This window comes from Idiomarina sp. T82-3, assembly GCF_001577655.1.
Taxonomy (GTDB): Bacteria; Pseudomonadota; Gammaproteobacteria; order Enterobacterales; family Alteromonadaceae; genus Idiomarina; species Idiomarina baltica.
In genome coordinates this window covers 57672-115342 of record NZ_LSBQ01000002.1, presented here as the reverse complement: position 1 = coordinate 115342, position 57671 = coordinate 57672, and the positions used below count along the sequence as shown (strand labels likewise).

51 protein-coding genes, 1 tRNA gene and 2 pseudogenes (2 of these 54 cut by a window edge) are annotated in these 57671 nt (G+C 46.1%); 18 read left to right on the top strand and 36 right to left on the bottom strand.

The window, feature by feature from the left end:
* Positions 1–611: the 3' portion of a hypothetical protein gene (locus AWU56_RS01725; protein ID WP_286681601.1), read on the top strand. 286 nt of this gene lie to the left of the window's left edge; 611 of the gene's 897 nt are visible here — the last part of the coding sequence; its start codon lies off the left edge, out of view; it ends in the stop codon at positions 609–611.
* A gap of 32 nt (positions 612–643) precedes the next feature.
* Here the strand turns inward: AWU56_RS01725 and AWU56_RS01720 are convergent, their stop codons facing one another.
* The 4 genes from AWU56_RS01720 to AWU56_RS01705 form a co-directional block, all read right to left on the bottom strand.
* On the bottom strand, positions 644–2041 hold the full coding sequence (locus AWU56_RS01720; protein WP_286681600.1) for a hypothetical protein: 1398 nt from the start codon (positions 2039–2041) through the stop codon (positions 644–646).
* A gap of 91 nt (positions 2042–2132) precedes the next feature.
* Entirely contained in the window at positions 2133–2438 is a 306-nt protein-coding gene (locus tag AWU56_RS01715; RefSeq protein ID WP_286681599.1) for a hypothetical protein, read from the bottom strand.
* Positions 2439–2674: 236 nt separating this feature from the next.
* On the bottom strand, positions 2675–2806 hold the full coding sequence (locus tag AWU56_RS01710; RefSeq protein ID WP_286681598.1) for a hypothetical protein: 132 nt from the start codon (positions 2804–2806) through the stop codon (positions 2675–2677).
* A 31-nt stretch (positions 2807–2837) separates the two neighbouring features.
* A complete protein-coding gene (locus AWU56_RS01705) occupies positions 2838–3002 on the bottom strand; it encodes a hypothetical protein (protein WP_286681597.1) in 165 nt (54 codons plus the stop codon).
* 347 nt (positions 3003–3349) lie between these two features.
* On the opposite strand from AWU56_RS01705, the gene AWU56_RS01700 reads away from it, so the two are divergent.
* The 8 genes from AWU56_RS01700 to umuC all read left to right on the top strand — a co-directional run bounded on the left by AWU56_RS01700 (position 3350) and on the right by umuC (position 9230).
* Complete coding sequence (locus AWU56_RS01700; protein ID WP_286681596.1) at positions 3350–4243, top strand: alpha/beta fold hydrolase; 894 nt, start codon at positions 3350–3352, stop codon at positions 4241–4243.
* A 224-nt stretch (positions 4244–4467) separates the two neighbouring features.
* Positions 4468–5469 carry an alpha/beta hydrolase family protein gene (locus AWU56_RS01695; protein ID WP_286681595.1) on the top strand — a complete coding sequence of 334 codons (1002 nt, stop codon included), beginning with the start codon at positions 4468–4470 and terminating at the stop codon, positions 5467–5469.
* A 206-nt stretch (positions 5470–5675) separates the two neighbouring features.
* Entirely contained in the window at positions 5676–6053 is a 378-nt protein-coding gene (locus AWU56_RS01690; RefSeq protein WP_019677949.1) for a MerR family transcriptional regulator, read from the top strand.
* Positions 6054–6118: 65 nt separating this feature from the next.
* A complete protein-coding gene (gene merC / locus AWU56_RS01685) occupies positions 6119–6508 on the top strand; it encodes an organomercurial transporter MerC (protein WP_034823179.1) in 390 nt (129 codons plus the stop codon).
* Complete coding sequence (locus tag AWU56_RS01680; protein ID WP_072243337.1) at positions 6496–6711, top strand: GDCCVxC domain-containing (seleno)protein; 216 nt, start codon at positions 6496–6498, stop codon at positions 6709–6711. The genes merC and AWU56_RS01680 overlap by 13 nt, the downstream gene beginning before the upstream one ends.
* Before the next feature lie 126 nt (positions 6712–6837).
* Entirely contained in the window at positions 6838–7434 is a 597-nt protein-coding gene (locus AWU56_RS01675; protein WP_286681594.1) for a hypothetical protein, read from the top strand.
* Positions 7435–7531: 97 nt separating this feature from the next.
* Positions 7532–7957 carry a translesion error-prone DNA polymerase V autoproteolytic subunit gene (umuD, locus tag AWU56_RS01670; RefSeq protein WP_286681593.1) on the top strand — a complete coding sequence of 142 codons (426 nt, stop codon included), beginning with the start codon at positions 7532–7534 and terminating at the stop codon, positions 7955–7957.
* Positions 7935–9230, top strand: coding sequence for a translesion error-prone DNA polymerase V subunit UmuC (gene umuC, locus AWU56_RS01665; RefSeq protein WP_286681592.1), 1296 nt, complete (start codon positions 7935–7937; stop codon positions 9228–9230). Before umuD ends, umuC begins: the two co-directional genes overlap by 23 nt.
* Positions 9231–10301: 1071 nt before the next feature.
* On the opposite strand, the gene AWU56_RS01660 is transcribed toward umuC, so the two are convergent.
* On the bottom strand, positions 10302–11297 hold the full coding sequence (locus tag AWU56_RS01660) for an HNH endonuclease family protein (protein ID WP_286681591.1): 996 nt from the start codon (positions 11295–11297) through the stop codon (positions 10302–10304).
* A 31-nt stretch (positions 11298–11328) separates the two neighbouring features.
* On the opposite strand from AWU56_RS01660, the pseudogene istB reads away from it, so the two are divergent.
* A pseudogene (istB, locus tag AWU56_RS12975) lies at positions 11329–12110 on the top strand (IS21-like element helper ATPase IstB).
* Positions 12111–12188: 78 nt separating this feature from the next.
* Here istB and AWU56_RS01645 read toward each other — a convergent pair.
* The 10 genes and pseudogenes from AWU56_RS01645 to AWU56_RS01600 form a co-directional block, all read right to left on the bottom strand.
* Positions 12189–12698 (bottom strand): annotated as a pseudogene (locus tag AWU56_RS01645) (IS110 family RNA-guided transposase); the annotation flags it as partial.
* A 96-nt stretch (positions 12699–12794) separates the two neighbouring features.
* Entirely contained in the window at positions 12795–13775 is a 981-nt protein-coding gene (locus tag AWU56_RS01640) for a hypothetical protein (protein ID WP_286681588.1), read from the bottom strand.
* A gap of 59 nt (positions 13776–13834) precedes the next feature.
* Positions 13835–15883, bottom strand: a complete 2049-nt coding sequence (brxL, locus tag AWU56_RS01635) for a BREX system Lon protease-like protein BrxL (protein WP_286681587.1) — start codon at positions 15881–15883, stop codon at positions 13835–13837.
* Positions 15883–18207 carry a BREX-1 system phosphatase PglZ type B gene (gene pglZ / locus AWU56_RS01630; RefSeq protein ID WP_286681586.1) on the bottom strand — a complete coding sequence of 775 codons (2325 nt, stop codon included), beginning with the start codon at positions 18205–18207 and terminating at the stop codon, positions 15883–15885. The genes brxL and pglZ overlap by 1 nt, the downstream gene beginning before the upstream one ends.
* The gene (locus tag AWU56_RS01625) at positions 18207–20003 is read right to left on the bottom strand and encodes a DUF262 domain-containing protein (protein ID WP_286681585.1); all 1797 of its coding nucleotides are present in this window, start codon (positions 20001–20003) and stop codon (positions 18207–18209) included. Before AWU56_RS01625 ends, pglZ begins: the two co-directional genes overlap by 1 nt.
* A 1-nt stretch (position 20004) precedes the next feature.
* Complete coding sequence (locus AWU56_RS01620) at positions 20005–23532, bottom strand: Eco57I restriction-modification methylase domain-containing protein (RefSeq protein ID WP_286681584.1); 3528 nt, start codon at positions 23530–23532, stop codon at positions 20005–20007.
* Positions 23532–26984, bottom strand: coding sequence for a BREX system P-loop protein BrxC (gene brxC, locus AWU56_RS01615; protein WP_286681583.1), 3453 nt, complete (start codon positions 26982–26984; stop codon positions 23532–23534). The genes AWU56_RS01620 and brxC overlap by 1 nt, the downstream gene beginning before the upstream one ends.
* A 28-nt stretch (positions 26985–27012) precedes the next feature.
* Positions 27013–27558: a BREX protein BrxB domain-containing protein gene (locus tag AWU56_RS01610; RefSeq protein ID WP_286681582.1), complete on the bottom strand. Its 546-nt coding sequence runs from the start codon at positions 27556–27558 to the stop codon at positions 27013–27015.
* Positions 27551–28330, bottom strand: a complete 780-nt coding sequence (locus AWU56_RS01605) for a hypothetical protein (RefSeq protein ID WP_286681581.1) — start codon at positions 28328–28330, stop codon at positions 27551–27553. The genes AWU56_RS01610 and AWU56_RS01605 overlap by 8 nt, the downstream gene beginning before the upstream one ends.
* Positions 28323–29216 (bottom strand): WYL domain-containing protein, encoded by an 894-nt coding sequence (locus AWU56_RS01600; RefSeq protein ID WP_286681580.1) that lies wholly within the window; start codon positions 29214–29216, stop codon positions 28323–28325. Before AWU56_RS01600 ends, AWU56_RS01605 begins: the two co-directional genes overlap by 8 nt.
* 469 nt (positions 29217–29685) lie before the next feature.
* Between AWU56_RS01600 and AWU56_RS01595 the strand changes: the two genes are divergently transcribed.
* Positions 29686–29937, top strand: coding sequence for a helix-turn-helix transcriptional regulator (locus AWU56_RS01595; RefSeq protein WP_286681579.1), 252 nt, complete (start codon positions 29686–29688; stop codon positions 29935–29937).
* Between the two features lie 230 nt (positions 29938–30167).
* On the opposite strand, the gene AWU56_RS01590 is transcribed toward AWU56_RS01595, so the two are convergent.
* From AWU56_RS01590 to AWU56_RS01560, 7 genes are all read right to left on the bottom strand, one after another.
* A tRNA-Ile gene (locus AWU56_RS01590) sits at positions 30168–30243 on the bottom strand.
* 51 nt (positions 30244–30294) lie between these two features.
* The gene (locus AWU56_RS01585; RefSeq protein ID WP_286681578.1) at positions 30295–31734 is read right to left on the bottom strand and encodes a sensor histidine kinase; all 1440 of its coding nucleotides are present in this window, start codon (positions 31732–31734) and stop codon (positions 30295–30297) included.
* 28 nt (positions 31735–31762) lie between these two features.
* On the bottom strand, positions 31763–32539 hold the full coding sequence (locus AWU56_RS01580) for an amidohydrolase family protein (RefSeq protein ID WP_006954236.1): 777 nt from the start codon (positions 32537–32539) through the stop codon (positions 31763–31765).
* 58 nt (positions 32540–32597) lie between these two features.
* The gene (gene rpoD / locus AWU56_RS01575) at positions 32598–34433 is read right to left on the bottom strand and encodes an RNA polymerase sigma factor RpoD (RefSeq protein ID WP_006954237.1); all 1836 of its coding nucleotides are present in this window, start codon (positions 34431–34433) and stop codon (positions 32598–32600) included.
* Between the two features lie 102 nt (positions 34434–34535).
* A complete protein-coding gene (gene dnaG / locus AWU56_RS01570; protein ID WP_006954238.1) occupies positions 34536–36281 on the bottom strand; it encodes a DNA primase in 1746 nt (581 codons plus the stop codon).
* 140 nt (positions 36282–36421) lie between these two features.
* The gene (gene rpsU, locus AWU56_RS01565) at positions 36422–36637 is read right to left on the bottom strand and encodes a 30S ribosomal protein S21 (protein ID WP_006954239.1); all 216 of its coding nucleotides are present in this window, start codon (positions 36635–36637) and stop codon (positions 36422–36424) included.
* Positions 36638–36723: 86 nt separating this feature from the next.
* Positions 36724–37443 carry a hypothetical protein gene (locus AWU56_RS01560; protein WP_286681577.1) on the bottom strand — a complete coding sequence of 240 codons (720 nt, stop codon included), beginning with the start codon at positions 37441–37443 and terminating at the stop codon, positions 36724–36726.
* Positions 37444–37646: 203 nt separating this feature from the next.
* Between AWU56_RS01560 and AWU56_RS01555 the strand changes: the two genes are divergently transcribed.
* Complete coding sequence (locus tag AWU56_RS01555; RefSeq protein WP_286681576.1) at positions 37647–39065, top strand: serine/threonine-protein kinase; 1419 nt, start codon at positions 37647–37649, stop codon at positions 39063–39065.
* Here the strand turns inward: AWU56_RS01555 and tgt are convergent.
* The 13 genes from tgt to metK all read right to left on the bottom strand — a co-directional run bounded on the left by tgt (position 39041) and on the right by metK (position 53181).
* Positions 39041–40156 carry a tRNA guanosine(34) transglycosylase Tgt gene (gene tgt, locus AWU56_RS01550; RefSeq protein WP_006954242.1) on the bottom strand — a complete coding sequence of 372 codons (1116 nt, stop codon included), beginning with the start codon at positions 40154–40156 and terminating at the stop codon, positions 39041–39043. The genes AWU56_RS01555 and tgt overlap by 25 nt on opposite strands.
* A gap of 20 nt (positions 40157–40176) precedes the next feature.
* Complete coding sequence (gene queA / locus AWU56_RS01545; RefSeq protein WP_286681575.1) at positions 40177–41226, bottom strand: tRNA preQ1(34) S-adenosylmethionine ribosyltransferase-isomerase QueA; 1050 nt, start codon at positions 41224–41226, stop codon at positions 40177–40179.
* Positions 41227–41325: 99 nt separating this feature from the next.
* Positions 41326–42222: a hypothetical protein gene (locus AWU56_RS01540; protein ID WP_286681574.1), complete on the bottom strand. Its 897-nt coding sequence runs from the start codon at positions 42220–42222 to the stop codon at positions 41326–41328.
* A complete protein-coding gene (locus AWU56_RS01535; RefSeq protein ID WP_006954245.1) occupies positions 42219–42845 on the bottom strand; it encodes a hypothetical protein in 627 nt (208 codons plus the stop codon). The genes AWU56_RS01540 and AWU56_RS01535 overlap by 4 nt, the downstream gene beginning before the upstream one ends.
* Positions 42838–43389: an RNA polymerase sigma factor gene (locus AWU56_RS01530; RefSeq protein ID WP_286681573.1), complete on the bottom strand. Its 552-nt coding sequence runs from the start codon at positions 43387–43389 to the stop codon at positions 42838–42840. Before AWU56_RS01530 ends, AWU56_RS01535 begins: the two co-directional genes overlap by 8 nt.
* A gap of 117 nt (positions 43390–43506) precedes the next feature.
* Positions 43507–44775: an inorganic phosphate transporter gene (locus AWU56_RS01525; protein ID WP_006954247.1), complete on the bottom strand. Its 1269-nt coding sequence runs from the start codon at positions 44773–44775 to the stop codon at positions 43507–43509.
* A gap of 13 nt (positions 44776–44788) precedes the next feature.
* Positions 44789–45469, bottom strand: a complete 681-nt coding sequence (locus tag AWU56_RS01520) for a TIGR00153 family protein (protein WP_006954248.1) — start codon at positions 45467–45469, stop codon at positions 44789–44791.
* A 289-nt stretch (positions 45470–45758) separates the two neighbouring features.
* On the bottom strand, positions 45759–46541 hold the full coding sequence (locus tag AWU56_RS01515) for a DUF481 domain-containing protein (protein ID WP_272978675.1): 783 nt from the start codon (positions 46539–46541) through the stop codon (positions 45759–45761).
* A gap of 65 nt (positions 46542–46606) precedes the next feature.
* Complete coding sequence (gene fba, locus AWU56_RS01510; protein WP_006954250.1) at positions 46607–47671, bottom strand: class II fructose-bisphosphate aldolase; 1065 nt, start codon at positions 47669–47671, stop codon at positions 46607–46609.
* A gap of 28 nt (positions 47672–47699) precedes the next feature.
* Complete coding sequence (locus AWU56_RS01505) at positions 47700–48881, bottom strand: phosphoglycerate kinase (protein ID WP_006954251.1); 1182 nt, start codon at positions 48879–48881, stop codon at positions 47700–47702.
* A gap of 32 nt (positions 48882–48913) precedes the next feature.
* Entirely contained in the window at positions 48914–49924 is a 1011-nt protein-coding gene (epd, locus tag AWU56_RS01500; protein WP_286681572.1) for an erythrose-4-phosphate dehydrogenase, read from the bottom strand.
* A gap of 12 nt (positions 49925–49936) precedes the next feature.
* A complete protein-coding gene (gene tkt / locus AWU56_RS01495; RefSeq protein ID WP_286681571.1) occupies positions 49937–51922 on the bottom strand; it encodes a transketolase in 1986 nt (661 codons plus the stop codon).
* A 113-nt stretch (positions 51923–52035) separates the two neighbouring features.
* Entirely contained in the window at positions 52036–53181 is a 1146-nt protein-coding gene (metK, locus tag AWU56_RS01490) for a methionine adenosyltransferase (protein WP_006954254.1), read from the bottom strand.
* A 128-nt stretch (positions 53182–53309) separates the two neighbouring features.
* Between metK and AWU56_RS01485 the strand changes: the two genes are divergently transcribed.
* The 6 genes from AWU56_RS01485 (at position 53310) to AWU56_RS01460 (ending at position 57390) form a co-directional block, all read left to right on the top strand.
* The gene (locus AWU56_RS01485) at positions 53310–54059 is read left to right on the top strand and encodes a 16S rRNA (uracil(1498)-N(3))-methyltransferase (RefSeq protein WP_286681570.1); all 750 of its coding nucleotides are present in this window, start codon (positions 53310–53312) and stop codon (positions 54057–54059) included.
* Positions 54060–54070: 11 nt separating this feature from the next.
* Positions 54071–55021: a glutathione synthase gene (gene gshB / locus AWU56_RS01480; protein ID WP_286681569.1), complete on the top strand. Its 951-nt coding sequence runs from the start codon at positions 54071–54073 to the stop codon at positions 55019–55021.
* 51 nt (positions 55022–55072) lie between these two features.
* Positions 55073–55630 (top strand): YqgE/AlgH family protein, encoded by a 558-nt coding sequence (locus AWU56_RS01475; RefSeq protein ID WP_006954257.1) that lies wholly within the window; start codon positions 55073–55075, stop codon positions 55628–55630.
* On the top strand, positions 55627–56034 hold the full coding sequence (gene ruvX, locus AWU56_RS01470; protein WP_006954258.1) for a Holliday junction resolvase RuvX: 408 nt from the start codon (positions 55627–55629) through the stop codon (positions 56032–56034). The genes AWU56_RS01475 and ruvX overlap by 4 nt, the downstream gene beginning before the upstream one ends.
* Positions 56035–56101: 67 nt before the next feature.
* On the top strand, positions 56102–56392 hold the full coding sequence (locus AWU56_RS01465) for a hypothetical protein (RefSeq protein ID WP_006954259.1): 291 nt from the start codon (positions 56102–56104) through the stop codon (positions 56390–56392).
* Positions 56392–57390 carry a hypothetical protein gene (locus AWU56_RS01460; protein ID WP_286681568.1) on the top strand — a complete coding sequence of 333 codons (999 nt, stop codon included), beginning with the start codon at positions 56392–56394 and terminating at the stop codon, positions 57388–57390. Before AWU56_RS01465 ends, AWU56_RS01460 begins: the two co-directional genes overlap by 1 nt.
* 1 nt (position 57391) lies before the next feature.
* Here the strand turns inward: AWU56_RS01460 and AWU56_RS01455 are convergent, their stop codons facing one another.
* Positions 57392–57671, bottom strand: the 3' portion of a protein-coding gene (locus tag AWU56_RS01455; RefSeq protein WP_286681567.1) for a PhoH family protein. Its footprint extends 1124 nt past the window's final position; 280 of the gene's 1404 nt are visible here — the last part of the coding sequence; the start codon falls outside the window, past its right edge; it ends in the stop codon at positions 57392–57394.

Below are 57671 nucleotides of genomic sequence, written 5' to 3'. Positions count from 1 at the left end.
AAGGCGCGACAAGCGCCAATCAGGCGCGGGCTTATGACTGGAAGCCGATGTATTTGATAAAGGCTCAACCATCTCAAGTTTCAACAGATCAAGCAGTGTTTGAGGCAGTCGATGTTGAGTTTGCTGAGGCTTTTTCAAAAATTAATGAAACGTCCTATCAAGGTTTGGTTAGAGTCCCGAACTCATATAATAAAGATAGTAATTTCTTTGTACTTTTCACAGGTAAGTTATGTAATGGCGACGAGCCGAGTCTGAGCGGTCGCTTTCGGAATGACACAGACTTAAGTCGTTACAGTCAATACGCGAGCAGACCTATAGCATCTGGAAAACCAATCTGCTCTGCCAGCTTTAATATAAGTGTATCTCCTTACGTTGTCGATAATTTTGACCAGGACGCTCAATTTATCGTTGTTGAGCATGTTAGCACTGTACGTATGGTTGACTACTTAAAACATAGAATGGGTGATTACGCTGTAATTCCAAAAATTTATGGCTATCCAACTGAAACTGGTTATGACACTGGCGATGCCCATGTTATAAGCTCTGATTTTGTCCACCTGTTCTCAACCAGTGACAAAGCCATCCCAATTAGTGAGTTTAACTTCAAGTAACGAAAAGGGAGGCCTGCGCCTCCCTACTCTCGTCAAGACCAGAGCGCGCCCCAGCCCTCCCACGTGCCTAACCGTTTATAAACTGACGGGAGATTCGACGGGACGTTGAGCTTTTTAAGCAACTGCCGGTTACTCTTCGCAAAGCTAAACCAATCCCGCTGACTCTTAATGTTTTGTTTTCTTATGAGCTCCTTAACGCTCTGCATGCTTGCATAGTTCGCTTGCCGGCGCTCAATAGCAAGCTGTGTGTTTGCGCGACGATTATTGATCCCTTTTTGTTTAAAGTGCTCCATAACCGCGTCAAAGTCCGTGCGTAACTTTAAAATATTCATATACGAGTGGAATTTATTTTTGAGCGTCGCCAGGCCATCAATTCCCTCGTCTTCCAAAAAGTCAACGAGGTCAATTAACGGTAAAGCGATTAGGTTTTTCTTTTTTTCGTCATTCGAATAGCCTAAAACCTCCACTGAGTAATCGGTTGACGTAATGATGCCGTAACGTTTTAATTCGGCTTGCAGCAATTCACAAAAACCTGAGATATCAAAGCCTGTAGCTTTATAGAAAGGCTCTGTGTCGATAAAAACTGCTCGATAACCGGCATCTTTGTATTCCGCCTCCTTGATATTTTTACGCTCTAGATAACGCGATTTCCTGACACCTTTCCCTGCCTCGTGGTTTTGAGACACTTCAATCACAACATGAGTCTCGGGCAAATAAAAATCCGCTTTGCGATGCTTAGCAGTGGTCTGTAAGCCCTCAACTACATGCTGTGTGAGATTATTAATATCATTTGCGTTAAGAAAATTGTTAGCAACTAATTCAGCAAATGAGTGCAACAACCGACCGTGTCGGTCAATGTAGAAATTTTGAATTGCCGACGGGTTTTCGAGCAGAAACTGCGTTTCAAGCTGGCGGCCTTTGAGGTGCGCATGCAACGTGCAATACTCATGTTTCATATGGGTAAGCGAGGCGATACCGACTAGTTCGTCCAGAAATTGACGATCAGTTAACACCCAGGGGTCGGGTTTTTTTAGTTTAAGCTTAGCAGCTTTAGCCACGAGTACGCGGTGATTAGCAGGCACTTGCGCTCTCAGAATTGCTTGAGCCTGTTTGTAGTAGCCTGTTTGCACTAATGCTTCTACCTGGGCGATTTGGTACTTATATTGCGATAACGTGTTCTCATCGATGTTTTGTAACTCAAGCTTCAAATCACGTACGATACCGTACAAATGAGGTGAACGCGCCAAAGCTAACGTACCTGCGAGTTTTGCGTCAGCCATCTCGATCCGCTCATTAATCAGTGATGTCAGCTTGGTAATCGACAAACAATCATGATTCAGTAAATATTGTTTCAGCTTTACGCTGGATTTAATTTCCATCGCCAGGCGATTCAGTGCGAGTTTTTGTGTTTGCTCAATGTCTTTTTGCATTATGTGTTCCTTGAGGTTGGTTAAAAGACAACCCCAGTAGATCACAATCCCAAAATCTCGCTACTGATCGGTTTTTCGAGTTCTTGCTCCATTAGGTTTTAAAATTGTTAAGCCAGTTCAAGGCAGCATCGTAGTCTGAAAAGTTTTTTACTTGAGGGAAGTTGGTCGTCGAGCCAGGTTTAAACCGCTGCACTAGAACAGTGTATTTTCGCTTCGAAATTTTAAAAACTCGAAACTCGCTATATGAGTCAGGGTCCAGCGACATATAAACGAGCTCTGCTTTAGGCTGACGACGATCAACATCAAGCAATCGCTCCGGCTCTTTTGCTTTTAAAATTTTGTTCTTGGTCCAAAAAATGAGCTGTAACAGTTGGTTTGGTCTTTGCGCGTGTCTCATCAGGTTGCCTCAGTTGCTACTAAAGCGCTCATGCTACGATGATATCTAACGGATGCGAAAAAATAGACAGCGTAAATTTGGCCTCTCTATTTTTTAATTAATATACTGGGTAGAGCATAACTGGCTGCTCTGAAGTATGGGTGAAAAACCGGCCAAGGTAATTGACGCTACATACGTTCAGATCTGCATTTTACTTATGGACCTATGGGCACGGCGGAGATTATTACCTTGATTCGCTAAGGGTTATCGTTATCTATACCCTCACGGTTGTCTGACTTCTTCTGCCCAATAAACAAGTAACAAGCTGTAATTGTTAGTGCCAAGATGGGCGCCAACGCAAATGCAATAGTCGCAACGATATCCGTCATTTAGCCCCCTCACTTTGTGGATTAATAACCGTTATTTTTCTATCACCGGGCCGTCCAGCCAGATCTGGTCTTCTTTATCTAACTGAAAGGCTTCTTTAGGGCTATTAGCCAACAGCTCATCAAGCCTATATTCGACGGGGTGAGCTTGCTCGCCGTTATTGCATTTATCTTCAGCGTGTCGTTGATGACGATGCACTTGGTATCTCCGCTTAAACCGGTAACGTTGATTTATTGCTATGTAACTGACAGTAACCCACTGAAATTTACAGCACAATGGCAAAACCAACAATAGTAAAGCGGTAAGGGTGAATTACCTGCTTGGTTCCTGTGACACTGCTGGTTCAAATAAGGTTGACACGTTCCGCATTAGTTGGAGCAGGCAGAGGGCAGAAGGTCCGCTGTTCGCTCAAAGCAGACATTCACGCAAATTGCGGCTATTACCTCTTTGACTACGCCGTCTAAATCAGGTATGGCTATCATCTGCTGGAACTTTTTTTAATCTGTCTATCACTAATAAACTTCAATTAACAAATATTCGACCTGATGAAAACCTACTTTTTGATGTCGTTTCTAGTATTTCTAAGTACGTTTCCTGCTGTAGCTGCTGAAAAGTACTTGCGTGATGATGGAACCAATATTAGTTATTACCTAGATAATGCTGATGCCGAAAACTTAATTGTGATTTTTCAAGGGTCTGACTGTAACAGCGTCCGTCATATGGAGTCGATAAAAACAATTTGGAAAGAATTGGCGCCCGACGCTGCACTCTTAACGATCGAGAAGTATGGTATTGATGAAAGTCTTCCATACGCTTCAGGCGCACGTGATGACTGCCCAGATGACTACCTTCAATACGATACAATGGCGCAAAGAATTAACGATGGGGTTCAATTAGTCAAGGCTTTAAAATCCTCCTATCGTGAAGTAATTTTGGCTGGTGGTAGTGAAGGCGGTTCGATCGCTTTAGGCGTAGCTGCAAAAGTCTCAGATTTACACGCCGTACTAGTATTAAACTCTGGCTCTTCCAGCTTTCAGCACGATGTGGAATTCAGCATCCAGCAGACCGTTCCTGAGGACCGGCTTGATGAGGTTTTGTATGGTTTCCGACAGTTTGTCAAAAAAGTTAAGGAAAGTAATAAGCCGTTTCCGACACAAGTTAGCGGCCATGGCTACGCATTTTGGAAAGATGCTTTGGAGCGGGATTTGCTCCAACCGCTTAGGGAAATCGAGCAGCCTGTGCTCGTAATGCAATCAAGTGAAGATAAAAGCGTGGACCCTGAACGAACGCAGCAGCAAGTAGAAAATATTATTGACGGTGGCGCATCAAACATAACATTGAAAATGTTGCCGGGGCTTGATCATGGTTTCCGGGACGCAAATGGCGCCTCAAAGCTTAAAGAGGTTATTGAAAGCGCGACTGATATTATTAACCCCTAACTTTTTAATCAATCTGTTAGGCAAGTAACAATTCAAAGTTAAGAGTCCGTTATGATAACAATTGACCTTTGACCTTGTTACGAGCTCTTATCTACTTAAACTAATGGTTACCCATTTTGTTCTGGTGGTGTGAAGGAAATTAATTAATCACGGTACCTAGCTTTCGCCTCTTCTATGGGGAAGTGAATGGATAAGCTCAGTTAACACTTTTAAAAAGGTGAGAAATGAAGCATAAGACTGCTATTATTGCCGTAGCATTTATTTTAACTGTTGTTAACGGGAAACTCCTGGCAGATGAGCCCGGTAATTTTCTGAGAGAAAAAAATTGTTTTGATGACTCATATGAAGCTTTTATTACTTCCTTAACGGTCAACGCACCTGATAGGAAAAAGTCAGCAGTAGCAGATATGTACCGCTCTAAAATTAGACAGGCTGAGTTTGACGAGCTTCAAGCTGATTTTATGTGTAAGGTGATTGTATATCAGAGCGGTCAATATCCGGTTGGCGGTCTACTCCTCACCCCGAAAATTAAGAAAAACGAGAGACTTAAAACCATTATCTATAACCGAGGTGGCAATGCAAGGTTTGGAGCCCTAAGTTATGTGGATATATTTCAGCAGTTAAAGCCTATAACAGACTTAGGTGTTGCTGTTTTCGCCACTCAATATCGCGGAGGAATGGAGCTCACCGACGGACCAGGAGAGCATGTCGATGAATTTGGGGGGCGGGACGTTCAGGATGTTGTTAATATCGTAAAGCTGGCTGCAAAACTCCCTTATATTGATCAAAATGATATGCACATGATTGGCGTTAGTCGAGGGGGAATGTCATCGTTTTTGTCGTTATTGAAAGTAAAGAATATCAAAACGCTGACCGTGATTGGTTCGCCTAGCGATTTATTCAAAGCCATTCAAGAACGACCTGAAATGGAAGCTGTTTTTAAAGCCAGAGTGCCAGACTATAGCGCTAACAAGGAAGTCGAGTTAAAAAAACGATCTGTAGTTTATTGGGCTGAAGACTTACCTCGTGACGTACCTGTCTTAATACTTCATGGGGAAAAAGATAAAAGAGTGTCTGTTGAGCAAGCAAAGGTGCTGGCAGGAAAGCTATCTGGCATTGGTCACCCACATAAATTGGTTACTTACAATGATTTCCATGGACTGCCATTCTCTCAAGGTCTTATGCTACGTGAGATAGAAGCCTGGATAAAGAGAGATAAAAGGTAAATAGTGTAATCACTTCATCTATACAAACATACTAGTAAAGCCTCAACTTGTTAGGCGTTGTATCATTTGGAGAATAGTCTGAAACACCTGCTCTTGCCACGTGCCACAGTCCGCTTTGAGCGAGAAGCGGTCATTATTAGTTCGAGAAATTTTACATCGTATTGATATACTAATGTCATGAAGTAGGCTGATTTTGTGGTTATACGATGAAAACGATAGGTAAGTTGGCTAAAGAACTTGATTTAGGCGTAGAAACTATACGGTTTTATGAGCGAGAAGGCCTAATAAAGCAGCCCCAAAAACCTCAAAATGGTTATCGGGTGTATGACGACTCAATCACCAAGCAATTACAATTCATTTGTAAGGCTAAAGCACTTGGCTTTACTCTAAAGGAAGTAGCGTCTTTGATGTCAATGGATGGCGATTGTGCCAAAGTTGAATCTCTAGGTTTGCAGAAACTGAGCTTAATTCAAAGTAAGATAGCTGACCTTCAACGCTTAGAAGTCGTCATAAAAGAAATGACTAATTCATGCCGCAACAATAACGACCAATCTCACTGCCCAATAATCGATTCGCTAAAATAGCATTGACTCCGTACCTATCTACGGAGTTTACACTCAAGTCATTCAAATAATGTTAGACGTTAAAAATGATTAATAAGATTTTAGATAAAGTTGGCTCAGGTGGTGTTTGGCTTGCAGCCCTCAGTTGTACGGGGTGTTTCCCTGCTCTCGGTTCATTAGCATCAGCATTGGGATTAGGCTTTCTCTCTCACTTTGAGGGGATTGCTGTAAATACCTTGTTACCTATATTTGCAACTTTGGCGTTGTTGGTAAATTTGTATAACTGGTATAAAAACCAAAATCATACGAGAGGTACTCTTGGAGTTATTGGGCCTATAGCTGTTTTGTTAACCCTCTATCCACTATGGCAATATGACTGGAGCACTTATTTGTTCTATGTGGGTATTTGTTTGATGATTGTAATGTCCGTATTGGACATTGTTAAACCTTTGAAGGAGCAAACATGCGAGGTATAGAGTTAAATTCTACCATTACTTGCCCTGAGTGCGGTTTCAGTAAAACCGAAGAAATGTCAACCAACGCTTGCCAGTGGTATTATGAATGTGAATCTTGCAAAGTTCTCCTAAAGCCTTTGAAGGGCGATTGTTGTGTATACTGCTCTTATGGAACAGTGAAATGCCCACCAATTCAAGAAGGCCAAAGTTGTTGTAAGAGCTAAGTGAATGTCTCTTAATGGCACAAATCAGACCTCCTTACTCGTAAGTTCTACCCCAAATAACAACTTACCGCAGCGGTCCCAAGTTGTTAGGATGTCATCAAATTAAGCCTATTATTAGAGAGCGAAATGCTAACGCCTGAGCAAAAGAAATACCGCGACCGTGCTAATCGTGCACGGCGTGAACTCTTTAAAGAAAAAGAAACCTTTGGTGCTGCCAGAGACGGCTCTGGTAAACGTTACCGGGTTTGCGTCTATTATGTGATGAGTGGTGCACCCGAAAAGGCCGTTGAATTTCTTCAATGGTTTTCCGAGGAATTTCCTGACGATGTCGGTGAGCCGGTGTTTTTACTGCATTCTGCACTAGCTTATCGACGCACTGCGCAACTGCAACCGGCAACGCGCTACCTTGTCGACGCCATGCTCAGCAATCTCTATTTGCTCCCCTATTTATACGGTCAGCCGCTTGCTCGGCAGGATATCTGGCATTCGTCCAACTGGGCCGATCCCACCTATATTTCGCAAGTCGATGACCTATTAGAAACGCCGACAGGTGAAGAGCGTATGTGGTTTAAGTCAATGTTTGAAAGTGAGTTATTTACCGCACTTAGAAATTACTATATCGAGACGTTTCATGCGCTACTTGATACCCGCGACGTTGAGCAGCGACAACAGGTTCTTGAACAATGGCATACCTTTTATCAGTTAACGCTTGACCAGCGATAGTAAAGCCGTTGAGTAACACTTCGTTTCTGCTGCCTCTTGCCCTGAATCAATAAAACATCGATACTGTATATAATTACAGTATTATTTGTGGGGTATTATGAAAGCAGAAATCATCAGTCGCGCAGGGGTGTATCCAAAGCTGCAGATCCCGTATTTGCTGGAGGCGGTGCAGGCCGGCTTTCCTTCGCCGGCACAGGATTACGTCGAACAGCAGCTGGATCTCAATGAGCTGTGCATTAAGCACCCGGCTGCCACCTATTTTGTGCGCGCGACCGGCGATTCGATGATCGGTGCGGGGATTAATGACAACGATGTGTTGGTGGTCGATCGTGCTTTAACCGCACAGGCGGGTGACATTATTATCGCCTGCTGGAACGGCGAACTGACGGTAAAAGAGCTACAGTTGAAACCCTACCCGGCACTGTTATCGCATAACCAGAATTATCCGCCGATCACTCTGCCGGAAGATGCCGAGCTCGATGTATTTGGGGTAGTCAGTCATGTTATCCATCGGTTCCGCTAAGCGAGCACCCTGCTTTGCCCTGATTGACTGCAATAACTTTTATGTATCGTGTGAACGGCTGTTTCGGCCGGATCTGCGTCAGCGGCCGGTACTGGTAGCCTCTAATAACGACGGTTGTGCTGTAGCTCGCTCTGCCGAAGCTAAAGCGCTGGGCATAAAAATGGGCACGCCGCTGTTTAAGATTGATGATTTGATTAAGCAGCACAACATTGAAGTTTTTTCCTCCAACTACGCGCTTTACGCCGACATATCAAATCGGGTGATGTCGACCATCGAAGCCATGGTGCCGCAACTAGAGGTTTACTCCATCGACGAGGCCTTTGCTGATCTCACCGGGGTAGATCGCTCAGTCTCATTAGATACCTTTGGCCATCAACTGCGCAACCGCATCAGCGACTGGGTGGGTATTCCTACTTGTGTTGGTATAGCACCCACCAAAACCCTGGCAAAGCTCGCTAACTACGGTGCTAAAAAGTACCCACAGACCGGAGGTGTGGTCGATCTGAGCCATCCGCAGCGACAGCGCAAGTTGCTGGCGATAACACCGGTGGACGAGGTCTGGGGGGTTGGCCGGCGTATTACTGAGCGTCTGCAACGAATGGGTATTAGCACGGCGCTGCAGTTGGCGGAGGCGGATCTTAAAACCCTGCGCAAACAATTTTCGGTGGTGCTGGAGCGCACCGCACGTGAGCTGCGTGGTGAATCCTGCCTGGCGTTGGAAGCGCTTCCGGCGAGCAAAAAGCAGATCGTGGTATCGCGCAGTTTCGGTAGCCCGGTGCTTACCATAGAATCCATTCAGGCGGCCCTGGCAAACTTTATTGCTCGAGCCGCAGAAAAACTGCGTTACGAGCAACAATACGCCCGCCAACTAACTGTGTTTATGCGGACCAATCCGTTTAAACAGCAACACCCGCAATACAGTAACTCGGTGACCCACAGCTTGACACAACCAACACAGGATAGCCGTGAGTTGCTGGCACTCACCCGCAACCTGTCCGAGCGTATCTTCAGAGCTGGCTACCATTACAACAAAGCCGGTGTAATGCTCGCTGATTTTTATCAAACCGGGGTTTTTCAGCAATCCTTGTTCGAAACCAATGAAGCTAAGCCCAAAAGCCGAGAGCTGATGAACGTGCTGGATAAAGTGAACGGTAAACAAACCGGCGCACTGTATTTCGCTTCGCAGCAAAAGTCTTCGAGTTGGCACATGAAGCGTGAACGACTATCGCCTGCCTACACGACGAGATGGGCAGAAATACCGAGGGTTAAGTAACGATAATGTTTCGAATGATGCGTTGGTCGGTTGATTACTCAACTTGATTGGCCAATTTTGGACCAAAGTGGCCATTTTTTTGTAAATGCGCAAAAATTAAGTTGTGAGAGCACGCTAAATTTTGAAAAAAGGACCAATATGGACTTTTTTGGCCTTTTTTGGCCTTTTTTGGGACTTTTCAACATTCAGCGACAAAACAGCCAAACAAGCACCACAAATAAATGTGGGTCGACGACAAAGTCCAATAAATCACGTTATCTAAAACCATAAAGTGCGTTTCGACCCACAAATAAATGTGGGTCGACGATAAAGTCCAATAAATCACGTTATCTAAAACCATAAAGTGCGTTTCGACCCACAAATAAATGTGGGCCGACGACAAAGTCCAATAAATCACGTTATCTAAAACCATAAAGTGCGTTTCGACCCACAAATAAATGTGGGTCGAAGCCAAGCAACTAAAACATCGTTTAAACCCAAACCATTCCGACCCACATTTATTTGTGGGTCGGAAAGAGAAAATAACGCTGCTGTGGGTCGGGAGTACCTTTCGACCCACAAATAGAATAGGGGCCCGCTACATAAGCAAAGCGCAGCGCTTTTAAGACAACATCAATTGAACAAACTAGTTTTGCAAGTATTGAGCGACAATTATCTTGACCGGTTGACCTGATAGGGTTCGGCACAGCAGAACGGAGGAATTTCGCAGGAGCAGCTTTAAACCATAAAAACGCTCTCAATGCCACTTTAAGCGACTTTATTAGTTAGATCTAGGTCGTTTCACTAGCATCATCTAAAAGTCGCTTAAAATGGCTTATATGCGTCATAACCCACACCCATTCTGTGTGGCGACAATTATCTTGGCCGGTTGTGTGGTTCCCGTTACGCTTATCAAAATTCAACTACCAAGGATTTCTTAGTAGTTCGCGCTGGAGCCATGAGTGCAATGCGTCGTCAAATCAAGCACTATAGCCTCGACGCACTATTAATAGCTTAAAAGAACTCATGATTAGACTGATTGAACACTTTATCCTGCCCAACGAACCGGCAGATCAGAAGCAGTAATTCACTCTAACTATTCCCCGGCTTGACCCCTGTGGCATCTTGAATTAAGAGCTCCAACATCTCTTTTTCGTGTTGCTCAATCTGCGACTCCTGCCAGCCATTCTGTTTATCCATGAGCAATATCATTTTATAAAGTTTCAGCGAATCAATTCGCTTATCTACGATCGCTGCATGGAAGTGATCGCGTTTGGCTTTGGGCTGAAAATTACTCAGTCGAGAATTTTTGCTGTGACTAATAAGGCAAAGATTGCCAAAGCGATGTAATGGCTCTTCTGGCAGAGCAGTATGCCCTTCTATGGGGTGTTGCGGGGAGAAGTGCTCAACCGAGCTCCTAGCGGTAAACTCGAATTTTTTGACGACATCATCCGAAGTTTTATCATTATTGAAATAATCCCGCCAAATCAAATAGTCCAGGTAATTGAACACTAAGTTATTCTCTATATTCCCGTACAGCATACGTTTTAGTACACCTTGGGTATTCGAAAATAGATTCGGGTAATCGTAATCTCCGTAAATCATTTGATAATATTCAGCGCTGTTATGGGGATTTAAAAAGCGACCGAAAACAAACTTCCTGGCTAGCTGTTCTAACTGTTGCAAATAGTTTGAGCCATTGACGCCACTCATCCGATAAAGTATGCATAACGCGCCATTTAGCCAATGCTTATAAACCAATGTCGGCGTCGATACGTGAAAAGCACTCAGTAGCATTAAAATACGACGATTTATTCCGTCAAAGCCATCCTCGTCACCATTTCCAAAGGTATTGATATAACTTTGACTGTTTTTATCGTAATAATGCAGGCACTTTAAGCTCCAACCATCGCCCCCATCAGAAAATTCACGTTTAATAATAAACTGATCAAATAGATACTTCGTTTTCAGTAATGCAAAAACAAAACCTTGCACTCTCTCGGTTGGATTATCAGAGTTAATAACTTGCTCTTCGAACTGTTCAATTAGCTGCTTATCATCTAACGGAACATCCTTACCAGACCACACTCTTAACACGTGCAAAAGAAAGTTCGAGAAGTTGATAATACTCTTGAATCGCTCTGCCGCTGCCTCGCTTTTATCAAGTTTTTGCTCTGAACAACTGCGAGCATTACGGCTGGGGCACTTCTGTCAGGCGTTACAACAGCAGCAAGAGCAACCGGATACCTATACCGACATGAGCTTCGAAGAGCGTCTCGGTCTGCTCGCCACCCACGAAATACTGTGCCGTGACAACACCAAAGTAAAACGTCTGACCCGCCAGGCAAAGCTGCGCTTCGATGCCCGCCCAAGCGGTATCGATTACCGCAGTGGCCGTGGGCTCAAGAAAAAAAAATAGCGACGCTACTAAGCGGGCAATATCTGCACTACAACCAGAACATTATCATCACCGGGGCAACAGGCTGTGGTAAAACCCACCTGGCTTGTGCGTTGGCAACGCAGGCCTGTGAACAACATCACAGTGCCCGTTATTACCGCCTCGGAGAGCTGCTGGATGAGTTACACGTTGGACATGCTGACGGCTCTTACCGACAGCAGTTGAATACCTTAGCGAAGCGTAAACTGCTTATCCTTGATGACTGGGGCATGGAGAAGTTAAGTGCTCGTCAGGCGAATGACCTGCTTGATGTGATGGAAATACGCTACCAACAATCCAGCACCATTATCGCCAGTCAAATACCCACCAGCGAGTGGTACAAGCTGATACCCAGTCCCACCATTGGCGATGCCTTGCTTGATCGATTACTGCACAACAGCCATAGCATCGAACTGACAGGAGAATCAATGAGAAAACTAGACCAATCCGATCACTTAGCGTAAAAAGAGGGTTATGAAAAAGAACGGCTAACAGGTGATTGGATAACTCCGGAATCGCTGTTCGGAATCACCGAAATACGCAGCATCCTCAAGCCATTTTGGTAAAGCCTTTTTAAGTTGATGGATACCAACCGGCGAAATAACACCATATTCGCCTACCAAACCGCGAATCTGGTTAGCTTTGGCGGTACGTTGTCCCACTAATTCTTCGCGTATGCGATGAGCAGCCTGGATATCTTGCTGCTCTGCTGTTTTGAGGGCTACAAAGCGCATGCTGGGTCGGCTCATTGCCTCACAAATCGCTTCAGCATCGACTTTGTCGTTCTTATTGCTCTTTACGTAAGGTTTAACAAACTGAGCAGGAACCAGACGAACATGATAGCCAAGCTTCTGGAGCTCTCGTCCCCAATGATGGGCTGATGCACACGCTTCCATACCGACTTGACAGCCTGCCGGGACCTTGCGACTCAGCGCGTTTAACCATTTTGTGCGAGTATACTTGGCCTGCCATACAGTTTTACCATAGCGATCTACACCGTGGACGTGAAAAACTGACTTGGCAATATCGACTCCAACACGGATAATATTCATTTGGGCTTCTCCTTATCTCAGTGATTTTTGACTCACTTACCATTTTGGCACATCGGTGCCGGTGAGGTGAGGAGGAGTTCATCCCATTGCTTACAATTAAAATGGATAAAGTAAGCGTTTGCTACCAACCTTTTTTTCTCTCAAAATATTATTCCTAATCAGGCATGACGATATATGCTGACCATAAACATTAGGGTTTAACCCTGTTTCTTTATATATAAGAGTTCGACTTAATCCTGGCTCCCTATGAACCAAGCCAATCACTTTTTGCAAGTTATTTAAAATAACCTCAAGGTAATCATATGCGCTCCTATCGCCAAGTTGCCTAATCGATGAAACCATTTTATTAAAATCTTCTACTCGCCACGAGTCGAGGTGGCAACGCACTGGGTAATAGCTCCACCCCGAAGTAACAACATCCTCTAATGAATACCTTTGAATTAAGTTTATAACTTCATAAAAATATTTATTTAATAACTCTATCCGCTTGCTATAATATGACGAATAGTCTTCTTTACCCTCAGACAAAGCTATTCTCAAATCATTCAAATTAGTGTGATAACTATAAACCTTTTTATAAACTTCTGAGTCATATGCTAAAGCGATATTTTTTACGCCCTGATTATTCAAATCTGCTTTAGGGCTTAATCCTATATGATAAAGTTTTTCCGCACTCTTTAAAAATACTTTACTATATTGCTCTTCATTTTTTTCAATACTAACCAACCAGAAACAATTAGATTTAAACAGCTCAATAAAAACATCGAAAACTAGTTTACTTATAGGAAAATCATTTTCTGAAACTTCCTGCATCTTAATAGTGCAAAAACTTTGCGGCTTCCATTCTTCTACCCTGCAACTTTCGCTTAGAAAAACCCCCTCACCTTTCAAAAATTTATTAGGGGGTGCTTCCTTGGGATAAAAGAAGTTGAGCATATAAGTATCTTTGGTGTCTTTTATAAGTTGTAACCAAGATTTTTCACTCTCAAACGTTAACATATCATTTATTTCGACATGAATTCCTTCCAACAAAGTACTAGGGCAGCTTGTTTTTAAATACTTTCTTATTTCTTCCATAGTTTTTCTTATCCTTGTTTATAAACCTGAATTGATATCGCTACCTCAAAACTTTTATCTTACTCCACCAACGCCTTCAACAGAGCATCCCGCGCATCCTGGTAAAACTGGATATCGACCTTTGTAGCCATGTCGTCTGACAAATCATAAAGCTGTCTACGAGCGGTCACCGGCATCAACAACGCTGTAGCTCCTTTTTCCACTGCTAGCTCGGCAATGTTCACAGCGTTATGTATGGGCTCAATTGAGCCACCAAGGTTAATCTCGCCAACGACAATCAGGCCGCCTTTTATGGGCTTCTTAAGTAGCGAGCTGCTTATCGCTAAAAGCACTGAAACACCGAGTTTTGAGCCTTTTTTGGCAGCATCAAAGGCGCGTAGCTGAATTGAGTATTCGTGGGCTCTGGGGTCTCTGTCGCCAACTAGCTGCATTCCTCGCGCGTAAAGGTTCTGCTCGGCATAGCGTACAGACTCTTTAAATGGGGCAGGCACCGGGTTATTTAATATTTTCACACCTGAGCCGGGTCCGGCATTGACTTCAATGCGATACAGCCCGGAGTTATCACCTGTATCCTGACCACCCTCGCTAATGGTCCAAATCTGGCCTGGCTCTAGCGGGTCGTCGCCAATTTCGTTGTCAGAGCGTAGCTCTGGCGTAGCGACAAATTTTTCGACGCCATCATCACCAATAAAGTAGCTAAAATGCGTGTTTCTAAATTCCGCTGCACCAATGCGCTTTTGTTGTTCCTTAACACGGCGACGCACTTCAAGTGCTAACCTTACTGCCCACTCAAGGTCTTCATCACTCACTTCCATGGTTGGGCTTGGGTAAATTAACTTCAGCAAGCCTGACGCGGTTTTATTAACGGCATTAACATCGCGGCCGCTTAATGCTCCGCCAAAGTGCACGCGATTCTGCAATACACTGACACGGCTCTGGAAGCGCAATCGGCTGAGACACTCAGAAAAGAAATCACTGACCAGTCCAAAATGATCCGTTACCAAGTCGGCGCTCATTTTAGGAATGTCCCAACCTGGGAGGTAACCATGGATACGATCCATCCATGCCGTGTCGTCTCGCATTTCTTCGGGTAGTGGGCCAAATAAGTGACCCACTCGTTGTTGGTGCTCAACATCAACATCAAAGTTACCGACAAACACCATAGAGCCGTCCGCGCGAATATTTTCCTTTCCGCGGGAGAACTCACCAGACTCCATATAGCCTTTCATAATGTTGATGCCTTCTTTGGAATCAAATGAAATACCACTGATTTCATCGAAGCAGACCACATCGTATTGGCATACCAAGCCCCGCGCACCTGTCGCGTTATTCACGAACATCTTGGCAATGGTTGCTTTACCGCCAGAAATTAAGTGAGCGTAGGGCGATACTTGCTGGAACAAGTGACTTTTACCGGTACCGCGCGGGCCGAGCTCTACCAGGTTATAGTTGCGTTCAACAAAAGGAACCATTCGAAGGAAAACGGCATCTTTTGCACGCTCTTCCAACGTGCTTGGTTCTAGCCCAATACCGCGAAGAATAAAGTCTTTCCATTCCTCAGTAGAAAACGACGCACGCGCCTCACCGAGCGTATCCAGAACATCACGCTTGGACAGCTGAATTGGTCTCAACTCGCGAATACCAAAAGCGTTGCCTTTTTCTTCAGCAATTAAACTGTCGTATTCCAAGGTGATTTCGGCATAAAACCCGCCGGTGAGCAGTCTTTCGTTATCATCGACAATCGAATCACTGATGCGTACCTTATTAAGCTGAATGCTGGGTAACGAAGCTAGGTAGCCATTATCTTTTTGGCTGAATCGCGCGCTAACCAGGTCGATAAGTTTCACCGTACCGTTTTTATACGCCTTTGCTTTAAACAGCTCTTCTTCACCGGCTCTAACTGTTCTCGACTCGAGTTGCTTCTGAACAATGGCTAACCCTTCATTGATCTCATCGGGATCGGTACTGGCACAATATCGTCCCAGCATAAATTCAACGACATAGGTTGGTACGGGAAACTGCCTTGCAAAAGTGCGAACTAAATCTTTGCGAACCAGGTAACCTTCAAGTGCTTGCGCAGCCTTCAAATCAAGTGTGTCTAATTCCATTAATCATCACCTCCAACAATTGTGGGCTGCTTCGCCAGTAAGTTACCGGCATCATCGAGTAACACGACAACAGCTGATGTTTGTTCAAACTCATCATCGACCATTAATGTGCACTTTCCATCTTTTAACGGCTTGCGCGGACTAATTTCAGTCTCCGCATTACCAGGCTGAGTGCGAAGAACAGCAACCACGCCGTCTCCTTCAGTGTCACAGCTTAACTTGCACATCAAGCGAACCCAGCGTAATTCAGTTATCGACGCAGAAACCGAAGGAGCGGCTATCACAGGTTGGTTATTTACAACATCAATCACCGGGGTGAAACACTCCTGCAGGCTCAACCCGCCGTGGTCATAGTGTTTACCCGCAACAAAGTTTCGCACACCGGGCGCCATAGCAACGGTAACGTCCTGATTCCAGTACCAACCTACTTTTAAATGTTCCGTCTGGACATTGTCTTTGACCAGTGCGCATCGTCCCCAACGGGTTTCGGTCAAATACTTGGCAATATCCACTTTGGCCATGGTATTCGGAGTTAAGAGCCAGCCATGGTCGGTAACAATACGAATACGTCGCCACCCAGCAGAAAATAGGTCTTCAACGCGTTCTACAATCTCATCAAGCAGGGGATCAATGCGCGTGGCCAATTTCAAACCTTTAACGTGGCCTTCTTTATCGATATCACCGCTTTGCACCCAGGCATTGCTAGTAGGGTCCCCAGTTTCAGTTTCCGATAGGTAAACCCACCCTTTTTCCGACAGAAATTTCTTTAAGTAGTGCGAAGAAAAGGAGGTGTTGTCGTCCTTTAAGCTGGGTTGAAAATCTTTGTCGCTGGTACGGCCGGTAAGTTTTTCATGTACCGGTGTAACGGCTGCTTTTGCTGTGGCCGTAACGGAGGGCAAAGCCGCCCAGTCATTGGTTAGCGTCAGCTCTCCGAGTCTCTCTAACCGTCGACAGAGACGCTGCGCGACATCAAATCGCAAGCCATCTACAAAAAATACAACTTCTCCGCCAGCTCGGTACTCGGCAGTTGACTCTCTAGCCACTAACTCGCCGTTATAACCGTACTGCTTAACCAGAGCTTGGAAGTTGTTATTAATTTCTTCGAGCCAGGGGGTATAAATAATTGTCAGTAACCCTTGTACTAGCTCTTGATGTTGGTTTTTAAGAGGATAAGCCAGAGCACGTAAGACCTGGTCGTCGGCCTGCCAGAAACGTTCTTTGTACTGCTCTGCCATTTCGTCAACGGTTGAGCCGTTGAACGCGTGCTCTGTTAAGTCGGCTACCTTGGCCAGATGCTGAAGAACTCCCGCCATGGGTGATAAGTCGAGGTCATACCAAATCCAGTCACGGCGATCGGCATGTTGCTTTTCCAGTGCAAGCAATGATTTACGAACGTCAGAGCTTGAATGGCCACTTACAAGCTTTGAAAGTTCTGCTTCAAGCTTTTGTTCTTCTTTTTCATTTACCGCAGGATAGCTGGCACCATCAGCCGCTAAGTCTGGCTCGACTTTTAATAATAAATTCGGTATTTCCGAATAATGAGTGCAAGTTTCGGCGTAACGTTGCCAAACCGCTTCCCAAGGGCCTTGATGTCGGCATAGCAATTCTGCCGCAGTAAGCTCGCCATCTGTTTTCGGATTAAAGTGAAACTCGGTTTCCCAAATGCTCACTAACGCATCCCAACGCTTATCGTCCCAGCGTTCTCGAGCAGGTTTTGGCTCGTTCATCCAGGTTAATAAATCACGAATAGGGTCACTTGATATCAGCTTATTGAAGTCAGGCGCTTCGAGTCGCTTATTGGCTAAGTCACTGCGCTCGCTTTCTAAAATTTCAGGCAAAACTTTTAATAGCGCAGCTTGGGTACTTTTATCCGCCGCAACATCTAAACCCGCACCGCCGGAGGTAGAGAGAAGAAACGCATTGACGGTCCAGTCTCTACCTGCTGTGTTATAGACCCACCAGCTGCCCCGGTATTGCAGTTCTGCCAGTGGCTTTAGTTCTTCCGGGCATTTGGCAATTGCACGCAAATCACGACGCTCGTAACCCGGCAAATAAATGATCGGTGTTCTGTCATTGGGCAACTCGAATTCGGGCAGTGTGTTTTCAATTACACACTTTAACCAAATCGCAGGGCCTTGGTGCTTATCCGGCTGATAATCACCCAGCACTAATAATTCGGGCATTGCCGCTTGTAACAAGGGCAAGGCGGGCTCCCATTGGCGCAGTTTGTCCGTCCAGAGTACAACCGAAGGTGCTACCTGAATGTTGGAGTTATACGACGCACTGGCGCGTACTTCGTCGCACAAAATATCGAGTAGTTTCATTACGAACTGCCTTTCGTTTCTGACAGTGAATACTTCTCAGCAATACGGTCGACCAGCTGTTTTGTTCGGCGCTCAATTTTCTCAACAGTCCAAGCTGTTGCGTCCGCTAATTCTCGGTTTAGGTATAGACCGTTATTGTAGCCGACAGGACGGCCTTTCTTATCTTTCCTAGACTGCTTTTCCTCAAAGCTTTTATTGCCAAGCGAACTGTTGTATCCGGAAATTGTGAGATTCCCAAGTCGATGAGCGTATTGCTCCCGATGATCATTAGCTAACTTCCGGTTTCCGTCAGCAATCATATCGACCCAAGCGCCAGGAATATTTTCTCCTTGTGGGAAAATATGCTCAATGGTCCATACATAGTGCTTGCCTTTGGTTGCCCACAAATCAAGTTGGCGTTCTCGGGTCATTTGTTCCTCTTCAAGAGCACATAAAACAAACCGACACACGGCTTTATTATCTTGATAAATCGCTCCGTTCAAGTTCTCTTTAAAGTACTCGTCCGAAGAGCTATGGCGGGTAAGCTTTTCTTTTACTGTGACTACAATGTCTTTGCCTTGAAGGCTAAGGCAGCTTTCCGCAACATCCATAAATATGCGGTTTAAGTCTCTTGTTGGGGGGAGATCTGTTGTGTTTCGGCGAACAAAAAAGCGAATCAGGAACTCAGTAATTTCTTCAAAATGTTCTTCGCTTAAACTCAAGCTTTCTCGTTTATCAAACAGTATAAGCAGCAGAAGATAAGCGGATGCAGCTTGGATGCGCTCCAGTGATAAAAGGAGGCTACTAAGTTTTGCGTTGTCTAATGGGGAGCTATTAGTTAGATTTGCGTAAATTGCTGATAAACGTACCATTTCAGCTAAGAAACGCTGAGGGTCATGTGATATCAGCTTTTCGTAAACCTGCATCAAGTTTGACTTTGTCGCTACTGGAACAGCAATAATTGAACGCAGTTCGGTCCTATAAGCATTGTAATACTGTCGGAAAAAACGCTCCTGGACCGCATAGTCATCACCAAGTGCGTCCATTACACGCTTCCACTTATCATAGTTCTCGTCAATACTGCCTGGCTCGGTGCTCTCTAAAGTTGCTAATAGCTTGTTTTTAATGAGATCAATTGCGGTGAGAGGGACACCTCGGTTATTCAATGACTCGAATAAGGTGTACGCATCAGAATGACCGCCAACCTCAATTTTCACTAAGGTTGCAGTATTCACTTTTTCCAATAAATCTTGTATTGGCGTATCTCGGTTATCATTTTCAGCGAGAAAAGAATTTATGCGCTCAACAAAATATCGGTACGCTCGAACGAGGCGTCGCTTGCCCGCATTAGCCGGCTTCGATACATCTTTTAAAAGATCAGCCAGGCATAACACGTAAAAGTAGTCTTGCTGGTTACTATTCTGAACTTGAGGAATAAGGCGGGCTTGCTTAGGGTCCCGTCTCAAGACCAGTTTTCCTTTAAGTTTTAACAGTTCAAAGTTTTCTTCATCTGATAGATCGTCCTGTGACTTTAATACTGAGTAAACAGCCGCAAGCAGTAACGATATCGTGGTCATTCGTTGCTGACCATCCACAACCTCTAACGATTGAGTAGCTAGGGTGTCTTGCGCTTGATTGATGCAAATAATAGAACCTAAGAAATAACCTGAATCATTCTCAATCAAATCATCGAACAGGCGCTCCCACTGACCTTTTCCCCAGGTGTATTCACGTTGATAGCGAGGTATGGTGTAAATCACATTGCTCTCAATGTCGAGCAAGGTAGAAATAGGGTAGTTAAATACCGATTTAATCATTTTAGACGTCCTTATCCCGTGCTTTTTGCTTTTCCGACAAACTTAAATGATGCTCATTAATGCGTGCGCCGGGCTTGCCACCATACTCTGGACCGAGGTGATACCAAGGGGCAGATTCAACATCAGTACCGCGGTCTTTGGTCCATTTGATGTTTGGTTTTGCACGCAGTACGCCTGAGCCTTTCTTGCCCATGTCTTTGGCGAGCATGAAGGGGCGAATATTGAGACGAACACCGTCGTTTAAGTCTGGGTTCCAGCCGATGGGCTGCTCTTCCAGTGGTTTCCAACGCACGAAAATATCGTACGGCTTTTCACCGGCAAGAATGTTTTCGAGTTCTTGCTTGAGCGTTTGAGCGGCGGCTAAGCGAATATCGGCGCCATCAACGCCGTTGGCGACTTCGGCTTGTTGGGTGCGTATCCAATCACCGAGGTAGGTGTAAATCAGGCGTTCTAAGCCCGCTTTATCGAGTTTGTGATAGTTCACCAGCACGCTAAAGCCGTCTTTCAAGCCGTCCCATATTTGCCAGATAAAAGGGCGATGCTGGAATAACTTACAGTGCTGTTCAAAGAACTTGTCTCGTAACCAAGCGGACAGAGATTTACTTCCCACAGTATCTAGTAATTGATTTCTTAGGTTGGTAGTCCAGGCGTCGCCGTAGGCGGCTTCCAGCATCGCCTCTAAACGCAGTTCAGCGGCTTTTTCACCACGCACTGCAGGTAAGCAGACAATGCCATCGTCATCGACAAAAGAATTGAGTGCTTTGCAGCGTTCAACCCATGCGCGTTGTTCGTCGGCAAGTTCCATTTCAGCGTCAAGCTCTGCAGGCCACTGATAGCCAAGCAAGCGAGCAACTGCGACTTGCAATACGACCTGATCAAGCCTTCTGTCATTAGAAGAAAGATTACCGGTGATGGGATTCCATTCAACTATCCCAGCTGGATGTCCATGAAAAACCCATTGTGCGGGGTTAGCAGAAAATTGTTGATGCGGTGCTGAAACCTCTTTAGCCTTTTGGGCCGCTTCATTTCTCCAGTGTTCTATGTCAAATGGTACAGAGATAATGGTCTTAACCGACAACGCAACTCCAGAGTCGATACTTCTTAGATTCTTCTCAAAAATTCCAGATTCAAGGTAACACCATAGAGCGGGTATTAGCTTCTCATCATCAGGAACTATGACGCAGCAAGATTGCGAGTATATATCACCAGAATAAAGCGTATAACGGAGATCCCCAACAAGATTTATTGCTATTCCTTTTCGACGCCAATTGGACTTACCGCTTCGCCATTGTTGAGCCTTGTGATTCAGATGTTTGACTGAATCTGCAAGCCTAGCCATTTCGCCCTTTTCTTTTTGCCAAAAAACTATACTCTCTCTACCGCTAAAAAATACTGAATCAGATGGAGCAGTTTGATAAAGCTCCCAGTCACTACCAAATTCACTTACTTCCCAGAAATATCGATTGAATGCCGTATTGTCACCAGCAGCTTGACCATGAAGAGCTGAAGTGAAATCGCTGAGAAACGGGGTTTCTTCTTGAAGGGATAGAAGAATACGAGCTTCATTATTCTTTAGTTGTGCTAGTTGAGGAACAAGCAAAAAATCGCTTTGTCTCAAGTAAACCGCTTTTTCATCTATGCCTTTAGTATTTGCAACGTCTAAGCCATAAAATATGCTTTCTTCGCTCGGATTGCTTTTACTAACAGTTAGTAATACTGCTTTAACAACTTCACCAGAAATTGTCTCAAAAGCACCAGACCCCAAACGCACTAACCCTTTGAACTGCATTAAATGGATTAATTTTTCACGAATTGGCTTATAACTTTTCTGGGACAACCAGTTTTGCGGTAGAACAATGCTTGAAGTCCCACCGTTATGGCAAAACTCCAAACAACGGTCTAAAAACACGGTTGCCAGGTCATTTTTACCGGCGGGGTAATAGCTTTCACAGTAATCGCGGAGCTTTTCATCTTGTTTACCGCGCGCCAAATACGGCACGTTGGTAATCACCCAGTTATATTGCATAGAAAGCAACTTGGCTGCTTTGACCAAGCCTTGGGCCACAATGCCCGCCTCGCGCTCTTCCGATAGCCGGCGTACATCGCGGCCTGTTTCTGCTTGAATACGTTCATCTTCGGTGAGAATGTCGGTTAATACAGCATCAAGCTCACCCCACTGAGCAATTTTTGCCGCTTGTAAGCGTTTGGGGTTAATTAAACTGCCAAGCACCGGCGCGTCTTTAAAGGTTTGGTACATCCAATCCAGTGCAATAGTTAGGTTTTGTTTTCCCGCTTTTTTACTGAGCTCTTTCCATTCGTCTTTGGCGGCACTAATCGACAAGCCACTACAGGCTAGATGTAGCTCTGGTAAGGTACGGTAACCACCCGCATTCGGATAACGCCAAGCTTCCAAAGCCACCGCAAACGCAGCAAGCTCCACACAGCGTTGGTCAAGTTCTAAGCCATGCAGGTTCTCTTCGATCACTCGGTCAACAGCGTCTTTGGCGGATAAGCCTTCTAGCTCCATGCGCATAGGTACCAGCATTAAAAATGCGGCGACTAAAAAGTGGCCAGAGCCGCAGCACGGGTCCAGGGTTTTAAGTTCACTTAATTGGCTTGGCCAGCCCTCAAAAACGCCCGAAGCTGGCTGCCAGCGGTCGTCTTCTTTGGCAAAGCGTAGGTATTCGAGTGGCACGCCTGCAATGGCCGCTTTTTCGCGCAACTCTTGTTCACTTTGGGCCTCGATCCAGTCATGGTCACTCAATCGTTTACCAGCCCACCAGGCACCTAAGCTGTTATCGAGTAAGAAGCTCACCATGTAGGGTTCAGTAAATAACTGCGTTACTGGCGAGAGCTCATCCGCACCAATTTTCACTTCCGACTTGTTTACTTCCTCTTTTCGCTTACTTTGCCAGAACTGATAAACCCAGCCTAAGCTGTCCTGCGCCTGAAACACTTCTGGCGCCAAGCCCATAACCAGGGCTTCTAGCTCACGTTGCAGCTCTAGCGCAAACTGCAACTGAAACACAGGTGAGTCTGTGCGGAAAATTTGCGGCAACATTTTAGATGCCAACACACCGGCAAGCTCCCAGCCGTTGTTGCAGGCTTGTTCTAGCTCGTCTTGAAATACGCCCTCTTCGATAAGTTCGTTACAGTCTTGCAGTGTCACCGAGGTATGTTGGTCGTACATCAACAAGCCGTTTTGCTCAAGGAAGCGAGCAAACAACATACGATGCCAGTGCTCATAAGCAACTTCAGTAACCAGTTTATGAATGGTTTGCTCGCCGTTGTCGTGGCGTACATCACCGAGTTGCCGACCATGAGCACGCAGTCGGTTTCTCAGCGCCCGCTGCGCTTCGGTAAAATAATCCGGCGCTTGTTTGTCGCCCACAGCATGGCGTTTTAATGCCTGCGTTGCTGCTTCTTCAGCAATATCACGGGCTTTTATTACTGTGCGCTCTAAGCCTGATCGTAGCGCTTTATCAAGGGCTTTTCGGGTTGAAGATGAATTTGCTATTACTGTCGTCATCAGAAAGTCACCGGTCCGTCATTTAACTTCGCTAATACGTCTTTTTTCACCTGCTCTAGCCAGACATCTAATTCTGCTTCGGTGTTGACCGTCACCCGCGGAGTACTGTAGCGCTGTACTTTGGGTAACAGGAGCTCTACTGCTTCTTGGCGAGCATTTTCAAACTTGCTGGCCAGGGATTCTTTACGGTCGCTCCACTGCCCGAGCGAAACTGAGTCTAATGCATCAATGAGTGACTCAGTGGTTGATAAGTCAGGAGCTGCAACTTCATGGAGTGAGCGCTTGTCCAAAATTTGCTGCTGTTGTTCCTGAGACAGTTGTTGCCAATGCTCATCGCTGGTAAGCGATTCTAAACCGCGTTGATATTCCGCTTGGTACGCGTCAATGCGATGGCGTAAGGCCTCACGCAGTTTAGTGACCAACTCTTTAATAATACCGCTAACAGGGTTGGGTTCATCGAGTATTGAACGGTTTTTAATAATGGTATCAGCGAGCTCTTTTGCCGGCGCGTAGAAAGCTAAATCCTTACTGATATCGAGCAAGTCATTAAGTTGACTCCAGTCGGTACGTCGTTTAGTAATTTTCTCGGCTGTTTCCTGCCATTCAAGCAAGGTGTCTGCTATGTCACTTTGGTTTTCTAAAATCACATTGAGTTGTGCATTACCGGACTGACGAGCAATATCATCAAAAATATGGGTGTCTGGTTTGGCAGGGAAAGGCGCTGGCCCACATGCGCTTTCTGCCAGATCGCGACCTTTCTCAGCCAATAGCGCCGCTTTGGCTTTTTCCTCACCGGATTCGCACTTGATACCCGCCGCGTTGATAACACGTCGAATCTTGATCATATCAACGGTTCTAATCGTTAATTTCTCAGGCCGGAAGGTGGTGTGCGGTAACTGTTTACGTTCAAGTTCGGACGCTTTTAAGCCAGGTTCGGCAATTAATACGCCCGCCGAAATCATGGCGTAAATTGCACCTTCAACAGTGTCCTGTGACCAACCATAAGGTGGGTTTTGAAACTCTTCACGAATTTCTTTGCCTTGTTTCGACACGCCAATGAAGTTTTTGATTTTGGCACATACCGGATGTTTTTCGGCATCGTCTTTATGACCTATAGCCTCAAGAGCATTTTGTCCGCCGTCTTTACGTGCGCGTTCATAGACTTTCGCCCAGCCCGGGTGGTCGGCGCTATCAAACTCTCGATATAAACGTACGACGGATGCTTTGCCGGCTTTTTCTACACGCTCAGTAATGGTATTGCCGTCAACTTCGTTGCCGCCAGCTTGCAATACCATGACGCCTTCAAAAATTTCTTTTAATAAGGTTTCTACGTTGCGGTCAGCATCACGCTTACGAGTCTCCATGGCACTGCGAGCGTCTTTACCGGCTTCAGTACCGGGAATGCCGCGTTTTTGTAGCGTAGCGTCAGCAGCATGAGCTGCAATAATGGCAGACGATAACTCCGAACGGTTACGAGCCGGGATAAACAGGAAGATCGTTGGTTTTTCCGGATCCATCCGACGAGCTTCTGTTAGAACGTCCTTCTCGGTACTACTCCAGCCGTCTTGGATCCAAACATAAATTTTCTTATCGGCATCGCGTGGTAGCTCTGACTCGAAACATGGCAGTAATTGGCGAACTTCGTTGGTTTGCCCCTGTGTTAGCCGGACTTGCCCTAGCTCCTGGCGAACTTTTTTATGGATCATGTCCATCCGCAGGTTGTCGACACGTTGCATATTGCCACGCAGGTCAACTTCCTCTTGGCGGAAGGTGTCGTACCACTGGGCACTCTCTTGCGTTTGCACGCGATACTCTGTTCCCGCTGCCGTTTGCATTGCCATGATGTGGCCATCGTCGACAAGCTCTTCAAGTAATTTGGGTACGGCGGTGCGGATTGAGTCTGTCCCTTGGTCAAGGTCATCGATGAGTAAGTCTGAGAGCATTTCAGCGGTGGCACGAACACCACTGTCAGCGGCCGGCTCCGTTGGTAACTTACCTATCAATAACACCAGAGAAAGAATACGTGATTTGAGTTTACTGCTTTCATCTCCCGCGGCAAGGCGACCGATAATCTCGCCCATTTCTTTTGATATCACGCCGGTTTGAATCAAGTTCACGGAAATTTGGTCGTAGATAAAGTCTGCGGGTACAACATGTCCTAAAGGCTTGTCAGCAGTGGCTTGCGCCGCTTCGTGAATAACTTTTAACTGGTTACGCAGCTGCGATACTGTGCCCGTGGTGTCGACGATACGAAGTACTTTTTCCCAAAAACGACGGCGGACGGGGAGTAGCGGATAGTCGGCAACCATGACTTTTTCATCATCACGATGAAACTCGATACGTGTCCCGCGTAGCTGACGCGAAATCTCTCCAAGGTGCGACTTAAGCACATTATCGATATCGGGTTTGGCCGCTTCTTTCTTTTGCAGAATGACTTTACGAATAACAGCTTCTACATCGGTATCGGAAAGTTGAATTTGTACCTGGAAGCGACCCATTAATTTTTGCAGGCTCGGTGTTCCGGACAGCGAGCTTTGGCCAGTTCCCACGAACAGAATGCGGCCTCTTAGCGGTGACGCTTTACAGCAAGTCTCGACGACTTCCTGTATTGAATAGGATTTTTCGGTATCGGAGCCGATATATTGCTGAACCTCATCGAGCACGATAACTGTTAACGGACATTTGCCGTCGACAGACAGCGACTCTTGAATGGCATTAACCATCTGGGTATTTGTCACGTCAGATACGTGTGGATACTGCTCTTTTAGCAGCTGACGCATTTGTTTAATGTCATCCGCTAATGTCGGGTCAGCCTCTAATAGTGCCCCTGCAATGCTGCGTGACATGTATAAATCGTCAAGCTCATCTAACCAGTCATCATCTTCTGCTTCAACGGCCGCTTTGACTTGTTCGTAAAGCCCTTCTTTTTTCAGCCACATGACAAATCGTGCCTGATGATATTGCTCGGGCAGTCCGGCTGATTTGAAAATTATATTCAGTAACGCCAGGCGAACATTGTTGTCAGCACCGGAACCTAGCGTGCCAGATGCGGCGTGTAGCCCACCATAACGTTTCGCCTGATTACTCAGTTCGACAAAGTGTGCCTGGAGATCTTCAGGTAAGTCAGCCACATCACGTGCGCTGGCTCCGTCTTCAAATGTTTGGTTAACCCATAATGCGCGCAACATTTTCGCAAGGTGCGATTTACCTGAGCCAAAGAAGCCAGAAATCCACACGCCGGGCTGCTCATGGTCGTCGGTCAGGTTGCGCAAGTAGGTTGACAGAATTTTATCTAAACCTTTTTGGTACTGGCCGTCGCAAACGAATGTTTGTAGCTCATAACGCAGTGTTTTCAGTGCCTGTGACGTTTGGTCGTCTTTAACTTCCGCCACACCGTTATTTTCTAACCGGTTTTCTTGCGGGTCGAGTTGGTAAATATCGCGGTTTAACATGTGCTTAAACTCCTTGTTGCGCCTGGGCTTAATTCTCTGCAGTAATTGCAGTTGCTAGATAGCCCCAGCCATCTTTGGCATCTAATAGTCGGTATTTGTTATCAATGTACTCACCGGGGAATAGCACTAATAAGCGCCCCGGGACATAAGCTGAAAGCTGTTTTACAAAGTCAGAAACAGAAGCAAAGCCGAATAATGTGCCGCAGCCGATAAGTGCGACCAGGGTATTATCGTCGACTTTTCCTTCTAGTTGGCTCGCGAGTTTTTCGACGGACTGCTTCGCAAATTTCTTATATTTGGTTTGCAGGCTCTCAGGCTCTTCAAAGTAATCTTCTCGATACTTTTGGCTTGCCATCCACTCTGGGAAAAGACGAGTAATGTCTAGCTGTAACCAGTCATGGCCAGCTGCTTCAGTAGCAAACTGAAACTCTTCAATTCGAGCGCGTAGCTTTAATTCATCTTCTTTGTAGTAAACGGCAAATAACACGCGTTGTTCATTCGCTAGGCCATGAGTCCATGGAATACTAATGAAGTTAGAGTAGCTTCTGACCAAGCGATCTAGTCGGTTACTCATGCAGCATTGACTCCTCTTCACGCGTTAAAAGATCCTGAAAGCCAATATCAATGACTTCACTTGAATGCTTGAAGGTGATTAAACCTGCATGGCTCGCCAAGCGAGCTAGCTCTAATAATCGGTCGGTTCGGTATTCAAACATTTGCACCCACTCGGTATTAAATAGGCGATTGCCTGAAGCGCCCTGTAAATGTCCCATAACCAATGCAAAAGCGACGTTTACAGGGCGAATATCAGGCTCTGACCGATGCTTTTTATTACGGCCGGTTAAGTAGCCCGCATGGGTCCATGTACCGTTCACGTTTTGTGCTATCGACTTTAACGTCGCTGGACTAAACCTATCAGGAAAACGCTCTGCGAATAGGCCTTCCATTTCCGGTCGTGTGAGAAGTTGTCCAGTGTTGAGCTCAAGGATTTTTTCTTTAGATAGGCGTAGCAACGGGTCACGCGCTAGGCCCATTTGACAGGCTAAAACTGGTCGAGCTTTTTCATCGGCTTCCCAGAAAAGGCGGAAAATACGAAACAGCGGTATTTCGGTATTCATACCGTACAAATCGATTAAGTGGCGCCAAGTCAGCTGCCGAGCTTTTGAGGTCGGCTTATTCAGCAAATTAAATTGCTCAATATCTTGTTGGTAATCTTCGGCGGTCGCATTCACAGGGCGATGAGAAAATAGCTCTGTAATTTCAGCTAACATCATGGTTCGGCTGGCATGTGCTCCATTACGCCCATACTTAAAACCAAATTTCATTTGAATATCTTCGTTAACCATTTTTACTACCCTGGAAGTTATTGCCTGGAGCGAGCGCTAAAGCACCTGCTAGCCGATTGTTTTTTCTTATTTCAGCCGAATTTTTTAACCATAAATGATGAGTTTGGGGGCTGAGTGAATGTTGAGGAGTAACATCTACATTCCAAAACCGAAGCAAGTATTTTGCTTCTGCTACTTTCAGCGTTAATTCAAGCTGATGATCTTGTATTTGATAATCGAGTTCGATTGCTTTGGGGTGTTCATGCGCTGGATGCGCCACTAATTGCAAAGTCACTTCATTAACCCATTCGTCGTCATTAATTTGCTTTTCGTGGGAAGCGACCTTTGCGTTCTCTACTATTTCGGCGGAAAGTATTCTGGTGCAAACAAAATCACGAAACTCATTTGATTTTCGATCGAACGCGCGAATATGCCAACGCTGCCCACTATTTAAAAATGCATAGGGCAAAATTTCACGTTGGGTAATACCAGAACTCAACGAAGCGTATTCAATTTTAATTACACTTGAATTGATGACTGCTTTGGTCAGCGAAGAAACGATTTCCGGTTGTGCTTTTATTAAGCTGACGGAATCAACCGAAAGTATTTTCGTTTCCGAAGAAACAGCGTTCTTTTTCTGGTTCGCTAAGTTTTTTAAAGCGATTTCGACATCGTGATCAAATAGTGGCTTAAATGCTTTTCGAGAGTAGTAGCGTTTTGTTTCGTGGCGCAATTCTAAATTGCCGGGAGCAAGTTCTTTGTAAAGTGAAAAGTCACGAGAACTCGATGCCGGACCAATTTTGAATTGTTCGGTCAAATCGCTTCTTGCGACAAAGCCAAAAAACATCAACCGGAAGTCGATGTATTCTAGCCGTTCGCGTTGTGCAAAAGTAAGGTCTTCGATCACTGGATTCTGTCTTAATTTGGTTTAGTACATCACTGTACTTTGCACTCCTGGATAATGCAATCATTTTGATACGTTCTGTCTGTCCCTTAGAAATTAACCTGTAGAGTTGTAACGTCCACCGCCATCAAGCCAAATTTAGGGTAAGCCAAAAGGCATTTGGGCTGACGATAAACAGCTTCCCTGCCCACTCACATCCCTTGTGATGTCCTTATACGGTATTTTATTCGACGGCTGCGACAGTTTGGGTCGCGATAGGGAACTCAAATGCTGGTGTTATACACTTAAAATGCTCTCTATAAGTCTGCAGAGTTGATAATGTCATTCAATACTCAGCCTGTTAAGCCTTGACGGCGCAAAAAAACCGGCCTAAAAGTCGAATTTTAGAGCCGACCAAAAACCCCTCTCTAATTTCTTAACTTTTGCAAGTCACTCACACACAATGGGCTCATCTTAACAGCGGAGAAACACGATGTACCAAGAACCGAGCCCTGAACATCGCTCAGAGATTTTAAAACGTTATAACCAAACCGAGCGCATGTTGCGTAGTTGCGAAGTACTGGAAATGCTGGCGGTTAGTAGAACAAGCTGGTGGCGTTACGAGCGAGCAAACCTCGTGCCGCCGGCCCGTACCCTCGGTGGCTTGAAGTACTGGCGTTTATCGTCAATCCTGTATTTTATTGAGAACATGCCTGCGAGCCGTTCTGAATCATGTGCAGCATAAGGCGCTCAACCAATGCGCTTTTAGCATGCAATAGGATTAAAGAAAGCCAATTGCGTGATTACCACGCTGTGGTAACCTTTATTCCGATGGTGGGATGAAATACGAAAACTTGATTTTTGAGTCAGTAATACATCAGCGGGTAAAACACAGGGCCATTGCTAAGGTATACCCTAAGGTAACCCCAAGCGGAACTCGGCAAAATGCAAAATGACCTAAGTCATTGAAAAGAGTGGTGGCCCCTCGCAGATTTGAACTGCGGACCAACCGATTATGAGTCGGGTGCTCTAACCACTGAGCTAAGGGGCCATTTTAGAAGTGAGTCGCTTAGAAAGCGGCGCAAATTATACGAACTTTTTGCTAGCTTGTCATCGGTATCTTTAAGATAAATCGAGAGATTTCGCCGTTTGATTGAAATTCGACCGACCCTTTTAAGCTGCTGACAAGGTCCTTCACCAAACGTAAGCCATCTCCGTAACGTTCAGGTTTTACATCATCAAACCTAAATAAGTTCTGCTCGACATCTCGGCGTACACTCGGATTTTCGTCGACAACTTCCAAAACTACGTTGTCGTCCTGTTTGCATACACGGATAAATATCTCGCCCGCCTGCGGACCAAATTTTAATGAATGTAAAATAATGATATCGAGCGTAAAGCGAAGCAGTAGCGGGTTCGTTATCACATGCACATCGTCATCACATACCGCTGCAATTGTTTGGCGGCCGTTCGCATGACGTTGTTGATGAAAGTCTGCCAATGCTCGTGTCCAACGATTCATCGCTACTTCCGCAACGGGTCCCTGCTTTTTGTGACGAACATCAATTTGTGCCAACGCTTGGCAAAGATATTCGGCAGCATCGAGTTCTCGCTGCAATTTCTCGAACTGGTGAGTCGACGTATCCGAAACCACCGTTGTAACATCCCGCTGCAGTTGTTCAATACGTCCGCGCAGTTCCTCAGCAAATGCGAGTGCTGCGCGTCCGATAATCGACAACTCATTAATCTGTCCGAGTTTCGCTTCTAACGAGTTAATCGCACGCTCTGCATTGTGTCGTTTTTGCCGTGCCTGATACAACAATAGTAAAAATGGCTGCACGTCGTTAATGGCTGATGTGGTCGGCACGGGCGCAGCTTCGTCATGAAGTTGTTCTGTAAGCTTCTCTCGCTCGGTCAGCCAGCCTCTCTCAAAGTTACGGTTACGTACCAGCATCATGGTGCCAATCACAGCAAGTAAGCCGAAAATGCCGAATAGCACACCGACTAAACTTGCAGGGACCAATGACGTCCGCTTCATTAACCAAGCAGCTAAACCCCGGTGAGTGGTGACCGGGCAGGAGACGGTAATCACCGCAGCATCCACTGACTGTCTGACAGACGTAAGTATGTTGGATTCATCGACGGCTTGCCGTGACAAGGCACTGAGCAGTGCCATTTCGGACTGAGGCACGTCGGTTTTAATACTTGACCCTACATAGGTAGGAAAGGCATAGCCAAAGAATTCGCTGGCGACATCCCAATAACCCCCCTCGACTCCCTGAAGTTTACTCGTTTCGCGGTACATAACCTGCTGCAACAAGTCGGGGTTAGTGACCTGATAGTGAGGCTCTGCGTTGGAGGGGTAGAGTTGGGTGATTTCTGTACGCACTTGTTCACAACTCGACGCAAGTCCTTCAGTTGAACGACTGATCAGCTGTGATGGCGAATACCAAAATGTGAGACCAATACCGAAAATAGCGATGGCGATGATTGTCATCGCCATCCAACGGTTCTGGTTACTTATTGAGGAGAGCGAATACACGCGCCACCTTATCTAGAAATTAAACACCTTAGGGTAGTTTATAAAACTCTTTGGCGTTTTGGTAGAACACTTTATCCGCGGCATCAGAGTCATCAAGTGCTTCAACAATGGTGTCAATATCACTCGGCTCAAACCCGCGATTACTACGCGTACCCGGTAAGTCTGTGCCAAACATTAGACAATCAGGGTTCGTCTTATAGAGCGTCTTAATTGCTTCTGTAATATTCACTTCGGTACGCCCAAAGCCGCTTGCTTTGATATTCACACCGCCCTCAGCTAATCGGCGCACTTGAGAAAGGCCAGACTTAGCCATACCCAAGTGGTCCACGCTCAGTTTAGGCAACTTCAACAATGTAGGCACCATATCGTCAAGTTCACGACTATCGACATAAATTTCCAAGTGCCACCCTGCTAAATCCCAGATACGACGCCCGAATTCGACAATCCCTTCGATATCTCTATGTACACCACGCTTTAAGTTAACGCGGACACCACGGATACGATGCTCATTAAGTTGCTGAATTTTCTCATCACTGACACTACCCGGTAACTGAGTAACGCCGACATAATTATCCCCCAGGTTTCCAAGCGCTGCTTTCAAATAGCGTTGCTCGAAGCCCTGAAAGGAACCTGAAACAATGACGCCACCTTCGATAGGCATTCCTGTCACAAGGCGGTTGTAGTCGTCAATGTAAAAAGGCTTTGGGATGTGACCTTGGTTTTCTATCAACGGAAACGCTTCATCATAGATATGAAGATGCGAGTCTATAATCCGTTTTGGCCAATGTTCACGATTAATTCCCATACTGCCTCCTTTCTTAGTAACAGAATCACTCAAGTAGAGCTTGAGCAATTACATACGGTTACTCATCCAAAAACGATTTAAGTTGCTCTGAACGGCTTGGATGACGCAATTTGCGCAGTGCTTTTGCTTCAATCTGACGGATACGTTCACGCGTTACATCAAACTGTTTACCCACTTCTTCGAGCGTGTGGTCAGTATTCATATCAATACCAAAACGCATACGCAACACTTTCGCTTCACGAGCAGTCAATCCGCCGAGTACGTCGCGCACAGAGTTACGCAAGCTCTCTGAGGTAGCCGAATCAATCGGTAAATCCAGAGTGTTGTCCTCAATAAAGTCACCTAAATGCGAGTCTTCATCATCACCGATTGGGGTTTCCATCGAGATCGGCTCTTTTGCAATCTTGAGGACCTTACGGATTTTATCTTCCGGCATCGCCATCCGCTCAGCCAATTCTTCTGGCAGCGGCTCACGGCCCATTTCTTGTAGCATTTGACGCGAAATACGATTGAGTTTATTAATGGTCTCAATCATGTGCACCGGAATACGAATTGTACGTGCTTGGTCAGCGATCGAGCGCGTGATCGCCTGACGTATCCACCATGTCGCATACGTCGAGAACTTATAACCACGGCGATATTCAAATTTATCAACCGCTTTCATCAAGCCGATATTACCTTCTTGAATCAAATCAAGGAACTGCAGACCACGATTGGTATATTTCTTAGCGATTGAAATAACCAAACGAAGGTTCGCCTCCACCATTTCCTTCTTGGCTCGGCGCGCTTTTGCCTCACCAATCGACATCCGGCGGTTAATATCCTTAACCTTGGCAATAGTAAGGCCTGTTTCTTTTTCTATTTCATTTAACTTCGTCACACAGCGTTCGATTTCAACGCGTGCTTCTTGTAGTGTGGTTGCATAGTCAACGCCCGCAGAAATCTGCTCATCAACCCATGCTAAACTATTTTCGTTACCCGCAAACGCTTTCATGAATGCACGCTTAGGCATACCGGCTTGTTCAACCGCCGCTTTCATGACCAAGCGCTCTTGAACCCGCACACGCTGCATCATGGCACGCATGTCTTGAACAAGACGGTCAAACTGCTTAGGAACTAAGCGGAACTGCTTAAACAGATCGCTAAGCTTGTCAATTTCAACGCGTGCGTCTGGATGTTCACGACCAAACTGAGTTATCGCTTGGCGAGTTGCCTCGTATTGCTCGCGCAGTTCGGTGAATTTCTGACGAGCAAACTCTGGGTCAATGCCGCTATCATTTTCTTCCTCGTCATCATCATCTTCGTCATCGTCGTCCTCATCCTCAAGCTCATCTTCAGAGAGCTCAGAACCAACGTGAGTTGCACTTACGGGCGCTTCATCAACCTCATCAGGGTCAATAAAGCCTACAATGATTTCGGTCAGGCGTAACTCTTCGGCCTCATAAGAGTCCCATTGCTCTAGCAAGAAATTAATTGCTTCGGGGTACTCCGCAACAGAACACTGAACTTGGTTGATACCGTCTTCGATACGCTTAGCGATATCGATCTCGCCCTCACGCGTTAACAGCTCAACAGTACCCATTTCACGCATGTACATGCGAACAGGGTCGGTGGTACGGCCTATTTCACCATCCACAGTAGCAAGTGCTTGTGCAGCTTCTTCAGCTGCGTCCTCGTCCGCCGCACTTTCGGACATCATCAAATCATCTGCATCAGGCGCACTTTCAAAGACACGGATACCCATGTCATTTATCATGCGAATGATGTCTTCTATTTGATCGGAATCAACGATTTCCTGCGGTAAGTGGTCGTTCACTTCCGCAAACGTAAGAAAACCTTGCTCTTTGCCTTTCGCAATGAGAACTTTTAACTGTGATTGCCGATTCTGCTGCATACAGAGATTCCACCTGTCACTTTCTACGAGAGTACCCAAAATGACCTAAAACTATAGCATAATGGCTAATTTTAAGCTACCAAAACGCTGATTATAGCCTAGTCAGTTACGTGTTCTTAAATGCTTAACCAGCATTAAATATTCTTGCTTTTCCGCTTTATTCAAGGGCGTTTGTTGCCCCTTTTTGAGCAGTTCGTCGGCTCTTTGTTCCACATATTGGTCAATTAAATAAACAAAGATATCCTTAAACTCCTGCTCCATATTGTGTTCATCAAGTCCATGTTGCCACACGGCAAGTTTTTCTAGTGCTTTTTGATACGGCGTATCGCGCCAATACTCTAGCACCTGGGCTGTCGTCATATCACGCTCATTACACTGTTGATGAAGCGCGATAAATAAATCCATACCTGGCAACTTAAGTTCGCCTAACTCTGCTTTAACGGGCACCTCTTTCGCCAACTGCGGATACTGCACGATAAGAGCAACGGCACGGCGCAACGGCGTCATTTTTACCGCATCTGGTTTTGCCTTGCGTTGCTGTGGCGTGTCAACATAGCGTTCCAGTTGCGACGTTTCCCTTCTTAAGAGCTGTGCCAGTTTTTGCATTAGCGACTCACGATAAAAGTCACTGGCAATCCGCTCGATACGCGGTTTCGCCTCACTTAATAAAGCTGAGCGTCCAGACTCTGTATTTACATCAACGTCTTCCGACAAATGCTCGAAAAAGTAATCGACAAAGGATTTAGCCTGATTTAAGTAACGCTCAAACCCTTCTTTACCACTACTTTGAACCACCGAGTCAGGATCTTCACCCTCAGGTAGAAATAGGAAGCTTAAGTCGATACCATCTTTTAGCAACGGCAGTGCATTTTCTAACGCCCGCCACGCCGCATCTCTTCCGGCTCGATCACCGTCATAACAACACACCACTCTATTAGATGTACGGAATAAACGCTGTAATTGTTCAGTAGTCGTTGCTGTCCCGAGAGAAGCGACCGCGTAGTCGATGCCGGCTTGCGCTAACGCGACAACATCCATGTAACCCTCAACAATACAAATTTGCTCGGGTCGGCGTAGACGCTGCTGCATATTCCAAAAGCCATATAGCTCTTGGCCCTTATGAAACAAGCGTGTTTCGGGTGAGTTCAAGTATTTAGGACCGTCACTATCAATCACACGTCCACCAAAGCCAACGACACGGCCTCGACGATCGTGGATAGGAAACATCACGCGATCACGAAAGAAATCGAACTTTCGACCCTGGTCATTAACATTGACCAACTTCAAATCGATGAGCTGTTGACGCGCACGTGGCTCAACGCCCATGGTGGTCAACAAACTATCCCAGGCATCGGGGGCATAACCGATTTGAAACCGTTTGACAATGTCACCCGATAAGCCGCGTTGCTTTAAATAAGTAATTACTTTTTCTGAGTTCGCGTGATGCTTGAGCTGATGCTGAAAAAATCGCGTACATTGCGCCATCAATTCAGTGTCATTTTTTAGCTGTGCCTGCTGTTGGTGTTGTTTTTGTGGATCGTGACCCTCTTCACGCGGCACCTGCACACCTAAACTTGAGGCCAACTCTTCGACGGCATCGGGAAAGTTTAGGCCATCAAACTCCATAATGAAATCGATTGCATTACCGTGTGCACCGCACCCAAAACAGTGGTAAAACTGCTTATCAGCACTGACCGTAAACGAAGGCGTTTTTTCATTATGGAATGGACAACAGGCCTGATGGTTTTTCCCTGCTTTTTTTAAAGGTACACGGCTATCCACTACTTCGACGATATCAGCTCGCTCAAGTAGGTCGTGGATGAAGCTTTTCGGAATGAGTCCTGCCATGCCCTCAACTTATCTTTTATCTTCGTCTACAAACACGAAAGCCGCGTCGCTTAGGACACGGCTTCCAACACGTAACTTAACGAATTAAGTCTAAGTGCAAGCTGCGAAAAGTGAATATCGCTGTCTGCTACTCGTGTATCTTAGTACAAACGAGTGCGACGCGCGTTCTCGCGAGCCAATTTCTTGGCGTGACGCTTAACTGCTGCAGCTTTTTTGCGCTTACGTTCTGCTGTAGGTTTTTCATAATGTTCGCGACGACGAACTTCAGACAGAACACCTGCTTTTTCACAAGAGCGCTTAAAGCGACGCAGTGCTACGTCAAACGGCTCGTTTTCTTTCACTTTAACGACTGGCATTAAAACATCACCTCGGAAAAAATTATCTATGTTGTTTAAAAAATAACCGCAAGGGTTTAATTGGTGGTGAATTGTACCGAGTGAAACTAGACTTGTAAAGTGTTATTCGAATATGAATCATTGGATTGATCATTATTGATCAAACGATCGATCGCATTTTGATGACTCACTAAATGGTATAAAACCTCCTCACACTCCGCCACGCTCAATTCGCACTTTATTCCAACGTGCCATACATTCGGTCGGTGCTCTTGAAGTAAACGGATTCGACCGCTCAACGACCAACGCTGCTGATCGTTCTTACCAATATGCAGTTTTACATCGCGATCACAGAGATCGCTCATCATGCTAGGCAATTGCTGAGTAGTTTCGAAGCCCACACCTCCGCGCCCAATATCAACAATGCTTCCATTAATATAGGGAAAATGGTTCGCAACCTGCAGTTGCGCAGGGTAATCAAGACCCACTCGCGGGGACTGGCGTAAAGAACGAGCAATACCTTGCTCCGGATAACTCATAAACAACAGTTTTTCCGGGAAATGAGTCGCGTGTATTAAGCTGACATGCGCTGCGATCATTTCGCCCTCATCTGAAATCAACTTAAGGCGTAAATTCTCGCTTTCCTTAATGGCGGGTAGCACTTTCTCCCAACGTGCTTGGTAACCCAGTCCTAAAATCAGGTACTGAGGGTATTGTTGACCTAACAACGTGACAGAGAAAACAAAAGGTTCACCGGCAAACGTACCGCTTAACTCAACCTTTTGATTAAAAGTTGGTACAATTTTATGACTGATCTTATCTAGCATTTTTATAGTTAATTTTTATTGTTATGAGATCAGCATAGCGTAAAGTTGACAATTGTTAAGCTAAACACACATAAATTTTTTATGACGTCAATTAACGCCAAACTACCATAACATACGTCAAGTCAACGTCTCTGATTGCCCGGCTGATAACTCTGTCTGTACACTCAAAACAGGTAAAACCTAATAGATTAAGGATTTTTGATTTGGACGAAGCTTCGACCAATACAAAAAATGGCCTACAATTTCCGTACTCAATTCCCGAGCGTTTTCGTTGTCGTGATTTTTTGGGTAGCGGAGGTAGTGGCGTTGTTTTTAAAGCGTGGGACGAGCTACTCCAACGAATGGTTGCCATCAAGTTCATCAAGAATCCAACTTTTCTTTCTCGGCAACGACTTGTCGCAGAAGCCCGAGCCTTAGCCAAGTTGAACCACCCATCGCTATGCGGTGTTTATGATGTGGGCGAACCTTCTGAAGACCACTCTTCTCTTTATATGGTCATGGAGCTGATTGAGGGTCCCCGAGTGACCGAGCTTGCTGGTCAGCTGAGTATTAACGATGCGGTCAAACTGGTATTGCAGTTGGCTGAGGGGGTCAGCCATATGCACAGCGAAGGCCTTGTTCATAACGACATAAACCCCACTAATGTCATTGTTAAATACGACTCGAGTGACGAATCGATTCCGACACTAATTGACCTTAGTATTGCAGGACGCGCATCATCCAATCGTCACAAAGGCTTTGGTGTCAGCCCGCTATTTTCAGCTCCGGAACAACGCGGAAGTGAACCCAATACTAGCGGGCGTTCAAAAGCAGTAGATATTTATGGGTTGGGTGCGCTGCTGTTTTTCCTAGTCACGGGTCAAGCCCCCTCTGACGAACCCCAGCGCCAGCTCAAACAATACGCTGATCGCTGCCCGACTCGCCTGCGCAATATTATACTTAACTGTTTGCACCGCGATCCAAATGAGCGCACCAGCAGCGCACAACTATTAGCACAACAATTAACTGATTACCGATACCGCCGTTTTCCATGGCTGGTGCCGGCATCAGTCACCTTACTCGTATCCTCACTCGTCGCAACGATCGCGATCAGTATCATGCACTATCATTTCGCTGATAGTGCAACGGCTGAGCACGCCGAAGTGGTCGAAACAGGTAGTCATATTGAACAGGCGCTTGCCCACAGTCACTACGCTCGAGAGCTGATCGAGAGCAATCAACTGGAACGGGCAAAGCAACAGTCGTTACTCGCCTTAAACTACTTTAAGAGCTCTTTTAAAGAGCAACAACATAGCACATCGGTTGCTGCTGAGATGACAGAGTTGCTCGTCGCCATTGCACCTTTGCTCAGTCGTTCGGAAATGAATGCCTTATTACTCGAGACCACGACTTACTTAGAGAGTGAAAAGCCCGAGGAACGCACTGCAAAATATCATTTAGCTCTGGCACGACTCTATCATCAGCTTACGCTATTGCAGCAAGACAAACCGAAACAAGCCGAGCAGTGGGAGCGCGAATCATTGCGAGCCGCCGCGCGCGCGCTCGCAATGAAACCTAATTCGCAGGAGATCAGAAGCTTTTTCACCCAACTGGATGCTCAGTCAAGTGAAGGAACCGATTGACCGCGAGCGGCATAAAATGCATTTACATAATCGTCAAACGTTCCTGCATCAAGCGCATCTCGCATGCCTTGCATCACGCGCTGGTAAAAATGCAGGTTATGAATTGTATTCAGACGCGCACCTAGCATTTCATTAGTACGATCCAAGTGATGTAGATAAGCCCGTGAGTAGTTTTTACAGGTATAGCAATCGCACTGCTCATCGAGTGGTGAGGTGTCATTGCGGTGCACCGCATTACGGATTTTAATGACCCCCGTTGACACAAACAGATGACCATTACGTGCGTTACGCGTTGGCATCACACAATCAAACATATCAATACCACGGCGCACTGATTCAACCAGATCCTCCGGCTTACCAACGCCCATCAAATAACGAGGCTTATGTTCAGGCATTTTTGGCGCAGTGTGCTCAAGAATACGCATCATATCTTCTTTAGGCTCGCCAACGGAAAGACCACCGACAGCATAACCATCAAAACCGATATCGGTAAGTCCTTCCAACGAGATATCACGCAGTTCTTCGTACATTCCGCCTTGGATAATACCAAATAATGCAGCATCGTTGCCTTCATGCGCAGCTTTTGAACGTTGAGCCCAACGCAAAGACAGCTCCATTGATTTACGCGCCTCTGCTTGAGTCGCTGGATACGGCGTACACTCATCAAAAATCATGACAATATCAGAACCCAACTCACGCTGAACTTGCATGGATTTTTCCGGCGTTAGCAAAATTTTCTCGCCGTTGATAGGCGAACGGAAAGTCACACCCTCTTCATCGATTTTGCGCAGTTCACCTAGACTAAAGACCTGAAAACCACCGGAGTCCGTTAAAATCGGCTTATCCCAGTTCATAAAATCGTGGAGGTCACCGTGTTGCTGAATCACTGACGTACCTGGACGGAGCATTAAGTGGAACGTGTTACCCAAACAAATCTGAGCGCCAGTCGCCTCGACCTCTTCCGGTGTCATACCCTTGATGGTGCCCAGCGTACCTACCGGCATAAATGCAGGCGTCTCAACGGTACCGCGCTCAAACACCATACGTCCTCGACGCGCGCGCCCTTGAGTTTTATCTAGTTCAAATTTCATCATTACTACAGTCTCAATTCTTATCGTAAAATTAGCATCGAATCGCCATAACTAAAAAAGCGATATTTTTCATCAATCGCCTGTTGATAGGCGTTCATAATCAATTCTTTACCGGCAAATGCGGATACCAACATAATCAAGGTGGATTCAGGTAGATGAAAGTTTGTTACCAAGCCATCAATGACCTTAAATTCATAACCGGGATAAATAAAGATATCCGTATCATCAAAAAATGGAGCAATAAGTTCGTCAGTAGCCTGCGCCGCCGACTCAAGTGAACGCACCGACGTGGTTCCTACAGCAATTACACGTTTACCCGCTTGCTTCACCTTTCTAATTTGCTCACATACCTTCGTATCGACTTTGGCATATTCGCTATGCATAACGTGTTCTTCAATCGAATCGACACGCACAGGTTGGAACGTTCCGGCTCCAACATGCAAAGTTACATAACCGAATTCGACGCCTTTATCTTTAAGCTGCTGCAAAATGGCGTCATCGAAGTGCAGTCCAGCCGTTGGAGCAGCCACTGCACCTGGCTCTCGGTTATAAACGGTTTGATAACGCTCTTTGTCAGATTCTTCGTCCGGACGATCGATATAGGGTGGGAGGGGCATATGGCCATGTGCTTCGAGTAACTCAAGAACGGTCTCCTGATGATTAAACTCAAGCTCAAATAACGCATCATGGCGTGCCAACATCGTTGCTTTTACCGCTCCTTCGAGTAAAAACTCGGCACCTGGCTTAGGTGCGCGATTGGCTCTTACATGCGCTAAAACCCGACTGTCATCTAACATGCGCTCAACAAGCACTTCAACTTTGCCACCCGATGTCTTCTCACCTAACAGACGGGCAGGGATGACGCGTGTATCGTTGAATACGAGTAAATCCCCCGCTTCCAGTTGATCCACAATATCCGTGAATTGACCGTGTTCAATACGGCTTTGTTGAGCAAAAACTCGCAACATACGACTTGCTGTACGTTGTTGCTGAGGATATCGAGCAATAAGTTCGTCGGGTAAGTCAAAGCTAAAGTCGCTGACTTTTAAACCCTCTGACGCATATGACATGTTCCGTAAAATCCGCTGTTTCTATCAAGTGCGCGAATTTTACTCGAAACGGGGCAGCCTGTCACGGCTGCCGCATAGGAGAATAGAACACAGAGCCGACTAAAATTTATATTTCTGTGCCTGTTCTAGTAAATCAGCAGGCTCACTTTCACATGCATTGATCGCTGATTTTTCAAAAACATAAATATTGTCTAAACGCTTTTTGTCACTAACAGACGCATCACGAATGACCAAACTCACCTGTTCGCTGTCTGGTAGAGACTTCAGTGTAATACCGTAATCACATAAAACGCGAGTGAAAACCTGCTCGATAGCTTCAATACTTTTCTCTTGCGTGAGCAGTCTCTCTTTTTGCACCTTTTCTTGCTTTGCTTTTAGCGTTTTTTTCATTTCGTTCAGCTCGATATCAAGCTGCTTTTGTTGAGCTTTGAGCTCAGCTAAGCGCGCCTCAAGTTCCTCCTTGTGCGTCTTCATCTCAGCTTTTGACGCTTTATCCTGCACATCACGCTGAAACTCAATGTCTCGGAGCTCTCGATTCAAGTCGCGCACTTCCCAAGCAAGTTCTCGCTTTTGTTCAACGAGCTCAAACCACTCATCTGAATATTCGCCACTAAACTGACTTAATACGCGGTGTGCCGTGCGTAGACCTTCTTCAACGACCCGATCCAGCTGGAGATCCTTAGCAAAACCACTCATCTCCGGCATTTCCGGCGGCATAGGTGGTTCTGGTACGTCCGGGGCTACAATACGCCATGGCATACGTGCTGAACGAACAAAAAACACCACACCCTGGCCTCTAAGATAAGTGAACTCGACATCGTCCAGTCGTGAACTCTCTGTGCCGTCTTGTTGCTTAGCCGCCGTCGTCAAAATATCTTTGAAAATTTCAATTTGATTCTTCAGTCCTTGATGATCAGCTTCTTGTGCAATGCTCGCGGTCGCAGGCAACATCAGTGCACTGGCGATACTGAGCGATAATAACCAACGTTTCATCATTGATTCTCCTCTTTTAATAGAATCGGTTGCTGCGCAACTTGGCGCAATTGCGCGGTATAAAAATTTAAATCCTCACTGCGCGTTTCATTCATGTACTCAACTAATTGACTCATATCGTCTTTTCGCTCGGCACGATTCGTTGCCATTATATAAGTTGCGAGCTGGGCGGTTGACGTTGATAATTGCTCTCTAAAATTAGCTCGCAGCGCCTTTTCCTGCTTAGCTAATGCAATATTCTGTTGCTGTTCAAATACACTGAGCTTTTGCTCCACCACAGCAGCTACGCGTTCATCAAACTGTGCCGTTAATTGCTGTTTAACCACAAGCACAGACACCATCGCAAGTGCAGCACAGGAGAACGCAAACGCGGCAAAGCTCCACGGGTTCGCCCAGCGGTTTACTCTTGGCTGTGGACCTGTTCCCTGGCGATTCCAATCAGGCACGCGTTCACCTTGGTAGCCGTCGGCTTGCTGTTGCATCCAGCGTATCGACTGCATGCGTTTATGTAATTCGGGTGCATGAGCAGCTAACTGCTCCGCTAGCTCTAGTTCAGCCGACTTTGATAGGTGCCCATCTAGCCATTGCTCGAACTGTAATTCGTAATTCGATTCGTAGTTAGCCATTAATTACCTCCAGCTCACGCTTTAACTTCTCGACTCCGCTATACAGCCGTGACTTAATCGTATTTTCTGACTCTTGCAACTGCGTTGCGATAGCGCGTGTCGTAAGATGTTGAAAAAACTTCAATTCAACTACCATGCGTTGCGCTAATGGTAGCGCTCTAATCGCTTTGACCAACGCAGCTTCTTGTTGTTGATCACTCAGCTCCGGTTCTGGCTGACCAAAAGTAGACTCGTCTATCAGATCCGTTTGTAGCTCATTGTCTAGCACATCAATGTGCCTACGGCGGTAGAACTCAACGCATCGACGATGAGCAATGGTCATTAACCACGGCTTAAATTTGTCATCTTGACTCCAGTCTTTAAGACTTCGAAAAACGCTACTAAAGGTGTCTTGAAGTAAATCAAATGCGTCATCGGGACTCGGCAACATGCGTACGCCGTAGTGATAGACCAGCTTCTCGTATCGCTTTACCAAGTCGACCCACGCGGATTGATTACCTTTGAGCGCTTGACTGACGAGCTTTTTATCGCTTTTTTTAAACACTCGTGCTTCCATTGCTTTTGGTTTAGTAATTAAGTCGATAGTGGCTGGAAAAAAGTTTTAATGAAAGCAAAAAAAAAGCTCGCGGCTAAGCGAGCTTCTTCTCAGGAACACGAGGAGTTAAGCGGCAAAGATGCCTTTTAACATGTAGAAGAACATGATGGACATAATCGCACCGGCGGGTAAAGTCACCACCCAAGAAACCACGATGTTACGTACAACACCTAGGTTCAATGCAGCGATACCACGCGCCATACCTACACCCAACACGGCACCGACGAGGGTTTGGGTCGTCGAAATTGGTAAGCCTGTGCCTGACGCCAGCACGACCGTCGAAGCCGCCGCCAATTCTGCAGCAAAACCGCGACTTGGCGTGAGGTGTGTAATGCCTTTACCGATGGTCGCAATTACACGTTTACCCAGCATCGCGAGACCTGCAACAATACCGAATGCACCAAGTGGCAAGATCCACCATGCAAGCTGTGCTTTGCTCGCAATTTCACCACCACTTGAGACAACACTTACAACCGCTGCAAGAGGTCCAATGGCGTTAGCAACATCGTTTGAACCATGAGCAAATGCCATCGCACAGGCTGTTACAACCATAAGCACCGCAAACACCTTCTCCACATTGGTGTAATGCATATCTTTATCGGCCGACTCTTTAAACTTCAGGCGTCCAATCGCAACTTTACCAATGAAGAAGACTACGATCGCTATACCAATCGCCCATGCAAAACCTTCAGCCGTACCCATACCGAGTCCAACGTGCTTAAGACCCTTTTTGATGGTTACCAGTGATAAGACAAACCCAGCTAAAGCCATGTAAAAAGGTACATATCGTTTAGCGCGCTTGAGGGGATCCTCTTGGTCAAAAATAAGCTTCTGCGCACTCATAAAGATCAAATACGCAATAAAGCCGGATATCGCGGGTGTAATAACCCAACTACCGACAATCCCTCCAACTTTACCCCAAGAAACAGCGTCAACACTGACGCCAACGGCAGCAAAACCAACGATAGCACCAACGATTGAGTGGGTTGTCGATACTGGCCAGCCAAGAAACGAGGCAATTAGAAGCCAAACACCGGCGGCTAATAGTGCCGAGATCATACCGAAGACAAGGAGCTCGGGCTGGTCGACAAAGTAAGCTGAGTCAATAATACCTTTACGTATCGTTGAGGTCACTTCGCCACCGGCTAGGTAGGCACCTGCGAACTCGAAAATCATCGCGATGAGGATAGCTTGTTTAATCGTAAGCGCTTTAGAACCGACTGAAGTTCCCATTGCGTTTGCAACGTCATTAGCGCCCACACCCCATGCCATGAAAAAACCGAACACGCCGGCCATGACAATCAGAATTAAGCCGTAAGAACTGATAATATCCATTGATAGCTCCCGTTTAGACTCGCGCTAACATCAATTCGAAGCGTGCGCCTACACGTTCAGACAGGTCGGCTAAATCACCTACCCAATCGAGAATACGATACAAAAACATTGCATCGAGCGGATTCATGTCGTTTTCAACTTGACGGAATTGCTGACGTAATTTGACCTGCAACTCATCAGTATCCGCTTCAATTTCGTCGAGCTCTTTAATGAAATTATCAACTAAAGTACGCTCACGTCCGCGGAAACCAGTTTCCAAAAGGTCATCGAATTCACCAATGGTGTCACGTGCTTTTGCAACTGCATCAATACACCGGTTTAGATAGCTGTTAAAGCCCTCAACCAAATGTGCAGGAATTTGTAATTGGCGCCCTGTGATAAGGCCAGAGATATCTTTCGCTTTGTTAGCGATACGATCTTGCTGAGAAACTAACTCTAGTAGGTCAGTCCGCTCAACGGGCATGAAAAGTCCGCCGGGGAGGTTCAAACGGATATCACGTTTTAGCTTATCCGCCGCTTGTTCAAGCGTTACAATACGTTTACGCTGTTCTTCAGCAGCGTCCCAGTCGCCCTTATAAACCGCTTGAAAGAAGTCTTTCAATGACTCCGCACAACGATGTACTTCATCGATATGTTCAATCATCGGTTTAATAGGTGACTTTGCGAATACACCTAAAAACGAATTTACAGACATAACAGGTCCTTGGATTTTAGCCGATGTTAGCTGGCGCGAATAGTAACTAAATCGCCCCCTAAATAAAACCGCTAACAACCGATATAACCTTGATTTAAGCAGACGTTGAATAGAGAACTATTCAATCGCCCGATTATGCTGAGCAACGATACTGTCTACTCACCTAGTCTCCAAAGTAGACTAATTATCGTTATGTGGAAAATATACTACAAAAATATGACACAAATATGACAAAGCCTCTTCCAGTAAAACTGAAAGAGGCTTTTTTATATTAATCGGCTGAACGAGTTTAGAACGTATAAACAACAGTTACCGCGGTCTCAGTGTCGAGGTTTTCAATGTCTTCATTCGCAACTTCAGAGTTGTGAGTGCCCGATACCGACACTTTTAACGCCAACGATGAGTTGATATTGGAAGAAATTGATACTTCAGCTCGGCTTTTCGTGTTTTCTTCACCAATTTCAGAGGAAACTAATGCATTAAAACGCGAGTTTTCTGAAATATCCCACGTCATACTGCCCGCTAAACGTAAGATTGCTGAACCTTCAGCTTCTAGTGGGTTTCGATTTTCATCAACCGGCTTCACACGAGAATAACCCGGACCGACTTCATAGTCAGCATACAGATTTTCGCTGTAGCGATAGCGTGCTCCGTAACCGATAGCTAATGTGCTCTGATACTCATAGCCACTGTATACATCTTCTTCATAGGAGCCGAAGATGAACAATGATGACTTACTGTTTGGCTCAAACTTATAGTTTGATTGCGCCGATAAAAACAAGCGATCTGCTGTCTCGGTTGTTTCACCCGTGTCTTGGTTTTCTTGTTCTGCTGTGTAGTAATCCAAAACACCTTTGTGGCGCCAGTTCCTGATATCCTTTGCGACATTTAGTTTGGCCTTTAAGCTTTCCGTTTCGGTATTACCCGTCGTGAATAACAGACCAAACTCGGCACTTGCTTCCCAAGCCTCTTCCGTTGTCGTATCCATATCCTCGGCATCATCAAACATAAACGTTTGAGCCTGCACACCAAATGGTAGAAGTATACTTGCTACTAATACTGATAAACGCACATTAACCCCACTTTGCATGCGAGCCGGCGCGCCGGCTCGTTCATGAGCATCCGCTCTACTTTACGTTACTTAATGACAGCCTTCAAACTGCCCGCCTCGTACAATTGAAACATTTTTTCCAATGTAATGGGCTTGATTTTGTCTGCTTGACCTTCACAACCAAAAGCTAAGTACCGATCTTCACAGATCTTTTGCATCGCGTCGGTAGCCGCTTGCAAATACTTGCGCGGGTCAAAATTACTTGGATTTTCAGCCAAGTGACGACGCACTGCGCCTGTTGAAGCTAAGCGAAGATCCGTATCAATGTTGACCTTACGAACACCGTTTTTGATACCTTCTTTAATTTGCTCAACCGGCACACCATAGGTTTCTGGTATTTCACCACCAAATTCATTGATGATTTTCAGCCAGTCCTGCGGTACAGAAGATGAACCGTGCATTACAAGGTGCGTATTAGGAATACGACGGTGAATCTCTTTAATACGGTCAATCGATAAGATGTCACCCGTAGGCGGGCGGGTAAACTTATATGCGCCGTGTGACGTTCCACATGCGATGGCTAACGCATCAACATCCGTTGCAGCAACAAAAGCCGCCGCCTCTTCAGGGTCCGTCAACAATTGGTCATGTGACAGTTTACCTTCAGCGCCGACACCATCTTCTTCACCAGCTTCTCCTGTTTCAAGCGAACCGAGGCAGCCCAATTCACCTTCGACTGATACCCCACACGCATGCGCCATCTCAACGGTTTGCTTAGTAACACGCACGTTATAATCGTAATCCGCTGGCGTTTTACCATCGTCAAGCAATGAGCCGTCCATCATGACCGAGCTGAAACCCAACTGAATTGAACGCTGACACACCGCCGGTGACGTACCGTGGTCTTGGTGGACAACCACTGGAATATGAGGCCACTCTTCAACAGCCGATTCTATTAAGTGACGCAAAAAAGGAGCACCGGCATACTTCCGAGCCCCTGCTGAGGCTTGCACAATGACCGGGCTATTGGTTTTATCAGCTGCCTGCATGATCGCGCGCATTTGTTCTAGGTTGTTTACGTTAAAAGCAGGAACGCCGTATCCATTCTCTGCTGCGTGATCAAGTACTTGTCTTAGTGACACAATGGCCATGTAATTCTCCTTAGTTTTCGGCGTGCATTTATGCGTCTTGTGCGCGCTGTTCTAAAATTTCTACCGCGGGTAACTTTTTGCCTTCTAAAAATTCAAGAAATGCGCCACCACCCGTTGATATATAACTTATCTTATCAGCGATATTAAACTGATCAATCGCAGCGAGCGTATCTCCGCCGCCAGCAATTGAAAAAGCCTCACTGCTGGCTATTGCATTCGCCATTGATTCGGTGCCTTTACTAAATGCCTCAAATTCAAAGACCCCAACCGGACCGTTCCATACGATAGTACCAGCTGCTTTCAGTTTCTCTGCCAGCATTTCTGATGTTTTAGGCCCAACATCAAATACCATATCTGAATCCTTGATCGATTCAACGGCTTTGGTCTCTGCTACTGTATCGGCGCTGAACGCCTGTCCCGTCACAACATCAACAGGCAACGGAATTTCTGCATTCTTTGCTTTGGCAGCCGCCATCAGACGTTGCGCCTCAGGCACTAAGTCTTTCTCGTACAAAGACTTTCCGACATTGTGCCCTTGGGCTGCGATAAAGGTGTTTGCAATACCGCCACCGACGATGAGTTGATCGACAACCGTCGAAAGCGATTCCAACACAGTAAGCTTTGTCGAAACCTTAGAACCGCCAACAATCGCGACCAACGGGCGTTTAGGGTTATCAAGTGCTTTACCGAGCGCATCAAGCTCTGCGGCAAGCAGCGGTCCGGCGCACGCCACAGGCGCATATTTTGCGACGCCATGTGTTGAGGCCTGGGCACGGTGTGCTGTACCGAAGGCATCCATTACAAACACATCACATAAGTTTGCCAATTGCTGAGCTAAAGCATCATCATTCTTTTTCTCGCCCTTGTTGAACCGCACATTCTCAAATACCACCACTTGCCCCTGCGCGACATCGATGCCATCAAGGTATTCCTTCGCTAAAGAAACCGGTTGCTCGAGTGCGTCGTTCAAGTAATCTGCTACAGGTGCCATCGAATATTGTTCTTCATACTCGCCCTCTGTCGGACGCCCGAGGTGCGACATCACCATCACTTTAGCACCCTTTTCGAGTGCCAATTTAATCGTGGGTAGTGCTGCTCTTAAGCGCGCATCCGAGGTGATCTTTCCATCTTTTACCGGAACATTTAAATCTTCCCGTATCAATACGCGCTTGTTTTGTAAGTCCAAATCAGTCATCGCTATGACAGACATTGAATCCCCTTACTCAGTTGAGTTTTATATAATTATTGCTGTGTCATTAATTCAGTCGTTTCTAACAAACGGTTAGCGAAACCCCATTCGTTATCGCACCAACATAAAAGTTTTACCAATCGACGATGACTCACACGCGTCTGAGTTCCATCAACAATGCACGAGTGCGGGTCATGGTTAAAATCAATCGACACCAAAGGCTCTTCAGTATAGTCGAGTATTGCTCGTAACCCTTTGGAAGCTGCATTTTTTATCAATCGGTTAACTTGTTCACCATCGACATCGGTTTGTAGCGTGACGCTTAAATCCATCGCTGTCACATTTGTAGTTGGAACACGTACCGCGATCGCCTCAAAGCGACCGTGTAAATGAGGTAATATGCGTTCAATCCCGCGTGCTAGCTTTGTATCGACAGGGATAATTGACCGTCCCGCCGCTCGTGTGCGCCTTAAATCAGGATGATAAGCATCGATGACTTGCTGATCATGCATTGCCGAGTGGATCGTAGTGACCGCACCTGATTCAATGCCAAAAGCGTCGTCGAGTAATTTGATCACCGGTACAATGCAGTTCGTTGTACAAGAGCCATTCGATACGATGCGATGCTCAGGCAATAATACATCTTGGTTGACCCCAAAAATGATAGTCGCATCCATATCAGGCGTGCCGGGTTGCGAGAACAACACCCGACTCACACCCGCGTTTAAGTAGCGCTCTCCGTCTGCATGGCTGCCAAACACACCCGTACAGTCAACAACGATATCAACGCCGTAAGCTTGCCATTCAACGTGCTCAATTTCGGTTTCGTGGCTCAACTTAATCGTATCGCCGGCAACGGTAAGATCGTCATCAGACAAAGTGACTGGAAATTGAAATCGACCGTGAGACGAATCGTACTTCAACAAGTGCGCCATCGACTCCGATGGCGCGGGCTCGTTCACCAAGACAATACTAAAGCGTTGCTGCCAGCCGCGCTCATAGAACGAGCGTAGAAAACTACGCCCGATCCTGCCGAAACCGTTTATTGCGATTCTCTTCGTCAATTCAAACCTCGTTTAGCTCGCCGCGCGAACAACCGCTTCCACGGTAATATCAAAGTGCTCAAAAAGTGCTTTAGCCGGAGCTGACTCACCAAACGAGTTCATACCAATCACAGTGCCGTCTAAGCCAACGTATTTACGCCAATAATCAGCAATACCGGCTTCAACTGCAACGCGCTTACGCACAGCTGAAGGTAATACGTGCTCGCGGTATTCGGCGTCCTGGTCATCAAATACATCCGTGGATGGCATCGAAACAACACGGACATTCATACCTTTTGCAGCCAATTGCTCACGTGCTGCAACCGCTAAGTCGACCTCGGAACCCGTCGCAATCAAAATAGAGTCTGGTGTGCCATCACAATCTTTCAGGATATAACCACCGCGGCTAATGTTATTCAGTTGCTCGGCATCGCGTGTTTGCTGCTGCATACCCTGACGGCTAAACACCAACGCTGTTGGTTTATCGTTGCTTTGCAACGCACTGCGCCAAGCGACCGCGGTTTCGACTGCATCGCACGGGCGCCAGCAATTGAGGTTAGGTGTTAAGCGCAGATTAGCCAATTGCTCAACAGGCTGGTGAGTTGGTCCGTCTTCACCTAAACCAATTGAGTCGTGGGTGTAAACGAAAATCGAGGGCTGCTTCATTAAGGCGGCCATACGCACTGCGTTGCGCGCATATTCCATAAACATTAAGAAGGTTGCACCGTAAGGCTTGAAGCCACCATGTAGCGTAACTCCATTCATTATCGCCGACATCGCAAACTCACGCACACCATAGAACACATAGTTTCCGTTCGCGTCGTCAGCTGTTACGCCTTTAGCACCCTGCCATAAGGTTAGATTAGACCCTGCTAAGTCAGCCGAACCACCAAGCAGTTCAGGTAGCTTCGGACCCACCTCATTCAATACATTTAACGACGCTTTGCGTGTTGCGGGGTTTTCAGGGTTAGCTTGCAATTGCTCAATGTAAGCCTGCAACTCGCTTTCAAAGTCGCCTGGCAACTCACCCGCTAAGCGACGTTTAAGCTCTGCTGCAAGTTCTGGGTAAGCCTGTTCATAAGCGGTCCAATGCTTATTCCACGAGGCCTCAATCGCATCACCCTTGTCTTTAGCGTCCCACGCTTGGTAAACATCCTGAGGCACTTCAAAGCGATCATACGACCAATTCAATTGCTTGCGCGCGAGTGCAATTTCGTCATCACCTAATGGCGCACCGTGGCAACTCTCTTGTCCTTGCTTATTAGGCGAACCAAAACCAATTACGGTTTTACAAATAATCAATGTAGGGCGCTGCGTTTCGCTGCGTGCGCTTTCAATCGCCTGCTTAATGGCATCGGCATCATGTCCATCAACATCACGAATCACATGCCAGTTATATGATTCAAAGCGTTGTGCAGTATCGTCTGTAAACCAGCCTTCGACTTCACCATCAATCGAGATACCGTTATCGTCGTAAAATGCGATGAGCTTGCCTAAGCCAAGTGTACCTGCCAATGAGCAAGCCTCATGAGAAATGCCTTCCATCAAGCAACCATCGCCCAAAAAGGTATAGGTGAAGTGGTCAACTACATTATGTTCATCACGGTTAAACTGTGCCGCCAGAGTTTTTTCCGCTAACGCCATGCCGACAGCATTTGCGATGCCTTGACCTAAAGGCCCTGTCGTTGTCTCGATACCCGGCGTATAACCATACTCTGGATGGCCAGGGGTTTTCGAATGTAACTGACGGAATTGCTTAATGTCGTCAATGCTAAGGTCGTAACCTGTTAAATGAAGCAACGAGTAGATGAGCATCGAGCCATGACCGTTTGACAGCACAAAGCGGTCGCGGTCGGCCCAACTGGGGTTATTTGGGTTGTGCTTTAAATAATCTCGCCATAATACTTCAGCGATATCTGCCATGCCCATTGGCGCCCCAGGGTGACCTGAGTTGGCTTGTTGGACGGCATCCATACTTAGAGCACGGATAGCGTTGGCGAGATGACGACGTTCAGACATGAAAAACCCCCGATTGGTGACACGCAATTAGATGAACCATAGTTGGTGCGCGTATTGTCCACAATTCGGGGGCTTCAAGCAAATTTATGGGCGAAAAATTCAACACCCGTAAATTAGATATCCTGCTTTAATGCATCGGCTTTATCAGTTTTTTCCCATGGAAATTCCTCTCGCCCAAAGTGCCCGTAGGTCGACGTAGCACGATAAATAGGCCGTTCCAGATCAAGCATCTGAATTAAACCGTAAGGACGCAAGTCAAAATGACGGCGTACTAACGCTATCAACTTCTCTTCACTGTGTTGCGAAGTACCAAAGGTATCAATACTGATTGATGTTGGCTCAGCAACGCCAATTGCATATGACACCTGAATTTCGCAGCGTTCCGCCAAGCCTGCGGCAACGAGGTTTTTCGCCACGTAACGTGCCGCGTATGCGGCGCTGCGGTCAACCTTCGATGGATCTTTGCCCGAGAACGCGCCGCCACCGTGACGCGCCATGCCACCGTAGGTATCCACAATAATTTTGCGCCCCGTCAAACCGCAGTCACCCATCGGGCCGCCAATCACGAATCGACCGGTTGGATTAATGTGGAACTTAGTATCACGGCTAACCCATTGTTCGGGTAGCACTGGCTTAATGATCTCTTCCATCACGGCTTCACGCAATGTGGCTTGGTCAATATCTTCACGGTGTTGGGTCGAAAGCACTACCGTATCAATTGCCACCGGTTTACCATTCTCGTATACAAACGTCAGCTGGCTTTTGGCATCAGGCCGTAACCAATCGAGCGTGCCATTTTTACGCATCTCTGACTGACGCTGAACAATGCGGTGCGCATAGGTAATGGGGGCTGGCATTAATACCGAGGTTTCATTAGATGCATAGCCAAACATCAAACCCTGATCACCCGCGCCTTGCGCTTCAGGCGATTCACGATCTACGCCTTGATTAATATCTTGGCTCTGCTTACCAATCGCGTTTAGTACCGCGCAAGAGTTGGCATCAAAACCCATGTCCGAATGTGTGTAACCGACATCACGGATGGCTTGACGGGTTAAATCTTCAATATCGACCCAAGCTGAAGTGGATATTTCCCCGCCCACTAATACCATGCCAGTTTTGACATAGGTTTCACACGCCACACGGGCGCGGATATCTTTTGCTAAAATTGCATCCAGTACGGCATCAGAAATCTGGTCCGCAATTTTATCAGGATGGCCCTCTGAAACCGATTCAGAAGTAAATAGGTGACGTGACATATGCCTACCATTCCTTTATTTTGATTAAAATAACTAGTACTGACGGCGTAATTTAACCGATCAATAAAAAAATTTCTACTTCTAGACGTCCAAAAGTCTGTTCATAGATAAGGATTCAATTAAGTCGTATGAGAGTTCCACGCATTTTTCATCCCGAGCCACTCACGGTCAACAGCACCGTATCGCTCAGTGATGACGCCTTTCAACACACCATCAAAGTGCTTCGCATGCAAGAAGGTCAGGCGCTTGAGTTGTTTTGTAACGATGACTTTAATTACGCAGCGGTACTCACTTCAGTCGCCAAGAAAAGCGCGCAAGTTGAAATTACTGGTGCCCAACTCAACAACACCGAGTCTCCTCTATTCGTTCACCTAGGTCAGGTCGTTTCACGCGGAGACAGGATGGATTTCGCCCTACAGAAATCAGTGGAACTCGGTGTTAATGCCATCACTCCGCTGTTCAGCGAGCGCTGCGGTGTAAAATTAAACGGTGATCGACTTGAGAAGAAACAACAACAATGGCAGAAAATTGTCATTTCTGCTTGTGAGCAATCCGGTCGCAGTCATGTCCCTGTCGTACTTCCTGCAATATCAGTCGATGACTTTGTAAAGACGCCGTTTGACGGTTTGCGGTTAACCTTAGATCCCTATGCGCAGGTACCTCTCAATCAGATTGAGGGCGCTAACTCGGCCCAGCGCATTCAGTTAATGATTGGTCCAGAGGGTGGTTTCACGGATATTGAAGTTGAACACGCTCGCCACCATCACTTTAAACCGATTCGTTTAGGACCACGTATTCTGCGAACAGAAACCGCTGCGATGACAGCTTTAGCAGCCATCCAGTATGAATTTGGTGACCTCAACGCCAGCAACGAATAAGGAAAATACCCATGAAGTTAGCCATGATTATGGATCCCATTGCGCAGGTAAAAACGGAAAAAGATACCAGTTTCCGACTGTTGCTCGAAGCACAGGCGCGCGGTTACCAAAGTTATTATATTGAAATGGCCGACCTGCTCATTGACTCAGGTCGACCTTACGCTATGGCACGCAAAGTCACCGTCAAAGATCAAAAGACAGACTTTTATCAGTTAGGTGATGTTGAGAAGCTACCGCTCGGTGACTTTGATATAATCATGATGCGCAAAGACCCGCCGTTTGATAGTCAGTTCCTCTATGCAACGCACATATTTGATTTGGCGCAAGCTGAAGGTGCGCTGGTAGTGAATAACCCGCAAAGCTTGCGAGATTGTAATGAAAAGCTTTATACCAGTTGGTTTCCTGAATTTATTACCGATAGTTTGGTGTCCGCCAATGCTGAGCAACTTAAGGCGTTTCATAAGAAGCACGGTACCGTCATACTTAAACCGTTAGACGGGATGGGTGGCGCATCGATATTTAAAGTTAACGAAGACGGTGCAAATTTAGGTGTCATCATCGAAACACTCACCGAAAAAGGTCAGCGTTATGCCATGGCACAAAAATATCTGCCAGAGATCAAGGACGGCGATAAGCGGATTCTGATTATTAATGGCGAACCGGTGCCTTACGCACTAGCTCGAATTCCTTCGGCTGGTGAGACACGCGGCAACCTTGCGGCTGGCGGCAGTGGGCGTCCGCAACCATTGAGCGAAAGTGACGAACGCATTGCGCGTGCTATCGGTCCCACACTTAAACAAAAAGGTTTATATCTTGTTGGTCTCGATGTCATTGGTGAACGTATTACAGAAATCAATGTGACGAGTCCAACTTGTATGCGAGAGATCGAAAACGCCTATGACATCAATATAGCAGCGCAACTCTTCGCAGCTATTGAGCACGATCTGCAGCAGCGTCGTTGAAATTGCTGAATAAACCCCGATATAAGTCTTATCGTGAGTGAGGAGTGCTTTATGGAAAGCTTACAAAATCATTTTTTAATTGCTACACCCAGTATGAATGATCCGCTGTTTCGTCGTAGCGTGACTTATATCTGCGAACACAACGAAGACGGTGCGATGGGACTGATCATTAATCAACCTGCAGAGCTAACGGTTAACTCGTTGCTCGACAAACTTGAAATTGTTTATCCGGATAGCGCAGATAGTCTTAAAGGTCCAGTCTATCAAGGCGGTCCGGTGGGTCAGGAGCGAGGCTTTGTGATTCACCCACCACAACAAAACTGGCGCAGTAGCCTCAAGTTGAGTGATGAGATTATGGTCACCACCTCACGTGATATTTTAGAGGCATTGGGTTCCTCCGCGGCGCCGTTACAGTTTCTGCTAACGCTCGGATATGCGGGTTGGGAAGCTGGCCAGCTAGAGCAAGAGCTGGCTGAAAATTCGTGGTTAGCTATCCCTGCAGATCCTGAGATATTGTTTAACACACCGACTAATCAACGTTGGGAAAAAGCCACCGAGCAACTCGGTTTTGATATTTGGAAGCTCGGACCGGATGTAGGTCACGCATGACAGTTGTCGGGTTTGATTTTGGCACCAAAAGTATTGGCGTTGCAGTGGGTCAGTCGATAACGGGCACCGCCTCTATTTTAAAAGCACTCAAAGCTCAGGACGGTATTCCAAACTGGAGTACTGTCGAACAACTGCTCAAAGAGTGGCAGCCTGAACGTGTCGTCGTTGGCCTACCACTTAATATGGATGGCACGGAGCAACCGCTCACGCAACGCGCGAAAAAGTTTGGCAATCGTATTCACGGTCGTTTTAATGTCCCCGTTGTCTTTCAAGACGAACGTTTAACGTCCACCGCCGCTCGAGAAGCGCTGTTTGAACGCGATGGCTATCGCGGCTTGGAAAAAGGCAAAGTCGACAGTGCTGCGGCATTGCTCATTGTTGAAGATTATCTTCGTGCATTGTAGTCATGTTGCCAAATCAGGATAATTCGTTATAGTGATGATTAAAAAGTAGAATGCTTGGGAGAAGGCTGTGCTAGGCAACGAAGAACCATTTTCTGTCACAGGTAACACCATTTTATTGCGCAACGAAAATAAAAAGTTGCTACTGGTAACTGGTGACCGTTATAAAAACATTTTAGTTTCGCGCACAGGCGTGGAGATGAGCGACTGGAACGCTGAACGCCGTCCTGGCGTGCGCGTCGTTTCACTTCATGAACTATTCAAACGCGACAAAACGTATTTCTTTATTAGAGCGGGCGGCGTTGAGTATCAAGTCGACTTAAAGTTTGAAGAAAGTCCAATTACCGAAATGAAGTTCTAATGAAAAAGCTATCTGATGAGAGAACATACCTGTCCGCTTGGGGTGCAGTCATTGTTCTCTCAACAGCTCTGCTTGTTAGCAGTGTCCCCAAAGTTTTTGCTCAACAAACAGCTTTCGAGAAAACATCCCGTGACGGCGATATTTTACTTTCCTACCAATGGAATCTTCCCAACGGGAAGCTCACGCAGCTCAGTTTCAGTGTTAATCAACGCGACTTCTTAAAGCCGTTTGCAACATTTCGGAGTTACGACCGAAAGCGCGCACTTCGTGAGCTTAATTATCAAGTTAATCAGTATATACAGCGCCAACGTTGGTATGGTGTTGAAGCGACGCTGTCCCCCCGACAAGAGAAATTAACATTATCAATACGCAAAGCACGAACGGAACCGTTACAACAACGTTACCAACAGCAACTGAGAAAGGTACAACAATTTTTTAATCAGCAATGGCAAGACTATTTATCGGCAAATTACTATCGCAAATTGTCGCTTCCATTGGGGGAAACGGGCATCGTTCCAGATGCAGTTACTATTGCCGAGAAAACTCAATCACTTCTCAGAACGCTGGTTGTCGCTATCGGGAACGAACTTAAAGATAACAGTCGACGCAGCTACACCAACTACGTTGGCCATTTTGTTCAGTCGATTCCTTATGACAGTCTCAGTAGCAAGCTATCAAGTCGTGGAGATGGCTTCACGCCACCTAATTACCTTCTTCTCAACAATCGAGGTGACTGTGACAGTAAAGTCAGCCTCACGCTAGCCTTACTAAAAGAGATTATTCCTGAAGCAAGAATGATCATTGTTTATTTCCCAAAACATGCAATTTTTGGCATTCAAATGGCAAAGCAAGCAAACGATATAACCTTGATGCACAACGGAACTGAATTCGTTCTCATGGATGTCGCAGGGCCCGCCGTTTTACCAGCGGGCCAACTCTCCAGTGATGTGCAGTTTCTTGTCAACACTGGGCAGTATACGGTTATCAAAGGCAACTAAGCTATAGATGCTCCTCTGCATACTCTGCCAGACTACTTCTTACCACACCGTTTAGATTAATGGTCGCACTGCCTGGATAATCTTTAAAACGCTCTACGATAAAGGTGAGTCCTGAGGTGACAGCAGTTAAGTAATAACTATCAATCTGCGCCAAGTTGCCCGACACGACCAGTTTCGTATTCTCACCACAACGGGTAATTATTGTTTTTAGCTGTGATGCGGTTAAGTTTTGTGCTTCATCAAGTATAACCACCGCATTTTGAATACTACGACCACGCATG

Excerpts from the sequence above, each read along its gene's own strand:
- AWU56_RS01720 (WP_286681600.1), bottom strand. The coding sequence starts at position 2,041 with ATGCAAAAAGACATTGAGCAAACACAAAAACTCGCACTGAATCGCCTG.
- AWU56_RS01715 (WP_286681599.1), bottom strand. The coding sequence starts at position 2,438 with ATGAGACACGCGCAAAGACCAAACCAACTGTTACAGCTCATTTTTTGG.
- AWU56_RS01710 (WP_286681598.1), bottom strand. The coding sequence starts at position 2,806 with ATGACGGATATCGTTGCGACTATTGCATTTGCGTTGGCGCCCATCTTG.
- AWU56_RS01700 (WP_286681596.1), top strand. The coding sequence starts at position 3,350 with ATGAAAACCTACTTTTTGATGTCGTTTCTAGTATTTCTAAGTACGTTT.
- AWU56_RS01695 (WP_286681595.1), top strand. The coding sequence starts at position 4,468 with ATGAAGCATAAGACTGCTATTATTGCCGTAGCATTTATTTTAACTGTT.
- AWU56_RS01690 (WP_019677949.1), top strand. The coding sequence starts at position 5,676 with ATGAAAACGATAGGTAAGTTGGCTAAAGAACTTGATTTAGGCGTAGAA.
- merC (WP_034823179.1), top strand. The coding sequence starts at position 6,119 with ATGATTAATAAGATTTTAGATAAAGTTGGCTCAGGTGGTGTTTGGCTT.
- AWU56_RS01680 (WP_072243337.1), top strand. The coding sequence starts at position 6,496 with ATGCGAGGTATAGAGTTAAATTCTACCATTACTTGCCCTGAGTGCGGT.
- AWU56_RS01675 (WP_286681594.1), top strand. The coding sequence starts at position 6,838 with ATGCTAACGCCTGAGCAAAAGAAATACCGCGACCGTGCTAATCGTGCA.
- umuD (WP_286681593.1), top strand. The coding sequence starts at position 7,532 with ATGAAAGCAGAAATCATCAGTCGCGCAGGGGTGTATCCAAAGCTGCAG.
- umuC (WP_286681592.1), top strand. The coding sequence starts at position 7,935 with ATGTTATCCATCGGTTCCGCTAAGCGAGCACCCTGCTTTGCCCTGATT.
- AWU56_RS01640 (WP_286681588.1), bottom strand. The coding sequence starts at position 13,775 with ATGGAAGAAATAAGAAAGTATTTAAAAACAAGCTGCCCTAGTACTTTG.
- brxL (WP_286681587.1), bottom strand. The coding sequence starts at position 15,883 with ATGGAATTAGACACACTTGATTTGAAGGCTGCGCAAGCACTTGAAGGT.
- pglZ (WP_286681586.1), bottom strand. The coding sequence starts at position 18,207 with ATGAAACTACTCGATATTTTGTGCGACGAAGTACGCGCCAGTGCGTCG.
- AWU56_RS01625 (WP_286681585.1), bottom strand. The coding sequence starts at position 20,003 with ATGATTAAATCGGTATTTAACTACCCTATTTCTACCTTGCTCGACATT.
- AWU56_RS01620 (WP_286681584.1), bottom strand. The coding sequence starts at position 23,532 with ATGACGACAGTAATAGCAAATTCATCTTCAACCCGAAAAGCCCTTGAT.
- brxC (WP_286681583.1), bottom strand. The coding sequence starts at position 26,984 with ATGTTAAACCGCGATATTTACCAACTCGACCCGCAAGAAAACCGGTTA.
- AWU56_RS01610 (WP_286681582.1), bottom strand. The coding sequence starts at position 27,558 with ATGAGTAACCGACTAGATCGCTTGGTCAGAAGCTACTCTAACTTCATT.
- AWU56_RS01605 (WP_286681581.1), bottom strand. The coding sequence starts at position 28,330 with ATGGTTAACGAAGATATTCAAATGAAATTTGGTTTTAAGTATGGGCGT.
- AWU56_RS01595 (WP_286681579.1), top strand. The coding sequence starts at position 29,686 with ATGTACCAAGAACCGAGCCCTGAACATCGCTCAGAGATTTTAAAACGT.
- AWU56_RS01580 (WP_006954236.1), bottom strand. The coding sequence starts at position 32,539 with ATGGGAATTAATCGTGAACATTGGCCAAAACGGATTATAGACTCGCAT.
- rpoD (WP_006954237.1), bottom strand. The coding sequence starts at position 34,433 with ATGCAGCAGAATCGGCAATCACAGTTAAAAGTTCTCATTGCGAAAGGC.
- dnaG (WP_006954238.1), bottom strand. The coding sequence starts at position 36,281 with ATGGCAGGACTCATTCCGAAAAGCTTCATCCACGACCTACTTGAGCGA.
- rpsU (WP_006954239.1), bottom strand. The coding sequence starts at position 36,637 with ATGCCAGTCGTTAAAGTGAAAGAAAACGAGCCGTTTGACGTAGCACTG.
- AWU56_RS01560 (WP_286681577.1), bottom strand. The coding sequence starts at position 37,443 with ATGCTAGATAAGATCAGTCATAAAATTGTACCAACTTTTAATCAAAAG.
- tgt (WP_006954242.1), bottom strand. The coding sequence starts at position 40,156 with ATGAAATTTGAACTAGATAAAACTCAAGGGCGCGCGCGTCGAGGACGT.
- queA (WP_286681575.1), bottom strand. The coding sequence starts at position 41,226 with ATGTCATATGCGTCAGAGGGTTTAAAAGTCAGCGACTTTAGCTTTGAC.
- AWU56_RS01540 (WP_286681574.1), bottom strand. The coding sequence starts at position 42,222 with ATGATGAAACGTTGGTTATTATCGCTCAGTATCGCCAGTGCACTGATG.
- AWU56_RS01535 (WP_006954245.1), bottom strand. The coding sequence starts at position 42,845 with ATGGCTAACTACGAATCGAATTACGAATTACAGTTCGAGCAATGGCTA.
- AWU56_RS01525 (WP_006954247.1), bottom strand. The coding sequence starts at position 44,775 with ATGGATATTATCAGTTCTTACGGCTTAATTCTGATTGTCATGGCCGGC.
- AWU56_RS01520 (WP_006954248.1), bottom strand. The coding sequence starts at position 45,469 with ATGTCTGTAAATTCGTTTTTAGGTGTATTCGCAAAGTCACCTATTAAA.
- fba (WP_006954250.1), bottom strand. The coding sequence starts at position 47,671 with ATGGCCATTGTGTCACTAAGACAAGTACTTGATCACGCAGCAGAGAAT.
- AWU56_RS01505 (WP_006954251.1), bottom strand. The coding sequence starts at position 48,881 with ATGTCTGTCATAGCGATGACTGATTTGGACTTACAAAACAAGCGCGTA.
- tkt (WP_286681571.1), bottom strand. The coding sequence starts at position 51,922 with ATGTCTGAACGTCGTCATCTCGCCAACGCTATCCGTGCTCTAAGTATG.
- metK (WP_006954254.1), bottom strand. The coding sequence starts at position 53,181 with ATGTCACGTCACCTATTTACTTCTGAATCGGTTTCAGAGGGCCATCCT.
- AWU56_RS01485 (WP_286681570.1), top strand. The coding sequence starts at position 53,310 with ATGAGAGTTCCACGCATTTTTCATCCCGAGCCACTCACGGTCAACAGC.
- gshB (WP_286681569.1), top strand. The coding sequence starts at position 54,071 with ATGAAGTTAGCCATGATTATGGATCCCATTGCGCAGGTAAAAACGGAA.
- AWU56_RS01475 (WP_006954257.1), top strand. The coding sequence starts at position 55,073 with ATGGAAAGCTTACAAAATCATTTTTTAATTGCTACACCCAGTATGAAT.
- ruvX (WP_006954258.1), top strand. The coding sequence starts at position 55,627 with ATGACAGTTGTCGGGTTTGATTTTGGCACCAAAAGTATTGGCGTTGCA.
- AWU56_RS01460 (WP_286681568.1), top strand. The coding sequence starts at position 56,392 with ATGAAAAAGCTATCTGATGAGAGAACATACCTGTCCGCTTGGGGTGCA.